Source organism: Streptomyces afghaniensis (assembly GCF_044327915.1).
GTDB classification, from domain to species: domain Bacteria; phylum Actinomycetota; class Actinomycetes; order Streptomycetales; family Streptomycetaceae; genus Streptomyces; species Streptomyces afghaniensis.
The window spans coordinates 565,580-620,825 of sequence record NZ_JBIRGJ010000006.1; the positions used below are offsets into that span (position 1 = coordinate 565,580).

A 55,246-nucleotide genomic window follows, 5' to 3' on the forward strand; every position below is an offset into this window, starting at 1 on the left:
GAAGGCCGACGCCCCCGAGTCTCCGGAAGACGAGGCCCGCTGATGAAGAAGTTCGACAGGGAGCGCGTGCTCCTCGCGGTGGCCGGACCGGTCATCGCGCTCGCCGTGGCCTTCGTCCTGAGCGCGATCGTGCTGGTCGCGTCGGGCAAGAGCCCCGTCGAGCCGTTCGCCCTGATGTTCGAGCAGCTGAGCTTCTCCGACATCCAGGTCCTGATCATCAACCAGGCCTCGATGTACTACATCGCGGCGCTCGCGGTGGCCATCGGCTTCCGGATGAACCTGTTCAACATCGGCGTCGACGGGCAGTACCAGCTCGGCGCGATGCTGGCAGCGATCGTCGGCGCCCACGTCGCTCTGCCGGCCGCCCTCCAGGTCCCGCTGCTGCTGCTGACCGCCGTCCTCACCGGCGCCTTCTGGGCCGGCATCGCCGGTGTCCTCAAGGTCACCCGCGGCGTCAGCGAGGTCGTCGCCACGATCATGCTCAACGCGATCGCCACCTCCGTGATCGCCTACCTGTGGCTGCCGAGCGTCTTCGGTGTGAAGGTCGGCAACAACAACACCACCGGCGAGATGCACGAGTCCGGCTGGATCCCCGGCATCCCCATGGGCGCGGCCGGCGAGATCTACGGCCTGGTGCTGCTCGCAGTCCTGCTCGGCATCGGCTACTGGGTCGTCCTCAACCGCACCCGCTTCGGCTTCGACCTGCGTGCCTCCGGCGCCTCGCAGAGCGCCGCCGCGGCCAGCGGTGTGGACCCGGGGCGCATGGTGCTCAGCGCCATGCTGATCTCCGGCGGCATCGCGGGCCTCGCCGGCCTGCCGATCCTGCTCGGCGACACCCACACCTACAGCCTCAACTTCCCCACCGGCATCGGCTTCCTCGGTATCGGCATCGCCCTGCTCGGCCGCAACAGCCCCGTGGGCATCGCCTTCGCCGCCCTGCTGTGGGCCTGGCTCGACAAGGCCTCGCCCGAGCTGGACTTCCACGGCTACGACAAGGAGATCGCGGTCATCATGCAGGGCCTGATCGTGCTCTCGGTCGTCGTCTCCTACGAGGCCGTCCGCGAGTGGGGCCTGCGCCGCCAGCAGCGCCGGGTCGGCGCCGAACTGGCCGCCGGTCACGTCCTCGGCAACAACAACACCACGAAGGAGGTGGCTGGCCGATGACCACCGCGACCGACCTCAACCAGCCCACGCTGCAGCCCGCGGCGCCGACCGGCCGCCGCCTGTCGTGGCCCGTCCTGCTGCTGATCATCGCCGGAGGCCTGGCGCTCACCTCGATCGTCCGCCTCATCACCGGCGCCGACGGCATCACCAACGTCAGCCAGATGTCCACCGCGCTCCAGCTCGCCGTGCCGATCGGCCTCGCCGGTCTGGGCGGTCTGTGGGCCGAGCGCGCGGGCGTGGTCAACATCGGCCTCGAGGGCATGATGATCCTCGGCACCTGGTTCGGCGCCTGGGCCGGCTTCCAGTGGGGCCCGTGGACCGGTGTCCTGGTGGGCATCATCGGCGGCTGCCTCGGCGGCCTGCTGCACGCCTTCGTGACCGTCACCTTCAACGTCAACCACATCGTCTCCGGTGTGGCCATCAACATCCTCGCCCTCGGCGCCACCCGCTACCTCGCGCCCCTCGCCTTCGAGGGCCACACGGGCGGCTCCGCCAAGCAGTCCCCGGCGGTGGACTCCCTCGGCAACTTCACCGTGCCCGGACTCTCCGACGGGCTCAGGGAGCTCAACGACAAGGGCTGGTTCCTGATCTCCGACATCGCCGGCCTGCTCGGCGGCCTGGTCACCAACGTCTCCTGGCTGACCCTGATCGCCGTCGCCCTGATCCCCGGCACCTGGTGGATCCTGTGGCGCACCGCGTTCGGCCTGCGGCTGCGCTCCTGCGGCGAGAACCCGGTCGCGGCCGAGTCCCTCGGCGTGAACGTCTACAAGTACAAGTACATCGCCGTGATCATCTCCGGCGGCCTGGCCGGCCTCGGCGGTGTCTTCCTGTCGATCGTGGCCAACCCCTTCTACCTGGAGGGCCAGGTCAGCGGCCGCGGCTACATCGGTCTCGCCGCGATGATCTTCGGCAACTGGATGCCCGGCGGCCTCGCCCTCGGCGCGGGTCTGTTCGGCTACACCGACAGCCTCAACCTGCGCGGCGGCTCGGCCAACGTCCACGCCCTGCTGCTGCTCGGCGCACTCCTGCTGCTCATCGGCGCCATCTGGCTGGTGGTCCGCAAGAAGTACGTCCAGGCCGTGATCACCCTGGTCGTCGGCGGCCTGGTGTTCGCCTGGTACGCGACCACCAACGAGGTCCCGAACCAGGTGGTCTCCGCCACGCCGTACGTCATCACCCTGGTCGTCCTCGCCCTGTCCGCCCAGCGGCTGCGCATGCCGAAGGCGGACGGGTTGCCGTACCGGAAGGGGCAGGGCAAGTGACCGACGCCGGAGCGGCCGTCGACTGGGAGAAGCTGCGCGCGGTGGCCCGGGACGCCATGTCCCGGGCGTACGCCCCGTACTCCGGTTACCCGGTGGGCGTGGCGGCCCTGGTCGACGACGGCCGCATCATCTCCGGCTGCAACGTGGAGAACGCCTCGTACGGGATCGGCCTGTGCGCCGAGTGCGGCCTGGTGTCGGAGCTGCACAACACCGGCGGCGGCCGGCTGACGCACTTCACGTGCGTCGACCGGAACGGCGAGACGCTCGTCCCGTGCGGCCGCTGCCGCCAGTTGCTGCACGAGTTCGGCGGCCCGGACCTGCTGCTGGAGACCCCGGCGGGCATCCTGCCGCTGTCTCAGATGCTGCCCCAGGCCTTCGGCCCGGAGCACCTCACCAAGTAATCCCCGTGCGGCCCCCCTGAGTTGCTCACGCGACCGGCTCAGGGGGGCCGTACGGCTTCTGGAAACCTCGGAAGGAAGCCCAAGCCATGGCCATGGACGCCATCTCCGTCATCCGCACCAAGCGGGACCGCGGCGAACTCAGCGACGAGCAGATCGACTGGGTCATCGACGCGTACACCCGCGGGGAGGTGGCCGACGAGCAGATGTCGGCCCTCGCGATGGCCATCCTGCTCAACGGCATGAACCGGCGCGAGATCGCCCGCTGGACGGCCGCGATGATCGCCTCCGGCGAGCGCATGGACTTCTCGTCCCTGTCCCGCCCGACGGCCGACAAGCACTCCACCGGCGGCGTCGGCGACAAGATCACCCTCCCGCTCGCCCCCCTGGTGGCCGCCTGTGGCGCCGCTGTCCCCCAGCTCTCCGGCCGCGGCCTCGGCCACACGGGCGGCACGCTGGACAAGCTGGAGTCGATCCCCGGCTGGCGCGCCCTGCTCTCGAACGAGGAGATGCTCTCCGTCCTGGACGGCACCGGCGCGGTGATCTGCGCGGCGGGTGACGGCCTGGCCCCGGCCGACAAGAAGCTGTACGCCCTGCGCGACGTCACGGGCACGGTCGAGGCGATCCCGCTGATCGCCTCCTCGATCATGTCCAAGAAGATCGCGGAGGGCACGGGCTCGCTGGTCCTCGACGTGAAGGTCGGCACGGGCGCCTTCATGAAGACCCTGGAGGACGCCCGCGAGCTGGCCTCCACGATGGTGGGCCTCGGCACCGACCACGGCGTGAAGACGGTCGCGCTCCTCACGGACATGTCGACCCCGCTCGGTCTGACGGCCGGCAACGCGCTGGAGGTCCGCGAGTCGGTGGAGGTCCTGGCGGGCGGCGGCCCGGCGGACGTGGTCGAGCTGACGATCGCCCTGGCCCGCGAGATGCTCGACGCGGCGGGCATCAGGGACGCCGACCCGGCGAAGGCCCTGGCCGACGGCTCGGCGATGGACGTCTGGCGCCGCATGATCACGGCCCAGGGCGGCGACCCGGACGCGGCGCTGCCGGTGGCCCGCGAACAGCACGTGATCAAGGCCCCGGCCTCGGGCGTCCTGACCCGCCTCGACGCCTACGGCATCGGCGTCGCGGCCTGGCGCCTCGGCGCGGGCCGCGCCCGCAAGGAGGACCCGGTGCAGGCGGGCGCGGGCGTGGAGATGCACGCCAAGCCGGGCGACCAGGTCACCGAGGGCCAGCCCCTGCTGACCCTGCACACGGACACGCCCGAGCGCTTCGGGTACGCCCTCCAGGCGGTCGAGGGCTCGTACGACATCGCGGCGCCGGGGACGGCCTTCACGGCATCGCCGGTGGTGCTGGAACGTATCGCCTGACCAGGGGTTTCCGCATACGGGTGAACGGGATCGGTGGACCCCCGCCGGTCCCGTTCGGCGTGCGGGACCTGAGTCACCCCAACACCGCCGCTACCACCACCAGAACCGGCACCGCCAGCACCGTCGACAACAAGATCGCCTCCCTCGCCAGCACCTCGCCCACCCGATAACTGCTCGCGTACGTGAACAGGTTCTGCGCCGCCGGAAGCGCCGACGTCACCACCACGTCGAGCAGGGAAGCCCCGTGCAGGCCGAAGACGCCCGTCGCCAGGGCCCAGGCGACCAGGGGCTGGACGACCGCCTTGAGGGTCACGGCGAGCAGGACAGGGGCCCGTTCCGCGCCGCGCAGCGGGAGCGTGCTGCCGCGCAGGGAGATGCCGAAGGCCAGCAGGACCGCCGGGACCGACATGTTGCCGATTAGGGTCAGTGGGTCCATCAGAGGACCCGGCACCGCGAGGCCCGACGCCGAGACGGCCACACCCGCCAGGGAGCCCAGGGCTATCGGGTTGCGCAGGGGCGTGAGCAGCCGTTGCCACAAGGGCCGCTTCTCCCCGCCGCTCGTCAGGTCCAGGACCGTCAGCGCCACCGGCGTGACACCCACCAGTTGGAACAGCAGCACCGGCGCGACCAGTGACGCGTCGCCCAGCACGTACACCGCGATCGGGATGCCGAGGTTGCCCGAGTTGACGTAGCTGGAGCACAGCGCGCCGATCGTCGTCCGGCCCACACCCCAGCCGCGCACGGCACCCACCGCCACGAACACACCCGCCGCCGCTGCCGTGCTCATCGCCGTGACCAGCAGCCGGTCGGAGAAGATCACCGACAGGTCGGCCCGGGCGAGCGTCGTGAAGAGCAGGGCGGGAGACGCCACGTGGAAGGCCAGCTTCGTCAGGACCTCGCGCCCGCCGTCGCCCAGATACCCCCGGCGGCCGATTAGATAGCCGACCCCGATGACGACGGCGATGACCGCGAAGCCGCTCAGCACCCCCTGCACAAGGCCCCCTCACCGGCGACACGTGCATCGGACAGCGCGGGAGGGGCAGATGCATGGGGCATACAGCCAACCCTCCGGGGAAGGCCGTACTCAGGTCAATGTGATCCTTACGGCGCCGAGAGGACGGACAGCCGCGATGAATTACCGCCGCCCGCCCGGTCTACAAACCGTGGACGCCATGACACCCCCCGTGCTCGTGCTCCCCGGTCCCGTCGCCCGGGACGAGGTGAGCCGACTGAGCGACGACGTCAGGGCACTGCTGCGAACCAGCCGTGCCCGGGTCGTGGTGTGCGATGTCGGAGGCCTCGGGCCGCCCGGGCTCGCCGCCGTCGACCTGCTCGCGCGGCTCCAGCTGGCCGCCCGGCGGGCCGGGGGCCGGATACGGCTGCGCGACCCCGACCCGGCCCTACGCGCCCTCCTGGACCTGGCCGGTCTCCGCTTCGAGGTGGAGGGGCAGGCCGAAGAGCGGGAACCAGCGCTTGGTGTCGAGGAAGCAGTGGAACCCGGTGATCCGGCCGTCTGAGATCTCCAGCACCTGGACCGCCCACGGTGTGAAGCCGCCGGTCTCGGGATCCGGCTTGTACTGGGCGAACCCCGGCAGGCCGTTGACCTGGACCGGCACCAGCCGGGAGCCCGCACAGGGGGCGCCGAGTGTGGTCATGAAGCCGGTGATGTCGCCGACGCCGGTCAGCCACAGGTCGAAGGGCGGCATCGTCATGACCGCGTCCTCGTGCAGCAGGGCCGTCAGCGCCGTCATGTCGTAGCCCTCGAAGGCCGCGACATAGCGGTCCAGCAGCTTCTGCTGGTCCTCGTCCAGCGGGTCGGAGACGGCCGCTTCGGCGCCCGGCTCCTGCCGCTCGGCCAGGGTGGCGCGGGCCCGCTGGAGGGCGCTGTTGACCGACGCCACCGACGTGCCCAGCAGCTCGGCGACCTCGCTGGCCTTCCAGGCCAGCACCTCGCGCAGGATCAGCACGGCCCGCTGCTTGGCCGGCAGCTTCTGGAGGGCGGCCATGAAGGCGAGCCGCACGGACTCCTTGGCTATCGCCGCCTCCGCCGGGTCGCCGGTCGTGGGCAGCACGCGGGCGTCCGGCATGGGCTCCAGCCAGGTGTTGTCCGGGCGGGGGGTCAGGGCCGCCTGCGCGAGGGGGGTGGACTCGGTCAGGTCCATGGGCCTGGCCCGCTTGTTGCCCGCGGTCAGCATGTCCAGGCACACGTTGGTCGCGATGCGGTACAGCCAGGAGCGGAGGCTGGAGCGGCCCTCGAACTTGTCGTAGCTGCGCCAGGCGCGGACCATCGTGTCCTGCACCGCGTCCTCGGCCTCGAAGGAGGAGCCGAGCATCCGGTAGCAGTACCCCGTCAGCTCGGTGCGGTGTGCCTCCAGCCTGGTGTCCAGATCTGTCGGTGTCGCCGTGCCGTTCGTCATCGTCCACCCACCCCTGTGGAAGTTCTGTCACGCGCCATCGCGTCCAGCACTTCGGAAGCTACCGCAGCCCACTGACAACGGCCCCCCGAGCGCACAAAAGCGCAGGCAGGAGCGGCGCTTCAGACCAGCTGTTTCACCGACATCAGCAGATGCCGGTGCTCCCCGGCCGTCTCCCCGGCAAGCTCCCCGGCCACCCCGGCGGCCCCGCCGTCCGGCACCGCGTGCAGCAGCGCCCGCTGCCCCGCCCCGAGCAGTTCCAGCCGTACGCGCGGGCTCTCGAAGGACGTCAGCGCGTCCAGCAGATAGGCCGGGTTGAAGGCCACCGGCATCTCGTCGGCGCCGGTCAGCGTGGCGGGCAGCCGCTGGACCGCCACGTCGTCGCCGTAGCCGGCGCGGAGCATGACGGACCCGTCGGACGAGAAGTCCAGCCGCACCGGACTGTTCGCCTCCGCCACCACCGCGACCCGCCGCACGGCCTCCGCGAGCCCCTCGCACTCCACCTCGGCGACCGCGGCCCCCGCCATGTCGAACAGCGACCTGTACGTCGGCAGCCGTCCGTCCAGGAGCCGCAGCGCCGTCCGCGTCCGCCCGCCCTCGAAGCCGATCAGCCCGCCCCCGGCGGCCGGGTCCCAGCCGATCAGCACGTCCTCGCAGCGGCTCAGCGACCGCGCGACGTCCAGCAGGCGCCGCGCGGGCAGCAACGTCTCCACCACGCCGTCGGCCGCCGCACCCGGCTGCCACTCCAGCCGCCGCACGGCGTACCGGTAGCGGTCCGAAGCGGCCAGGGTCATCTGACCGCCGTCCAGGCGCAGTTGGACGCCCGTCAGGAGCGGCAGCGTGTCGTCGCGCCCGGCCGCCACCGCGACCTGGGCGACGGCCGTCGCGAACGCGGCGCCGTCCACCGTGCCGTACGGCGCGGGCGGCACCGGCAGGGCCGGGTACTCGGCGACGGGCAGCGTCGACAGCCCGAACCGCGTACCGTCCGCCTCCACCGTGAACCGCGAGGCCTCCAGCGCGCAGCTCACCGGCCCGTCCGGCAGCACCCGGCAGACGTCCAGCAGCCGCCGCCCCAGGACGAGCACCCGCCCGGGCACCGCGACCTCGGCGTCGGCCGCCACCCGCACCGCCGCCTCGAAGTCGAAGCCCGTCACGGCCAGCCGCCCCGCGTCCGCCTCCAGCAGCAGCCCGCCCAGCACCGGCACCGGCGTCCGCGCGGGCAGCGCCCGTACGGCCCGGCCCACGGCCTCGGCGAACGCCGTACGGTCGATGCGGAACTCCATGAAAAATCCCCCTGGTCGAATCCGGTGGTCAGCGGAGGCGGACGTTATCCGCGCCCACTGACAACCGGCCCCGACCAGGGGGAACGGCCCGGGCTCCGGGCTCAGGCGGCCGTGGCCAGTCGTCGCTGCATCCGAGCCGCCCGCGTCCCGAAGACCGTGATCGTGACGACGCCCAGGACCGCCAGCAGGCCGACCCCGACCGTCCCGGCCCAGCCGCCCGCGTGGAAGGCGATCGCGCCGACCGTGCTGCCCGCGCTGGAGCCGATGTAGTAGGCCGACTGGTAGAGCGCCGAGGCCTGCGCACGGCCGGTCGTGGCCGTCTTGCTGACCGCCGAGGAGGCCACCGCGTGGCCCGCGAAGAAGCCCGCCGTGATGAGGACCAGGCCCAGCAGGACCAGCGGGAGCGACCCCGCCAGGGACAGCAGCAGGCCGGCTGCCGTCGTACCGCCGCCCGCGTACAGCGCGCCACGGCGGCCCAGCCGGCCCACCAGCCGGCCGGCCGTGGACGCCGACACCGTGCCGACGAGGTACACCAGGAAGATCGAGCCGATGATGCCCTGCGGCAGTGAGAACGGCGCCTCGGTCAGCCGGTAGCCGATGACCGTGTACACACCGCCGAACACCGTCATGAACAGCGCGCCGATCGCGTACAGCCGGCACAGCAGCGGGTTCGACAGGTGGTCACGGACCGTCCGGGCCAGCACGCGCGGCCGCAGCGAGCCGGCCTTGAAGTTCTGCGGGGCGGGGAGCAGCAGCCGGAAGGCCACCGCGCACGCCACCGCCAGCGCGCCGATCACACCGACGGCGACCCGCCAGCCCCACTCCTGCGCGACCCAGCCGGTGATGACCCGGCCGCTCATCCCGCCGACACTGTTGCCCGCGACGAACAGTCCGATCGCGGTGACCAGCGCCTTCGGGCTGACCTCCTCCGCGAGGTACGCCGTCGCCGACGCGGGCAGCCCGGCCAGGGCCGCGCCCTGGAGCGCCCGCAGCACGACCAGGACACCCAGCGACGGGGCGAAGGGCACCAGCAGTCCGACGGTCACCGCCACGGCCAGCGAGGCCGTCATGACCGCACGCCGTCCGAAGCGCTCCGACAGGGCGCTCATCGGCAGGACGAACAACGCCAGCCCGCCCGTCGCGGCGGCCACCGTCCAGCTCGCGTCGCTCGCCGCCACCCCGAACTCGCCGGAGATCAGCGGGAGCAGCGCCTGTGTGGAGTACAGCAGCGCGAAGGTCGCGACACCCGCGAGGAAGAGGGCGAGGCTCATCCGGCGGTAGCCGGGCCCGCCCGGGGACATACGTGAGTCGGCGGCAGGGACAGCGGCATCGGCGCCCACGATGGTGGACGCCCCGGTACTGGCGGGAGACATGCCTCGAAACTACGTACGCGCCCACTGATCCGTCCAATGCATGGAACCGCCATAATCGTTCCCATGGCGCATCAACACAGTTCAGCGGCTCGGCTGTCACCGTCCAGTGACACAGAAGACATGGCGGAGATGTCCAGGGTGCTGGCTCCCCGCCTCGCGTACTTCGCCGGCGTCGCCCGCACCGAGCACGTCACCCGTGCCGCCCAGGAGATGAACGTCCCCCAGTCGACCCTCTCCCGGTCCATGGCCCGTCTGGAGCAGGACCTCGGCGTCGACCTCTTCGCCCGCCACGGCCGTACGGTCTCCCTCACCCCGGCCGGGCGCACCTTCCTCACCTCCGTGGAACGGGCCCTGGCCGAGGTCGAGCGCGCCGCCGAGGAAGTGCGGGCCGACGCCGACCCCGCCACCGGCAAGGTCGCCTTCGGCTTCCTGCACACCATGGGCGCCGAGACGGTCCCGGGCCTCCTCCAGGCCTTCCGCGCCGACCATCCGCGCGTCCGCTTCAGCCTGGTCCAGAACTACGGCGAGGCCATGCTCGAACGCCTCCGCGCCGGCGAACTGGACCTGTGCCTGACGTCCCCCGTCCCCGACGCCCCCGACCTGGTCGCCCGCCGCCTCGACGAGCAGAAGCTCCGCCTCGTCGTCCCGGCCGACCACCCCCTCGCGGGCCGGCGCCGCATCCGCCTCGCCGAGGCGGCGGACGAAATGTTCGTCACCCTGGAACCCGGCTACGGCCTCCGCCGGATCACCGACGACCTCTGCAAGGAGGCCGGCTTCAAGCCCCGCATCGCCTTCGAGGGCGAGGAGGCGGAAACCCTGCGGGGCCTGGTGGCAGCGGGCCTGGGAGTGGCTCTGCTGCCCCCGCCCGCCGTGCCCCGCCCGGGGGTGGTCGAACTGACGGTGACGGCCCCACGGGCGGCCCGAGAGATCGGCGTGGCCTGGCTGGAGGGCCACCCGGACACACCCCCGGTGGCAGCCTTCAAAAGGTTCCTGCTCTCAAGAAGGGGCAGTCTGCTGCCGACCTAGGGGCGCGGGGCTGTATTCATATGCGGCTCCGCCGCGTGGGCGCGAGCAACCCCCATGCGCCCGCACCCCGATGACCACAGGCACTCAAACGGCGCTACCGCCTCGAAGGACTGAACCCCGCAGCCAACGGCATCCGCAACCCCAACGGCGGCGGCGCGGCCAGCGCATCCCGCACCGGCCGCGACACGGCCCGCCCGAACAAGGCCCCCATCACGAAGTCCTCAGCCAGCGCCAGCACTTCGTCCCGGTACTGAGTCAACCCGTGCCCGTCCGCATGCACTTCGAACCGGCACACATCCCGATTCGCCTTCTTCGCCCGCGCCGCCAGCCGGAACGACAACTCGGGATCAGTCCGCCCGTCGTTCGTGCCGTGCACGATCAGCACCTGCCGCCCCACCAGCTGCTTCACCGGTTCGGGTGGCGCGGCCACATCCTCCTCCGGCAGCCAGGGAGCGAGCGCCAGCACGGAGTTGACGGCCTCGTGGCCACCCGCCCGCAACCCGGCCCGACCGCCCATGCCGATACCGGCGAGGCAGACGGGAACGTCTCCGTAACGCCGTACGACCTCGTCGGCCGCCCAGGCCGCATCGGCCGCGAGGTTGGCCTCGCTGCCGTTCCAGCCGCGGTAGCGGTAGTGCACCACGTGTGTGACCAGGCCCTCGCCCCGGCCCGCGCGGGCCAGGCGGCGGCCCAGGGCGCGTACGGTGGCGGTCGCCACCATGGGGGACGGTCTGCGGCCGGAGACCTCGTCGCCGCCGGGGAGCAGCAGCACCACGCCGCTGACCGCCGACGGCTCCGGACCGAATGTCCTGCCCAGCCGGGCCCTGCGCACCGGCGTCGGTTGGTGTGCCATGACAGAACAGTGTCAGAAGCCCGGGTGTACTCGACCCGTCCTTGCGGTCACCGTTACGTATCGACGGAAACGTAAAGGATCCGGGAACGCGCCATCTACGCGCGTAGGAGTTAGAGTGCGGAAATGACGAGCCAGACCATCGCGAACACCCCGACACCGGACCAGATCCACCGGGCGCCCAAGGTCCTGCTGCACGACCACCTCGACGGCGGTCTGCGCCCCGGCACGATCATCGAGCTCGCCCGCGCGACGGGCTACACCCAGCTCCCGGAGAGCGATCCGGAGAAGCTGGGCATCTGGTTCCGCGAGGCCGCCGACTCCGGATCCCTGGAACGGTACTTGGAGACCTTCTCCCACACCGTCGGCGTCATGCAGACCCGCGACGCCCTGGTGCGGGTCGCCGCCGAGTGCGCCGAGGACCTCGCCGCGGACGGCGTCGTCTACGCCGAGGTGCGCTACGCCCCCGAGCAGCACCTCGAAGGCGGTCTGAGCCTCGAAGAGGTCGTCGAGGCCGTCAACGAGGGCTTCCGGGAAGGGGAGCGCCGCGCCCGGGAGAACGGCCTGCGCATCCGCGTCGGCGCGCTGCTCACCGCCATGCGGCACGCGGCCCGCGCCCTGGAGATCGCCGAACTCGCTAACCGCTACCGCGACCTGGGTGTCGTCGGCTTCGACATCGCGGGGGCCGAGGCCGGCTACCCGCCCACCCGGCACCTGGACGCCTTCGAGTACCTCAAGCGCGAGAACAACCACTTCACCATCCACGCCGGCGAGGCCTTCGGGCTGCCGTCCATCTGGCAGGCCCTCCAGTGGTGCGGCGCCGACCGGCTCGGGCACGGGGTGCGGATCATCGACGACATCCAGGTCCACGAGGACGGCCGGATCGAACTCGGGCGGCTCGCCTCCTACGTCCGGGACAAGCGCATCCCGCTGGAGCTGTGCCCGAGCTCCAACCTCCAGACCGGGGCGGCCGCCTCGTACGCCGAGCACCCCATCGGGCTGCTGCGCCGGCTGCACTTCCGGGCCACGGTGAACACGGACAACCGCCTGATGTCCCACACGAGCATGAGCCGGGAATTCGAGCACCTCGTCGAGGCGTTCGCTTACACGCTCGACGACATGCAGTGGTTCTCAGTCAATGCGATGAAATCAGCGTTCATTCCTTTCGATGAACGACTGGCCATGATCAATGACGTGATCAAGCCCGGTTATGCCGAGCTGAAATCCGAATGGCTGTTCCGGCAGACCGCTTCCACCAGCGGTTCTGCGGCGTCGGAGGACTGATCCCGGGACTGTCGGTACACAGGGAATGCGGACGGTGTTCACAAGCCGTCCGCATTTCGATGTTTGCGGCGGGTGGTGCCGCGTGATTACGGTCGCCGCACCGCTCACACACCCCGTCATCCCATTGCGAGGACGCGTTTTCATGAAGCAGTCTGCTGCCAAGTCCCTCGGTGTCGCCGCTCTCGGTGCTGCCTTCGCCGCCACCGGTGCGGGCGCCGCCCAGGCCGCCCCGGCTCTCCCGGACACCGCCCAGGCGATGGAGACCGTCACCCAGGCGCTCCCGGCGGAGCAGCTCTCCCGGACGCTGCCGGCGGGCTCGGGCGAGGCGGTGGGCCAGGGGCAGACCCTGGCGGGCACCGGTCTCGCCGCCGCCCAGCCGGTCGCCGGGCAGCTGCTCGCCCAGGGCCCGACCGGCCCGGCCGCCAAGCTGCTCGGCGGGCTCCCGGCGAACGGCCTTCCGGTCGCCTGACCCTCCCGCCCAGGCGCACACACGCCGACGGGGCGCACCCCTGGACACGGGGTGCGCCCCATCGGCGTTTCCGCGACGGGTGGCTACCAGGCCGTCTGTGCCTTGTTCTGCACCTTGCTCTCCGAGGGCAGCAGGATCCACAGCGCGATGTACAGCAGGAACTGCGGGCCGGGCAGCAGGCACGAGACCAGGAAGATCACCCGCATCGTCGTCGTGGAGGTGCCGAAGCGCCGTGCCAGCGCGGCGCACACTCCGCCGATCATGCGGCCGTTGGTGGGGCGGGCGAGGCGTGACATGTGCGGCTCCTTCGTGAGGTGTCGTGAGGCCTCTCGTCCGAGTACCCCATCTGCACTCCACGCTACGGAGACGAAGGGGGCAAAGCGTCGCTCCACGGGGCGATCCCGACCCTGGGAATCGTCGGGGTCCGACCCTGAGCCGGCTCCTCCGGGGGCACGGGCGTACGGGGCGGACGCGCGGTGGTGCGGCGGCGCAGCCAGGAGCGGCCGGCGGGGACGAGCGCGAGATGCGCGAGGGCCACGCCCATGGTGTTCAGGAACAGCGAGTCGACGTCGACGACCTGACCGGGAACGCCGGTCTGGAGCAGTTCGATGCCCAGTGACAGCAGGGCGCCGGCCGTGACGGTGTTCAGCAGGGACGCCAGCGGCGAGACGACCAGTCTGCCGCTCGCCATCGGCAGCAGCACGCCCAGCGGGGCGAGCAGGGCCAGCCCCTCACAGATCCGCCGGGCCGCCTCGGGCCAGCCCAGGGCGAGATCGGCCCGGATGCCGTCGAACGGCCGCAGGTTGGCCGGCATCACCCAGGGCACGTCCAGCGGCCGCAGCGTGAGCCAGGCGACGAACGCGAGGTGTGCGACGAGGAGGACACCTCCTGTCACACGGATGCGGAACGCGGCGCTGCCGCCGATGGAGCCTTGACGCACGCCCCCCAAGACGCGGCCTCCGGCAGGATCGGTTCCGGGATGGGCCCCGGTCGGCCTGTGAGGCATGCGCCACAGCCCCGGCGGAGCCCGGCCGGCTCACTCCCCGGCCGCGTCCTTGGAGGGCGGTTCCTTGCTGCCCGGGCGGGCCCGCACCTCGTCCGTGCACTCGTAGCGGCGCGCGGAGTCGGCGCCGGGGCCGCCCAGGACCACGGAGCCGTCGCCCTCGGCGGCCGCCGAGTCGGAGAAGGTGCAGACGATCTGGGCGAGGGCGTACGAGGTGAGGGTGTCCGGCGCCATGCTCAGCCGCAGCGTGTCCTCGGGTTGCCGGGGCCGGCTCACGGTGATGCCGCCGCGCACGTCCGTGCTGTAGCCGGCCTCCTTCTCGGCGGGCGACGGCGGCTCCGCGAGCTGGTCCAGCAGGCCCTGCGCCACCAGCATCCGCCGCTCGGAGTCGGCCGCGCCGTCCGGGACCCGTACGGTCCGGTCGACGGTCACCAGCGAGGACCCGCACAGCAGGAACACCTGCACCGGCAGCCCCCGGGCGGCCTGCGTCGACACGTCCGGCTCGGCGAGCGAACACCGCACCCGCGAGGGCGCGGGCCCGAAGTTCGTCGGCACCTCCGTGGCCCGGATCCCGCAGCCGGCGAGCAGCAGGGCGAGCACCGACACGGCACCGATCCGAGCCCTGGACACGAGACGTGTGGTCATCAGGCGTCCCCCTTCGAGTCCGCGCCCTGGTCCTGGCCGTTGTCGTCCCCGTGCTTGTGCCCGTCCTCGGCGGGCTGTTCCCCCGGCGCGTACGTGTGGCGCGGGAGCCGCAGGGTGAACACCGCGCCCGAGTCGGGCGAGTTGGCCGCGGTGATCTCGCCGCCGTGGATGTGGGCGTTCTCCAGGGCGATGGACAGGCCCAGGCCGCTGCCCTCGGAGCGCGGCCGGGAGGCGCTGGCCTTGTAGAAACGGTCGAAGACGTGCGGCAGGACGTCCTCGGGGATGCCGGGCCCGTGGTCCTGCACCTCGATGACGAGCGAGTCGTCGGCCTCGCGGACGGACACCCGCACCGGGGAGCCGCCGTGCTTGAGCGCGTTGCCGATCAGGTTGGCCAGGATGACGTCCAGACGGCGCGGATCCAGCCGGGCGTGGATACCGCGGTCGGCGTCCAGTTCGACCGCGTCCAGCCAGGCGCGGGCGTCGATGCACGCGGTGATCTGGTCGGCGATGTCGACGTCGTCCAGGACGAGCCGGGCCGTCCCCGCGTCGAAGCGGGTGACCTCCATCAGGTTCTCGACCAGGTCGTTCAGCCGCCGCGTCTCGCTGACCACCAGCCGGACGGCGGGCTCGATCATCGGGTCCATGCTCCCGGTCTCCGCCTCCAGCTCCTCCTCCAGCACCTCCGTCACGGCGGTGATGGCGGTGAGCGGCGTCCGCAGTTCATGGCTCATGTCGGCCACGAACCGCCGGGACGCCTCGTCCCGCGAGGCCATGTCGGCGACGCGCTTCTCCAGCGCCTCGGCCGCGTTGTTGAACGTCCGCGACAGATCGGCGAGCTCGTCGGTCCCGGACACCCTGAGGCGGGTGTCCAGCTTGCCCTCGCCGAGCCGCCGCGCGGCCGCCCCGAGCCGCTGCACCGGCTTCAGCACGGTGGTCGCGGCGGCCTGCGCGAGCAGCGCCGAGCCGATCAGCGCCAGCCCCGTGGCGATCCCCAGCGACCAGGACAGCGAGTTGAGGTCCTTCGCCTCCGGCTCCAGCGACTTCAGCATGTAACCGGTCGGGCCGCCGCCGATCACCCGCGTACCGGCCACGAGATACGGCGTGTCGTGGTCGACGACCCGCTGCCAGTACAGGTGGTACGGGTGCTTGTTGGACCCGTCGACCTTCTGCGTCTTGTTCACCGCCGTGCGCAGCGAGACCGGCACGTCCCGCAGCGAGAAGCCGCTCAGCCCTCCGGAGCTGCCGTAGACGGTCCTGCCGTCGGCGTTGCTCGCGACCAGCAGCACGCTGAAGCGCTGGTCGCTGCCGGCCATCTGGCCCGCGGTGTGCTGGAGCTCGTCCTGCGTCGGATGCTCGGGCAGCGCACCGGCCCGGTTCTGCATCTCCTGCTCGAAGTCGCGCAGCACGGCGTCCTGGGCGCGCGTGAGCACCGCCTCGCGGTTGAGCCAGTACGCGATGCCGGACGCGGACACGGCGGCCGTCAGTGCCACCAGGCCGAAGACGACGACCAGTCTCAGCCGCAGGCTGGTGAAGCGCAGCCGCGACAGAACTCCCTTGCGCGCCGCGGTCCAGCCGCGGTCCCCCCCTTGGTGGTGCCGCTGTGTCACTGAGGCGGATCCAGCCGGTAACCGACACCCCGCACGGTACGGATCAGCGTCGGGGACGAGGGCACGTCCTCGACCTTGGCGCGCAGCCGCTGGACACACGCGTCCACGAGCCGCGAGTCGCCCAGGTAGTCGTGCTCCCACACCAGCCGCAGCAGCTGCTGCCGCGACAGCGCCTGCCCCGGCCGCCGGCTCAGCTCCAGAAGCAGCCGCAGCTCGGTCGGCGTGAGCTGGAGGTCCTCGCCGTTCTTCGTCACGGTCATCGCCGAGCGGTCGATGACGAGGCTGCCGAACGTCGCCGCGTCGTTGGACTCCCGTTCGCCGCGCCGCAGCACGGCCCGGATCCGGGCGTCCAGCACCCGCCCCTGCACCGGCTTGACGACATAGTCGTCGGCGCCGGACTCCAGCCCGACGACCACGTCGATGTCGTCGCTGCGCGCGGTCAGCAGAATGATCGGCAACTGGTCCGTGCGCCGGATGCGCCGGCACACCTCGAACCCGTCGATGCCGGGCAGCATCACGTCCAGCACGATCAGATCCGGCCGCTGCTCGCGCAGCAGCTTCAGACCGTCCTCACCACTGGCAGCGGTCGCCACTCGGTGACCCTGGCGCGTCAGTGAGAGCTCCAGGGCCGTCCGGATGGCGTCGTCGTCCTCGATCAGCAACAGGGAAGGCACGGGCACATTCTGGCCCATGGAGGGGTCGGGGTTCGACCTGTGGGCCGAGATGGGGGCCGCGCACAGCGCTGACGCCTGTGTACGGGCCGTGCCCGTCCTGTCCCAGACCCCTGTGACAGCTCTGTGACAGTCGGCGGACACGGCCATGAAAGTGCCGCGGCAAGCTTTTCGGCACAAGCAGGAAAGCCCGCCCGACCGGCGGGCCGCACACCGGAAGTCCACGACGGGGGGCGCGAGATGAACACGCTGCACGGCACCAGCACCAGCGCAGTGGTCACGCGTCTGCACGACGTGAACCGGGGTTCCGAGAAGTCCGGTGCCGTGAGCGGGCGGGGGTGCGCTCGCGGCACCGGGCGTCAGCACACCGCGTTCATGACGGTGGTTGACGCACCTACGGGGGAGATCAAGGGGGCTCACGGGGGAGCCGCGTACAGGGAGGACTCGGGGGAGCGCCGCTCGCTGTCGGAGGCGGAGTTCACCGCCTACGTCCAGGAGCGCCGCGCCTCCCTGTACGCCACCGCCTACCACCTCACCGGCGACCGCTTCGAGGCCGAGGACCTGCTGCAGAGCGCGCTGTTCTCGACATACCGGGCGTGGGACCGGATCAGTGACAAGGCCGCGGTCGGCGGATACCTCCGCCGCACCATGACCAACCTGCACATCAGCGCCTGGCGGCGCCGCAAGCTCAACGAGTACCCGACCGAGGAACTGCCGGAGACGCCCGGCGACACGGACGCGATGCGCGGCACCGAACTGCGCGCGGTCCTGTGGCAGGCGCTGGCCCGGCTGCCCGAGCTCCAGCGCACCATGCTGGTCCTGCGCTACTACGAGGGCCGCACGGACCCGGAGATCGCGGAGATCCTCGACATCAGTGTCGGCACGGTGAAGTCCAGCATCTGGCGGTCGCTCCGCCGGCTGCGCGAGGACGAGGTCCTCAGCTTCGGCCGTGACGAGGAGGACGCCTTCGGCGAGCTGGTCGCCTGAAGGTCGGGGGGGAGCACCAAAAGGGCCCCACGGGGGACTGGAACCGGGGCCGGCGGGGGAACTGCGGAGACGCTGGGGGGCGTCTCCTCAGGACAGCGGGGGGAACACGGGGGAGGACAACGGGGGAGTAATACGGGGGAGCACAAGAGCGGGACTGGAGGGCCGGGGGGTCCGTCCAGTCCCGCTTTTCGTTGCCTAGGCCGCCGTACCGAGGCTCGCGCACCGGCCCGCCGCCGCGGCCGCCAGCCGGCCCATCGCCTCGTCGCGGTCGCAGGCGTACGCGCCCAGCGCGGTCTGGCGGGCGACGATCGAGCGCTCCTCCCGCATGAGACGCCAGCCGCGGCGCAGCAGGAACGGCCACGACTTGCGGCCCTCCTTCAGGTCCCGCAGGAAGCGGCGGCGGAACGTCTTCACCGGGCCGCGGCTCAGGCACAGCGCGTCGGCGAGGACGCCGAGCTCCCGGCAGTGCGCGACGATCTCCGCGGCGAAGACGCCCTCCGCGATGAACAACGGGGTCCGCCCGATGTCCACCGTCTCCGTGCCGGTGCGGGCGCTGCGCGCGATGTCGTAGACCGGGACGTCCGTACGGCCCGTGCGGCACAGCCGGGTGATCGCGGCGACGGCCGTGTCCGCGTCCCACGACCCCGGATGGTCCCAGTCGATGTCCGAACTCCCCGCCACCAACGGCAGCGTCGGGTCGTCGCCCTCCTTGTAGAAGTCGTCGAGCCGCAGCACCGGGAGGCCGGAGCGGGCCGCGAGGAGGGACTTGCCGGAGCCGGATGGGCCGCAGAGCAGCACGACTCGCGTCGGTATGGCCAGAGGGGAACTCACGGGACACCAGTGTGAGGCATCCATCGGGGGCCGTACGACCCCGCGGGTCGGCTTTGATGTGCGCGTCACACCTCAACTACCCTTTGTGTCGAATCGATTACCAAGTGCATCAGAAGGTGGCAGCGATGGCCCGACACGACTCTTCCAAGAAGCCGACCGTCCAGCGTGCCCTGGCCGTCCTCGCGACCACGGGGGTGGCGCTGGGAGCGGGGGCGGCGACGGCCGCGGCTGCGGGGCCCGGCTCGGTCCTGGACGTGGTCCACACCTCCCTCGGCAGGACCGACCCCCAGACCGCCGTCCGGGCCGCCACCGGCTCCGTCGGCCATGCCACCGGCGCGGCCAGGAACCTCAAGCCCAACCCCCTCGCCGGCACGGGAGTCGACCCGCTCGACAACGGCGTCGGCACCGAGGTCGCCGACTTCAAGCCGGTGCAGTCCCGGGAGCTGACGGGGCCGGTGGCGCAGGCGCCGTCGGTCGAGAGCGTCCCGGTGGCGGGGCAGGCGGCGGGGGCGCTCTCGCGGTAGGCCGTGCACGGCGACAGGCGCACACGAGAGAAGCCCCGGCCCTTCCGGACGGAGGAGGGCCGGGGCTTCCGCTGTGAGGGGCGGTCTAGTACGAGGAACCGGACGCGCCCAGTGACCCCGTGGGGTGCCAGACCGTTTTCGTCTCCAGGAACGCCGTCATGCGGTCGGTGCCGGGAGTCTCCGTGTAATCCACAGGCTGTGGACGGAGGACGCGCTTGAGGTTGTCGGCCGCGGCGATCTCCAGTTCCTTCGCGAGGGCCTCGTCCGCGCCCGCGAGGTCGATCGCGTTGACGTCCTGGTGGGCGGCCAGCGGGGTCGCGATCTCCGCCGTACGGCCCGACAGGACGTTGACCACGCCGCCGGGGACGTCCGAGGTGGCCAGCACCTCGGCGAGGGACAGCGCGGGCAGCGGGGACTTCTCGCTCGCCACCACGACCGCCGTGTTGCCGGTCGCGATCACCGGGGCCAGCACCGACACCAGGCCCAGGAAGGACGACTCCTGCGGGGCCAGGACCGCGACCACGCCCGTCGGCTCGGGGGAGGAGAGGTTGAAGAACGGGCCAGCCACCGGGTTGCCGCCGCCGACCACCTGGGCGATCTTGTCGGTCCAGCCCGCGTACCAGACCCAGCGGTCGATCGTCGCGTCCACGACCGCCGCCGCCTTCGACTTCGACAGCCCCTCGGCGTCGGCCACCTCACGCGCGAACTGGTCGCGGCGGCCCTCCAGCATCTCCGCGACGCGGTACAGGACCTGGCCGCGGTTGTACGCCGTCGCCCCGGACCAGCCGCCGAACGCCTTGCGGGCCGCGACGACCGCGTCACGGGCGTCCTTGCGGGAGGAGAGGGGCGCGTTGGCCAGCCAGTTGCCCTTTGCGTCGGTCACCTCGTACACCCGGCCGCTCTCGGAACGCGGGAACTTGCCGCCCACGTACAGCTTGTAGGTCTTGAGGACACTGAGTCGCGTGTCAGACATCGAGGTACGCCTCCAGGCCGTGGCGGCCGCCCTCGCGGCCGAAGCCCGACTCCTTGTATCCGCCGAACGGCGAGGTCGGGTCGAACTTGTTGAACGTGTTGGACCAGACGACGCCCGCGCGGAGCTTGTTCGCGACCGCCAGGATGCGGGAGCCCTTCTCCGTCCAGATGCCGGCGGAGAGGCCGTACGGCGTGTTGTTGGCCTTGGCGACCGCCTCGTCCGGCGTGCGGAACGTCAGCACCGACAGCACCGGGCCGAAGATCTCGTCGCGGGCGACGGTGTGCGCCTGGGTGACGTTCGTGAACAGCGTCGGGGCGAACCAGTAGCCGCTCTCCGGCAGTTCGCAGGCCGGTGACCAGCGCTCGGCGCCCTCCGCCTCGCCCTGCTCGACGAGCGAGGTGATGCGCGTGAGCTGCTCCTCGGAGTTGATCGCGCCGATGTCGGTGTTCTTGTCGAGCGGGTCGCCGAGGCGGAGGGTCGACAGGCGGCGCTTGAGGGAGTCGAGGAGCTCGTCGTGGATCGACTCCTGCACCAGCAGGCGGCTGCCGGCGCAGCAGACCTGGCCCTGGTTGAAGAAGATGCCGTTGACGATGCCCTCGACGGCCTGGTCGACGGGAGCGTCGTCGAAGACGATGTTGGCGCCCTTGCCGCCCAGTTCGAGCGTGACCTTCTTGCGGGTGCCGGCGACCGTGCGGGCGATCTCCTTGCCGACGGCCGTGGAGCCGGTGAAGGCGACCTTGTTCACGTCCGGGTGGGCCACCAGCGCAGCTCCCGCGCCGCCGTAGCCGGGGAGGATGTTGACGACGCCCTTCGGCAGGCCCGCCTGGCGGCAGATGTCCGCGAAGAAGAGCGCCGAGAGCGGGGTGGTCTCGGCCGGCTTCAGGACGACCGTGTTGCCGGTCGCGAGGGCGGGCGCGATCTTCCACGCCAGCATCAGCAGCGGGAAGTTCCAGGGGATGACCTGGCCCGCGACACCGAGGGGCCGGGGGTTCGCGCCGAAGCCGGCGTGGTCGAGCTTGTCGGCCCAGCCCGCGTAGTAGAAGAAGTGCGCCGCGACCAGGGGGAGGTCCGCGTCGCGGGTCTCCTTGATCGGCTTGCCGTTGTCGAGGGTTTCGAGGACGGCGAGCTCGCGGGAGCGCTCCTGGATGATCCGCGCGATGCGGAACAGGTACTTGGCGCGCTCCGAGCCGGGCAGCGCCGACCACTTCTCGAAGGCCTTGCGGGCGGCCTGTACGGCGCGGTCCACGTCCGCCTCGCCCGCCTGGGCGATCTCGGCGAGGACCTCTTCGGAGGAGGGGCTGACCGTCTTGAAGACCTTGCCGTCCGCCGCCTCGGTGAACTCGCCGTCGATGAACAGGCCGTAGGACGGCGCGATGTCGACGATCGCGCGAGACTCCGGGGCCGGGGCGTATTCGAATACCGATGCCATGGTGATCAGTCCACCGTCACGTAGTCGGGGCCGGAGTAGCGGCCGGTGGCCAGCTTCTGGCGCTGCATCAGCAGGTCGTTGAGCAGCGAGGAGGCGCCGAAGCGGAACCAGTGGTTGTCCAGCCAGTCCCCGCCGGCGGTCTCGTTGACCAGGACGAGGAACTTGATGGCGTCCTTGGAGGTGCGGATGCCGCCGGCCGGCTTCACGCCGACCTGGATGCCGGTCTGTGCACGGAAGTCACGTACCGCCTCCAGCATGAGGAGCGTGTTCGCCGGGGTCGCGTTGACGGCGACCTTTCCGGTGGACGTCTTGATGAAGTCCGCGCCCGCCAGCATCCCGAGCCAGCTCGCGCGGCGGATGTTGTCGTACGTCGACAGCTCGCCCGTCTCGAAGATGACCTTCAGGCGCGCGGACGTGCCGCAGGCCTCCTTCACGGCGGTGATCTCGTCGTACACCTTCAAGTATCGGCCCGAGAGGAACGCCCCGCGGTCGATGACCATGTCGATCTCGTCGGCGCCCGCGGCGACGGCCTCACGGACGTCGGCCAGCTTGACGGTGAGCGGGGCACGGCCGGCCGGGAACGCCGTGGCGACGGAGGCGACCTTGACGCCGGAGCCGGCGACGGCCTCCTTGGCCACGGCCACCATGTCGGGGTAGACGCAGACGGCGGCCGTCGTGGGCGTCGTACGGTCGGTCGGGTCGGGCCGGACCGCCTTCGCGCCGAGCGCCCGGACCTTGCCGGGGGTGTCCGCGCCTTCCAGCGTCGTCAGGTCGACCATCGAGATGGCGAGGTCGATGGCGTACGCCTTCGCGGTCGTCTTGATCGAACGCGTACCGAGGGAGGCCGCGCGCCCCTCGAGACCGACCGCGTCGACGCCCGGGAGCCCGTGGAGGAAGCGGCGCAGCGCGTTGTCGGACGAGGTGACGTCCTTGAGGGGGTGAGCTGCGGTGAGTGCAGAACTGGGCATGGTCACCAGACGAGCATATCTACGCGCGTAGCGGCTGTACAGCCCCCGGCTTTGGTCGGGGAGTGAGGCGGTGCGGGGTGGTGTGGGCCGGTCGTGGTGGTGGGGTGCGGTGGGTGCTCGAGGGCCGGTCCGGCAGAATCGGGGCATGACGAGCCCCGAGTCCCAGTCGCCCGCGCCGCAGCCTCCGGAGCCCGAGTCCAAGGACCGGGTGTACCGGTCGGTTCCGGCCATCGCCGGTGGCGCGCTGCTGCTCGCCATCGCCGGGTGGCTCGGCATCGACGCGATCGTCTCGGGCGAGGGGCGGACGCCGTGGATGGCGCTCGCCGTGCTGATCCTGGTCGTGCCGCTGGTCGTCGCGTTCACGCTGCGGCCCGCCGTGTACGCGGGTGACGACCGGCTGCGTATCCGCAACCCGTTCCGCGTCGTCGTGGTCCCCTGGGGGCAGGTCGCCTCGCTGAAGTCCTCCTACTCGAACGAGGTCCTCACCGAGTCCGGCGCGAAGTACCAGCTGTGGGCCGTGCCCGTCTCGCTGCGCGCCCGCAAGAAGGCCGCACGGCGTGAGATGCGGGCGACCGCGCAGGCACGCCGGGAGATGGGGCGGGACGAGGGGCGCGGAAGTGCGCTCGGGATGCGTGCGGGGCTGGGTTCGGGGCCTGGGCAGGGCCTCGGTGGAGGCCCGGTGGCGGACGGGCCCGCGCGGGCGGAGACCGACCGGATCATGGATGAGCTGCGGGGGCTGCACGAGGCGCGGCACCGGGCGGAGACGGCGCAGGGGGAGGTGACCGTGCGGTGGGCGTACGAGGTGATGGGGCCGGCGGTTGCCGGGGCGTTGTTGGTGTTGATTCTGCTGGTGGTGGGTTGAGGGACCGTGGGCTGACGGGGCCGGCCCCGGGCCGGGGGCGCTCGGCTTCGGTGGGGCCGACCCGTCAGTGTCCGACCGGGGGTGCGGTCAGATGCCCGCCGCCGTCGACAGGTCGCGCTTGATCGACTCCAGCAGGGCCGTCGCCTGTGCGCGGGCCTCGGGGAGGGCGGCGTGGGTCGCCACCGGGAGCACGACCTCCAGGTAGCACTTCAGCTTCGGTTCCGTGCCGCTCGGGCGGACGATCACCCGGGCGCCGTCGAGGGTGTAGCGCAGGCCGTCGGTGGGCGGGAGGGTGTCCGTGCCCTGGGTCAGGTCGTCGGTGCGGGTGATCGGCAGGCCGGCGAGTTCGGTCGGGGGCTGTTCGCGCAGGCGGCGCATCGCGGCCGTGATGAGGGAGAGGTCCTCCACGCGGACCGAGAGCTGGTCCGTGGCGTGCAGGCCGTGTTCCACGGCCAGGTCGTCGAGGAGGTCGAGGAGCGTGCGGCCCTCCTCCTTGAGCTGCGACGCCAGTTCCGTGATCAGGAGCGCGGCCGTGATGCCGTCCTTGTCGCGTACGCCGTCCGGGTCGACGCAGTAGCCGAGGGCCTCCTCGTAGCCGTAGCGCAGGCCCTCCGCGCGGGCGATCCACTTGAAGCCGGTGAGGGTTTCGACGTGGGGGAGGCCGGCCTTCTGGGCGATACGGCCGAGGAGGGAGGAGGAGACGATCGACTCCGCGAAGGTGCCGGTCGCTCCGCGGCGGACCAGGTGGGCGGCGAGCAGGGCGCCGACCTCGTCGCCGCGGAGCATGCGCCAGCCGGCGCCGTCCTGGCCGTCCGGTACGGCGACGGCGCAGCGGTCCGCGTCCGGGTCGTTGGCGATGATCAAGTCGGGGGCGGGGGTCGTCGCGCGGGCCTTCGCGAACGCCAGGTCCATCGCGCCGGGCTCCTCCGGGTTGGGGAACGCGACGGTCGGGAAGTCCGGGTCGGGATCGGCCTGCTCCGTCACCAGGGCCGGTTCCGGGAAGCCGGCGCGGGCGAAGGCGGCGAGGAGGACTTCCTTGCCGACGCCGTGCATCGCCGTGTACACCGTGCGGGCGGTGCGGGGGGAATCCTTGGACAGTACGGCGTCGGTGCGGGCGAGGTAGGCGTCGAGGACGCTCTCGTCGAGGGTCTGCCAGCCTTCGGTGGGGCGCCGGACGGTGGTGAGGGACGGGACGGCGGCGATCTCCGCGGCGATGTCGATGTCCGCCGGGGGGACGATCTGGGAGCCGTCGCCGAGGTAGACCTTGTAGCCGTTGTCGCGGGGCGGGTTGTGGCTGGCGGTGACCTCCACGCCCGCGACCGCGCCGAGGTGCCTTGTCGCGAAGGCGAGAACGGGGGTGGGGAGGGGGCGGGGAAGGACGGCGGCGCGGAGGCCGGCGCCGGTCATGACGGCGGCGGTGTCGTGGGCGAAGTCGCGCGACTTGTGGCGGGCGTCGTAGCCGATGACGACGAGGCCGTCGTGGTGTCCCTGCTTCTTGAGGTAGGCGGCGAGGCCGGCGGCCGCGCGGATGACGACCGAGCTGTTCATGCGCATGGGGCCGGCGCCGAGTTCGCCGCGGAGGCCGGCGGTGCCGAACTGGAGGGTGCCGCTGAAGCGGGCGGCGAGTTCGGTGTGGTCCTGGGCGTCGATGAGGCGGGCGAGCTCGGTGCGGGTTTCCGGGTCGGGGTCCTCGGTGAGCCACGCCTGGGCCTGTGCGGTGAGTTCGTCGTGCACGGTCTGTGTCAGCCTCTCGGTTGTGGTGGTGCGGGTGCCTGCGGCGGCCCGTGGCTGCTTCGGTGGGGGTGCGGGCTTGCGCCTGCGCGGCGGTGGTGGGGCGGGGCCGCGCCGGGGGGTGTCCGTCCTCGGAACGGCGCGATGGGGTTGCGTACCGACTAACCGTCCGTTGACGCGCCAACCGCTGCGGGCGGACACCCCCCGACACGGCCCCTTCTCGCCGTCGGCGGGTGCGCGTCTCGGCTCGGCTGCCGGCAATCGTGCAACGCCCGGCTGTGGACCCGCCCCCGGACCCCGGGTTGCTTACAGGCGTCCCAGGACCTGGGCGAGCAGCGAACCCATGCGCGTCGCCGAATCCCGGCCCGCCTGCAGAACCTCCTCGTGGTTCAGCGGCTCCCCGGTCATGCCCGCCGCCAGGTTCGTCACCAGGGAGATGCCCAGAACCTCCGCACCCGCCTCACGCGCGGCGATCGCCTCGAGGACCGTCGACATGCCCACCAGGTCCGCACCGATGACCCGGGCCATACGGATCTCCGCCGGAGTCTCGTAGTGCGGGCCGGGGAACTGGGCGTAGACGCCCTCCTCCAGCGTGGGGTCGACCTCCTTGCACAGGGCCCGCAGGCGCGGGGAGTAGAGGTCGGTGAGGTCGACGAAGTTGGCGCCGATGATGGGGGAGGTGGCGGTGAGGTTGATGTGGTCGCTGATGAGGACCGGCTGGCCGGGGCGCATGCCCTCGCGCAGGCCGCCGCAGCCGTTCGTGAGGACGATCGTCTTGCAGCCGGCCGACACGGCGGTTCGGACGCCGTGGGCGACGGCCGCCACGCCGCGGCCCTCGTAGTAGTGCGTACGGCCGAGGAAGACCAGGGCGCGCTTGTTGCCGATCCGGTACGAGCGGATCTTGCCTCCGTGGCCCTCGACCGCCGGGGGCGGGAAGCCGGGCAGCTCGGTGACCTGGAGCTCGGCCTCGGGAGCGCCGAGGGCGTCCACGGCCGGAGCCCAGCCGGAGCCCATCACGAGGGCGACGTCGTGGGTCTCGGCGCCCGTGAGTTCGCGCAGGCGGGCCGCGGCGGCGTCGGCGGCGGCGTGGGGGTCGCCCTGGATGTCGTCCGGAAGAAGAGATGCGTTCACGCGCACGAGGGTAGCCGGTGATTGCCTACGCGCGTAGATGGTGGACCTCACGGGGTGGCGATCGTTGTCTTGTCGTTTCCGACGAAGCGGGTTCAGCAGGGACGCTTGCGCAGTTCCATCACGTAGTCGTGCGGGGCGCCGGCCGACTCGGCCGCGTCGGCGATCTCGCCCAGGTAGCGGGCCGAGGGCAGGCCGCCCTCGTACGCGTTCAGGGTGAAGGCCCACGCCTGCTCGTCACCCTCCAGGGTGTGGACCCGCACGCGTGTGCGGCGGTAGATGTCGAGCCCCACGCCCTCCCAGCGGTCGAGCGACTCCTCGTCCATGGGGGCGATGTCGTAGAGCGCGACGAAGACCTGGGAGACCGGGTCCTCGACGATCGTCGGCAGGGCGCCCTCCCAGCCCATGTGCTCGCCGCCGAACGTCAGCCGCCACCCGTTCAGCCAGCCGGTGGCGCGCAGCGGCGAGTGCGGGGCGCGGCGGGACATCAGCCGCGCGTCGAGGTTGCCGGCGTACGCGGCGTAGAGCGACATGGGGAGAGGGTACGGCAGTGCCCCGGAGTCACTCGCGTAACGGAGCCGCATCGGCGGCGGGCCCCGGGGCGGTGCCAGGTTGATGGGTGCGGGACAATGGGGTACGTGACTCGGATCGTGATCATCGGTGGCGGACCCGGCGGATACGAAGCGGCGCTGGTGGCCGCTCAACTCGGCGCGGAGGTGACCGTCGTCGACTGCGACGGTCTGGGCGGGGCGTCGGTGCTGACCGACTGCGTGCCGTCCAAGACCCTGATCGCCACGGCCGAGGTGATGACCACCTTCGATTCGTCGTACGAGGAACTGGGCATCATCGTCGCCGACGACACTCCCCACGTGGAGCAGGCCGCCCGGGTGGTGGGGGTGGACCTGGGCAAGGTCAACCGGCGTGTGAAGCGGCTCGCGCTCGCCCAGTCGCATGACATCACGGCCTCCGTGACGCGTGCCGGGGCCCGTGTCCTGCGCGGACGCGGACGGCTGGAGGGCATGCAGGCGCTCGACGGGTCGCGCAAGGTCGTGGTGCGCGCCGCTGACGGTAGCGAAGAGACTCTTACGGCGGACGCCGTGCTCATCGCCACCGGTGGGCATCCCCGGGAACTGCCCGACGCCCAGCCCGACGGTGAGCGGATCCTGAACTGGACCCAGGTGTACGACCTCGACGAGCTCCCCGAGGAGCTGATCGTGGTCGGGTCGGGTGTGACCGGTGCCGAGTTCGCCGGTGCCTATCAGGCGCTCGGGTCGAGGGTGACGCTCGTGTCGTCGCGTGACCGGGTGCTGCCGGGTGAGGACCCGGACGCGGCCGCCGTGCTGGAGGACGTCTTCCGGCGGCGCGGCATGAACGTCATGGGGCGTTCCCGGGCGCAGTCCGCCAAGCGGGTCGGGGACCGGGTCGAGGTGACCCTGTCCGACGGGCGGATCATCACCGGGTCGCACTGCCTCATGGCCGTCGGCGCCGTTCCCAACAGCGCGGGCATGGGCCTGGAGGACGCCGGGGTCCGTCTGCGCGAGTCCGGTCACATCTGGACCGACAGGGTGTCGCGTACGACCGCTCCGGGCGTGTACGCGGCCGGTGACGTGACGGGCGTGTTCGCCCTGGCGTCGGTGGCCGCCATGCAGGGGCGTATCGCCATGTACCACTTCCTGGGCGATGCCGTGGCCCCGCTGAACCTGAAGACCGTCTCGTCGAACGTCTTCACCGACCCGGAGATCGCCACCGTCGGCTACACCCAGGCCGACGTCGACGGCGGGAAGATCGACGCCCGGGTCGTGAAGCTGCCGCTGCTGCGCAACCCGCGCGCGAAGATGCAGGGCATCCGCGACGGCTTCGTCAAGATCTTCTGCCGGCCGGGGACCGGGATCGTGGTCGGTGGTGTGGTCGTGGCGCCGCGCGCCTCGGAACTGATCCACCCCATCTCGATCGCGGTCGACAACAATCTGACAGTCGAACAGATTGCGAACGCCTTCACCGTCTATCCCTCGTTGTCGGGCTCGATCGCCGAGGTGGCACGGCAGTTGCACACCCGTAAGGAGACCGGCGAGAGCTGAGGCCGGATCCGGATCCTCGCTGGTCACGCGGAGTGTTCGACCATGCGTACGGCATAGGCGGCCGGACTAGGTCCTATACCACTTCCCGCTGCTCCGTGCGAACATCTTCTGCTATTCAGCGCAAACTGCTGAAAGCAGACGGTCGCTGGCGTTACTGTCAGTTTCGTGTTCGCTGCAGAACGTCGCCAATTGATCCTCGAAATGGTGCGAGCGAACGGGGCCGTGTCGCTCCGTGAGCTCGCCCGCGTCGTCCAGACCTCCGAAGTGACCGTACGGCGGGACGTGCGCGCGCTGGAGGCAGAAGGACTCCTCGACCGCCGGCACGGCGGTGCGGTACTGCCGGGCGGTTTCACGCGGGAGTCCGGCTTTCCGCAGAAGTCTCATCTCGCGACCGCCGAGAAGACCGCCATCGCCGACCTCGCCGCGAACCTCGTGGAGGAGGGCGAGGCGATCGTGGTCGGGGCGGGTACGACGACCCAGGAGCTGGCCCGCCGGCTCGCCCGGGTGCCCGGGCTGACGGTCGTCACCAACTCACTGCTGGTCGCACAGGCACTGGCCCATGCCAACCGGGTCGAGGTCGTGATGACCGGCGGTACGCTCCGCGGCTCGAACTACGCGCTGGTCGGCAGCGGTGCCGAGCAGTCCCTGCACGGGCTGCGCGTGTCACGGGCGTTCCTGTCCGGGAGCGGTCTGACCGCGGAGCGCGGGCTGTCCACGTCCAACATGCTGTCGGCGTCGGTCGACCGGGCGCTGGTGCAGGCCGCCGCGGAGGTGGTGGTCCTCGCGGACCACACCAAGCTCGGGACGGACACGATGTTCCAGACCGTGCCGACGGATCTCATCACGCGCCTCGTGACGGACGAGCCGCCCGCCCACGACGACCGTGCGGCCACGGAGCTTCAGGCGCTCGCCGATCAGGGAGTGCAGATCGCTGTCGCGGGGGCGCCGGGGGGTTCTGCGGGGGCGGGAGGGCCCGGGGGTGATGCCGCTCCGGCGCGTCAGCAGCGTCGGGACGTGCCGTTGCCCGGGCCTCGGCGGCAGGTGCCGGGGGCGGGAGCGGGGAGTGGGTTGCGGTCCGCCGCGATGCTCGGGGAGCAGAGTCCTGGGGCGGAGCGGGCGAGGGTTGCGGATCTGCGTCGGCGTTGAGGGCGCCGGGCGTCGGTCCGGGTGCTGTTGGTTGTCCGACACCCGTGCCGCCCTCAGCGGCACGAGTGCCCGCAGCCAGGCGCAGCCAGGGCCGTAGCTCAGTTGACGGCACCCCGGCGCGGCCCCGGTTCGGGGACGCGCCGTAGGCGTCGACCGTTCTGCCCGCTCAGTCCTTGATCTCGCAGATCGCCGCGCCCGACGTGACCGACGCGCCGATGTCCGCGCTGAGGCCCTTGATCGTGCCGGACTTGTGGGCGTTGAGGGGCTGCTCCATCTTCATGGCTTCCAGGACGACGATCAGGTCGCCTTCCTTGACCTCCTGGCCCTCCTCCACCGCGACCTTGACGATCGTGCCCTGCATCGGGGAGGCGAGGGTGTCGCCGGAGGCGGCGGGGCCCGACTTCTTCGCCGCGCGGCGCTTGGGCTTGGCCCCGGCCGCGAGGCCCGTGCGCGCCAGGGACATGCCCAGGGACACCGGGAGGGAGACCTCCAGGCGCTTGCCGCCGACCTCGACGACCACCGTCTCGCGCCCCGGCTCCTCGTCCGCCTCCAGGGCGTCCGCTGCCGCCGCGAACGGCTTGATCTCGTTGACGAACTCCGTCTCGATCCAGCGGGTGTGGACCGTGAACGGGTCGGACGAGCCGGTGAGCTCGGGTGCGAACGCCGGGTCCCGCACCACCGCACGGTGGAACGGGATCGCCGTCGCCATGCCCTCGACCTGGAACTCCTCCAGAGCACGCGCGGCCCGCTCCAGGGCCTCCTTGCGCGTGCGGCCGGTGACGATCAGCTTGGCCAGCAGGGAGTCCCACGCCGGACCGATGACCGACCCGGACTCCACGCCCGCGTCCAGACGGACACCCGGGCCGGACGGCGGGGCGAACGTCGTGACCGTGCCGGGGGCCGGCAGGAAGTTGCGGCCCGGGTCCTCGCCGTTGATGCGGAACTCGAAGGAGTGCCCCCGCAGCGCCGGGTCGTCGTAACCGAGCTCCTCGCCGTCGGCGATGCGGAACATCTCCCGGACGAGGTCGATGCCGGCGACCTCCTCGGTGACCGGGTGCTCGACCTGGAGGCGGGTGTTGACCTCCAGGAAGGAGATCGTGCCGTCGTTGCCGACGAGGAACTCGACCGTGCCGGCACCGACGTAGCCGGCTTCCTTCAGGATCGCCTTGGAGGCCGAGTACAGCTGCTCCACCTGCGCGTCGGACAGGAAGGGGGCGGGCGCCTCCTCGACCAGCTTCTGGTGCCGGCGCTGCAGGGAGCAGTCACGCGTGGACACCACGACCACGTTGCCGTGCTGGTCGGCCAGGCACTGGGTCTCCACGTGGCGCGGCTTGTCGAGGTAGCGCTCGACGAAGCACTCGCCCCGGCCGAAGGCCGCCACGGCCTCGCGGACCGCCGAGTCGTACAGCTCCGGGACCTCTTCCAGCGTGCGCGCGACCTTCAGACCGCGGCCGCCACCGCCGAACGCCGCCTTGATGGCGATCGGCAGACCGTGCTGCTCGGCGAAGGCGACGACCTCCTCCGCGCCGGACACCGGGTCGGGCGTGCCCGCCACCAGCGGGGCGCCCGCGCGCTGCGCGATGTGCCGGGCCGCGACCTTGTCGCCCAGGTCGCGGATCGCCTGCGGGGGCGGGCCGATCCAGATCAGGCCCGCGTCCAGGACCGCCTGCGCGAAGTCCGCGTTCTCGGAGAGGAAGCCGTAGCCGGGGTGGATCGCGTCCGCGCCCGACTCGCGGGCGGCCTTCAGCACCTTCTCGATGTCGAGGTAACTGGTGCCCGGCGTGTCACCGCCCAGGGCGAACGCCTCATCCGCGGCGCGGACATGCAGAGCGTCCCGGTCCGGGTCGGCGTAGACGGCCACGCTCTTGATGCCGGCATCCCGGCAGGCCCGGGCCACGCGGACAGCGATTTCGCCACGGTTGGCGATGAGCACCTTGCGCACGATGAGGCTCCCTCCTTGAAACAAGCCGAGTTTAGGGACTGCCGACACGGCACTTCGACCCGTCCCCAGTGGTGAGCTTGCCCACACGGAGCGTGATGCGAGGCTCGCTCGACCCGCAAAATCCCTTGTCGCACCGCGATACGCAGTGCTCCTCCGGGAAACCCTAGCCCTCCCCTGTGGTCAAGGTCTCTGTCATCACGTGCTGCGGGCCACTCGGTTTCTTTGTGGAGTCCCTACGAATGGCCCAATGATTCTTTGCCCGCCGCAGAACCCTTGTCCCAGGGTTTACTCGTTAGTAGCGTTCGCGATGTCTCGAACGTACTAGGGGTAAGTGGGTGGGCCCGGTGGTGCGCAGGCCGGTGGCGTGGATCGTGGCGGTGTTGCTCTTCGGTGAGGCGCTCGGCATCGCCGCGCTGAACTGGTTCCTCGGCGTCGTCGTCGACCGGCAGGACATGTCCCTGGCCGGGCTCGACCCGCACATGATGTCCGTGTCGTCGAAGATCGGCGGGATCGCCTTCGGCCTCTACTTCGCGCTGTGCGGCCTGGTCGCCCTGCTCGTGGCGCTGCGGGACCGGCCCCCGGCGGGCTTCGGGCGGGTGCTGCTGATCAGCGCGGCGGTCGTGCACGCGCTGCTGGGCGCCTTCACCTGGGGGCTCGTGGGCTGGCCGGCGTTCCTGTTCATGGTGCTGGTGCTCGCCCTGATCGTGCTGCTGCTGATGACCTACGACCGTCCGGCCGAGCCCGCCGATGCCGCGCCCCAGGACGGGGCGGGCGGCGACGGCTCCCCGGTCACTTCTCCCCCGGCGCCCACAACTCCGTGATCCCGACGCCCAGTTCCGCGAGGAGCCGCCGTACGAGGGGCAGGCTGATGCCGATCACGTTGCCGTGGTCGCCGTCGATGCCGTCGATGAACGGGGCCGAGCGGCCGTCCAGCGTGAACGCCCCGGCGACGTAGAGGGGTTCGCCGGAGGCGACGTAGGCGGCGATCTCCTCGTCGGTGGGGTCGCCGAAATGGACGACGGTCGACGCGGTGGCGGAGGCGTAGCGGCCGGAGAGCGTGTCGTAGACGCAGTGGCCGGTCTGGAGGGTTCCGGCGCGTCCGCGCATCGCCTTCCAGCGGGCGGTGGCCTCCTCGGCGTCCTCGGGCTTGCCGAGGGCCTGGCCGTCCAGGTCGAGCACCGAGTCGCAGCCGATCACGATCGCGCCCTTGGCCTCCGGCCGGGCCGCCACGACGGAGGCCTTCGCCTCGGCCAGGGCGAGCGCCAGCTCGGCGGGGGTGGGTGCGGTGACGGCGTCCTCGTCGACGCCGCTCACGATCACCTCGGGGGCGAGACCGGCCTGGCGGAGCAGGCCGAGCCGGGCGGGGGACTGGGAGGCGAGGACGAGTCGGCGGCGCGGCTGATCTGTCATGCGTTCAGCGTATCGGCGTCACCTGTCGCCTCTCACCTCACGCCGATCACGATCATCGCCAGCACCATGGCCAACGCCATGAGAACGCCCAGCCGCCGGAGCATGTCCTGCGTGTCCCGCAGCTCTTTCGGCGGTTCGTTCTCGGGGTCGGACCACAGCATGCCTTCCATCGTCGGACCGGGGGTGGGGGCGACGCCTGAGTACGAGTACTCAACTTGTCCCGGCCCCCACCCCTAGGGGTCAGCCCGGCCAGTAGGTGCGGCCCCACGCCGCCGGGCCCGGCTGGGGCAGGCGGTGGGCCGCGATGCGGGACGGGTCGGACCAGGAGTCGCGGGTGGCCGGCGCGCCGGGCGGCGTTGCGGCCGCCGCCGCGGCGCGCGCCCTGACCACCGCCAGGGCGGCGGCCAGCTCCTCAGGGGTCGGGTTGCCCCGTACGACCTTGATCGTCATGTGGGCCTCCTGGGCTCGCCGGGACTAGAGGGGGATGTTGCCGTGCTTCTTCGGAGGCAGGGATTCCCGCTTCGTACGCAGTTGACGCAGACCGCGTACGACGTGCCGGCGGGTGTCGGACGGCAGGATCACCGCGTCGACGTAACCGCGCTCGGCCGCGACGTAGGGGTTGAGGAGGGCGTCCTCGTACTCCTGGATCAGCCGGGCCCGGACCGCCTCCAGATCCTCGCCGTTCGCCTCGGCCTCGGAGATCGTGCGGCGGTGCAGGATGTTGACCGCGCCCTGCGCGCCCATGACGGCGATCTGGGCGGTCGGCCAGGCGAGGTTGAGGTCGGCGCCCAGGTGCTTGGAGCCCATGACGTCGTACGCCCCGCCGAAGGCCTTGCGGGTGATGATCGTGATGAGCGGGACGGTCGCCTCGGCGTAGGCGTAGATCAGCTTGGCGCCGCGCCGGATGATGCCGTCGTGCTCCTGGCCGACGCCGGGCAGGAAGCCGGGGACGTCGACGAAGGTGAGGACGGGCACGTTGAAGGCGTCGCAGGTCCGCACGAAGCGGGCCGCCTTCTCGCTGGCCTTGATGTCCAGGCAGCCGGCGAGCTGCGTCGGCTGGTTGGCGACGATACCCACGGGCCGGCCCTCGACCCGGCCGAAGCCGGTGACGATGTTCGGCGCGTACAGCGGCTGCGTCTCGAAGAACTCGGCGTCGTCCAGGACGTGCTCGATCACCGTGTGCATGTCGTACGGCTGGTTCGCGCTGTCCGGGACGATCGTGTCCAGCTCGCGGTCCTCGTCGGTGACCTCTAGGTCGGCCTCCTCGGGGAAGGCCGGCGGCTCGGAGAGGTTGTTGGACGGCAGGTACGACAGCAGCTGCTTGATGTACTCGATGGCGTCCTTCTCGTCACCCGCCATGTGGTGGGCGACCCCGGACGTCGAGTTGTGGGTCCTGGCCCCGCCCAGCTCCTCGAAGCCGACGTCCTCGCCGGTGACCGTCTTGATGACGTCGGGGCCGGTGATGAACATGTGAGAGGTCTGGTCGACCATGACCGTGAAGTCGGTGATGGCGGGGGAGTAGACGGCCCCGCCCGCACACGGGCCGACGACCAGGCTGATCTGCGGGATGACACCCGATGCGTGGGTGTTGCGGCGGAAGATCTCGCCGTAGGCACCGAGGGAGGCGACGCCCTCCTGGATCCGGGCGCCGCCGGAGTCGTTGATGCCGATGACCGGGCAGCCGGTCTTCAGCGCGAAGTCCATGACCTTGACGATCTTCTGCCCGTAGACCTCGCCGAGGGCCCCGCCGAAGACGGTGAAGTCCTGGGAGAACACGGCGACGGGGCGGCCGTCGACGGTGCCGTATCCGGTGACGACCCCGTCCCCGTACGGCCGGTTCCTGTCGAGGCCGAAGTTGGTGGAGCGGTGCCGGGCGAACTCGTCCAGCTCGACGAAGGAGCCCTCGTCCAGCAGGAGTTCGATCCGCTCACGTGCCGTCAGCTTGCCCTTGGCGTGCTGCTTCTCGACGGCGCGTGCGGAGCCGGCGTGCGTCGCTTCCTCGATGCGGCGCTTCAGATCCGCGAGCTTGCCCGCGGTCGTGTGAATGTCAGGCTGCTGCTCTTCCGGCTCGGACATCGGGATGCGGCTCCCTGCCTGCTCAAAAGGGGGGACGGTTACTCATCCGTAGAGTAGTGGGGTGCCTCGGTATCGGCAGTGCGGCGTTTACCACACCTAGGGTGGGTTGCATGACGCCGCGAGATGCATCAGAGCCGAACGGTAGCCGTTGGTCGGACCTGGACCGTCCGCCCCTCAACATCACCGCCCTGCGCCGGGGCCTGGTGCACGAGGGCGGGCTGTGGTCCGAGGTGGACGTGGTGCAGCGCACCGGCTCCACGAACTCCGACCTGGTGGCCCGGGCGGCCGAGGGCAGGGCCGCCGAGGGCGCGGTGCTCGTCGCCGAGGAGCAGACGGCCGGGCGCGGGCGCCTCGACCGGCAGTGGACGGCGCCGCCCCGCTCCGGCCTGTTCTTCTCCGTGCTGCTCACGCCGGGCGAGGTTCCGGTGGAGCGGTGGGGGTGGCTGCCACTGCTCACGGGTGTCGCCGTGGCGACGGGGCTGTCGCGGGCGGCGGGTGTCGACACGGCGCTGAAGTGGCCGAACGACCTGCTGGTCACCGTGCGGGGCGAGGAGCGCAAGGCCGGGGGGATCCTGGCGGAGCGGGCGGGGGACGGCGGGGTCGTCATCGGCGTCGGCATCAACGTCACGCTGAAGGAGGACGAGCTGCCGGTGCCCACGGCGGGGTCGCTGGGGCTGGCCGGGGCCGTGAGCACGGACCGGGATCCGTTGTTGCGGGGGGTGCTGCGGGCTCTGGAGGAGTGGTACGGGAAGTGGCGTGCGGCCGGGGGTGACGCGGGTGCCTGCGGGCTGCTGGAGGCGTACGCGGCGGGGTGCGCGACGCTCGGGAGGGAAGTGCGGGCGGAGCTGCCTGGGAATCGGGCCGTGGTGGGGGAAGCGGTTGCGGTGGACGGGGACGGGCGGTTGGTGCTGGCGACGGGGGAGGGAGTGCAGGAGCCTGTCGGCGCGGGGGACATCGTGCACTTGCGGCCCGCTTGACGGTTGCTCGGCGTTGTCGCTGGGGTCGGGGCGTCGCGCAGCCCGGCGGAGCGGGGTGCTGCCCGCGCCCACCCGTGCCGCCCCGGGCGGCACGCATGCCCGCGGACTACGGCAGCTCCGAGTGCCAGGGAAACGCCGGGCACCTCACCCCCCGGCTGAACCTGACGGAGTGAGCTGGCGCACACCTGCCGTAGAGTTGAGGCCGGTCGATACATGACCGTGACAGATCGGAAGGGCAGCACGCGTGACCGTCGACGACTCGGGTTCCGGCGAGGACGCGCAGGGCGCCGACTCCGGCGAGGATCCGCTCGCCCTGCGCCTCGAAGGGCTCATCCTGGGCGCCGAGCGCCGCTACACCCCGTTCCAGGCGGCCCGCAGCGCCGGCGTCTCCATGGAACTGGCCTCCCGCTTCTGGCGGGCCATGGGCTTCGCCGACATCGGGCAGGCCAAGGCGCTCACGGAGGCGGACGTCCTCGCACTGCGGCGCCTCGCCGGTCTCGTCGAGGCGGGGCTGCTGAGCGAGGCGATGGCCGTGCAGGTGGCCCGGTCCACCGGGCAGACCACCGCGCGGCTCGCCGAATGGCAGATCGACTCCTTCCTGGAGGGGCTGACCGAGCCGCCCGAGCCGGGCATGACGCGCACCGAGGTGACGTACCCGATCGTCGAGCTGCTCCTGCCCGAGCTGGAGGAGTTCCTGGTCTACGTCTGGCGGCGGCAGCTCGCCGCCTCGGCCGGACGGGTCGTGCAGGCCGCCGACGACGAGGAGATGGTGGACCGGCGGCTCGCGGTCGGCTTCGCCGATCTGGTCGGGTTCACGCGGCTGACCCGCCGGATGGAGGAGGAGGAGCTCGGCGAGCTGGTCGAGGCCTTCGAGACCACCGCCGCCGACCTGGTCGCCGCGAACGGCGGCCGGCTGATCAAGACCCTCGGCGACGAGGTGCTGTACGCCGCCGACGACGCGGGCGTGGCCGCGGAGATCGCCCTGCGGCTGATCGAGACCATGGCGCACGACGAGACGATGCCGGAGCTGCGTGTCGGCATGGCGTTCGGCACGGTGACCACCCGTATGGGTGATGTCTTCGGTACGACCGTGAACCTGGCCTCCCGGCTCACCTCGATAGCCCCGAAGGACGCCGTCCTCGTCGACACCGCCTTCGCCGAGGAGCTGATCCGCACGCAGGACGCCCCGGCCTCCGAGGCGGAGGCGGCCGAGGAGGCCGCGGCGGCGGAGAAGGAGGGCGAGGAGCCGCCGGTGTACCGGTTCGCGTTGCAGCCGATGTGGCAGCGGCCGGTGCGTGGGCTGGGCGTCGTGGAGCCGTGGCTGCTCACGCGACGGGACAGCGGCTGACGAGGCCTGCGCGCCCGACCGCAGGGCGCTCAGTCCAGCGGGTCCACACACACGCCGATGACCGGCACGCACAGGCCCGGGTCCTGCGGTTTCCTCGGCTTCTCAGGCTCGGGTGCCGGGGTGGGTGCGGTCCGGCTCGGTGGTGTGGGCTGGGCCGGGGCCGGGCGTGGGGCCTCGCCCCTGGCCGTCGGCGCCGGGGGGTGCGTCGTGTCGGGGACGGGGACGGCCGTGCTCCGGGGGATCGCGGCCGTATCCGCCCCTCGGGTGTCGATGGACGTGGACGGGGCGGGAGGGGCGGCGACCGGGCCGCGGGTGCCCGGTGACGGGGTGAGGCCGCCCAGGGCGGCGGGTGACGAGGGGCTCGCCTCGGGGGTGGCGGTGGCGGCGGTGTTCGTGGCCTCGTCCGTGCCGGTCGTGACGGGGTCCGGGCGGGGCTCGGCCTCTACCGTGCCGACACTGTCGGTGCCGGGCCCGGGGCCGGAGGTCAGACGTACGAGGCTCAGGGCGCCGGCTGCCAGGGCGAGACCGCCGGCGGCGAGCAGGGCCTTGCGGGGGCGGGGCTTGCGGTGGCGGCCGCCTCGGGCGCGGGGCGAGAAGGAGTCGGTTTCCCCCGGTGCTCCGGTGTCCCGCTGCGGCTTCGCCGACGTGTTCGTCGTCGTCATGGTCCCTCCCCGGTACGCACGCGCCCCCAGTGCGCCGTGGCGGATGCACGCTATGCGCTCCCATGGGCGATCGGACCGGAGTTGGGCTGATGTCACTCGAACGGGTGGGCGGGGTTGTGGTGCGGGAACCGGACGCGTCCGCTCTTTCGCGGGTGGGGTGGGGCTGCGATGATCGGAGCGGTGATGTTGTTAACCCGCGTTAACCGGAGGGTGTCATGAGTGAGGAACGGTTCGGGGAGTTCGTGCTGGTGCGGCGGCATGAGCAGGGGCATGTCGCGGAGCTCGTCCTCGACCGGCCCAAGGCCATGAACGCGGTGTCGACGCAGATGGCGCGGTCCCTCACCGGGGCCTGTGCGGCGCTGGGGGAGGACCGGGACGTACGGGTGGTCGTACTGACCTCGTCGCATGAGCGGGCTTTCTGCGTCGGGGCCGATCTGAAGGAGCGGAACTCGTTCAGCGACGCGGAGCTGGTGCGGCAGCGGCCGGTGGCGCGGGGCGCGTACACCGGGGTGCTGGAGCTGCCGGTGCCGACGGTGGCGGCGGTGCACGGCTTCGCGCTGGGGGGCGGGTTCGAGCTGGCGCTGGCGTGTGACGTCATCGTGGCGGACCGGACCGCGGTGGTGGGACTGCCGGAGGTGTCGGTGGGGGTGATTCCCGGAGGCGGGGGGACGCAGTTGCTGCCGCGGCGGGTGGGGGCGGCGCGGGCGGCTGAGCTGATCTTCTCGGCGCGGCGGGTGGAGGCCGCTGAGGCGGGGGAGTTGGGGCTGGTCGATCAGGTGGTGGAGGAGGGGCGGGACCGGGAGTCGGCGCTGGAGCTGGCTGCCCGGATCGCCGGGAATTCGCCTGTGGGGTTGCGGGCGGCGAAGCGGGCGTTGCGATTGGGGCAGGGGCTGGATCTGCGGGCCGGCCTTGAGGTGGAGGACGCGGCCTGGCGATCCGTGGCGTTTTCGGGGGACCGGGCGGAAGGGGTCGCCGCGTTCAATGAGAAGCGCAAGCCTCAGTGGCCGGGGGAGTGAGCCGAGACCGCCGGGCCGGCTGAGGGGCCTCCGGTTCTCCCCGTTCGCGCCGTCAACCGAACCAAATGGCTGGAAACTGCCTAGCCTGGGGTGATGGGTGAGGACAGACGGCTCGTGGCTGTCGTCGCGTTGGCTCAGGGGATGGCGGCCGCGCACGGGTTGCATGAGGCGTGGCGTGCGGCGGCTGTCGGGGCCTGCCGGGCGCTCGGCGGCAGCTTTGCCGCGCTGTCGGTGTGGGAGCGGGAGCTCGGGCGGCTGAAGGTCCTCGTCAACGTCGGTGAGCTGGCCGAGGGGGAAGAGGAGTTCCCGGAGGACGAGTCCTACCCGGTGCACCAGTTCGCGGAGATCACCGAGTTCCTGCACGAGCAGTGGGCCGGTGGCGGGGAGCCGGACGCCTGGGTGGAGACCGCAGAGGGGCCTGCCGCCGGGCGGCGTCCCGGGTACTGCCACCAGCGCGTCGCCGCCCTGCGCCGCCGGGGCCGCGGCTGCTGCGTGGTCGCGCCCATCGTGCTGCACGGCAGGGCCTGGGGGGAGCTGTACGTCGCCCGGCCCGCCGGTGAGCCCGTCTTCGAGCGGGCCGACGCCGATTTCGCCACCGTCCTGGCCGCCGTCGTCGCCGCCGGCATCGCCCAGACCGAGCGGCTCGAGGAGGCCCGGCGCCTGGCGTTCACCGACGCGCTGACGGGACTGGCCAACCGCCGTGCCGTCGACGTGCACCTGGAGCAGGCGATCGAGCGGCACCGCAGGGACGGAGCCGTCGTCAGCCTCGTCGTCTGCGATCTGAACGGGCTCAAGCGCGTCAACGACACCCACGGGCACGCCGCCGGCGACCGGCTCCTGGAGCGTTTCGGCTCGGTGCTGTCGCTGTGCGGGGCCATGCTGCCGGGGGCCCTGGCGGCTCGGCTCGGCGGGGACGAATTCTGTCTGCTCGCGGTCGGGCCGCCCGCCGACCAGGTCGTGAAGGCGGCCGGCGAACTGTGCCGGCGGGCGGCGGAGTTGGAGCTCGGGGACGGCGTGGCCTGCGGGGTCGCGTCCACCGAGGATCCGATCGGGCCGGTGCGCTCCGCCCGGCGGCTGTTCCGGCTCGCCGACGCGGCCCAGTACCAGGCGAAGGCCGAGCAGGCCACACGGCCGGTCGTCGCCGGGCGGGCCGGGCCCGACGACCCCGTCCTGCGGCTCGCGGACGAACCGTCCCAGGAGACCGACGGTGAGCGCCGGCGCTTCCGGGGACGGCACGCGCCCTAGCCAGGGGCCGGGCCGCGTGTGACGTATCGGTAAGGGGTGAACCGGGTCCCCAGTGGTGACATCATCGAATTCACTGCGTACGCTCCTGAATATGGATATGCACACTGTGGTGGTGGGGACGTCCGGGGTGACCGCGTCCGACGTGCTCGCCGTGGCGCGCGGCGGCGCCCGCGTCCAGCTCTCCGAGGAGGCGCTGGCCGCCCTCGCGGCGGCCCGCGAGATCGTGGACGCGCTGGCGGCCAAGCCCGACCCCGTGTACGGCGTGAGCACCGGCTTCGGGGCCCTGGCGACCCGGCACATCAGCCCGGAGCTGCGTGCCCAGCTCCAGCGCAACATCGTCCGCTCGCACGCCGCCGGCATGGGGCCGAGGGTGGAGCGGGACGTCGTACGCGCCCTGATGTTCCTGCGGCTGAAGACCGTCTGCTCCGGGCACACCGGCGTACGGCCCGAGGTCGCGCAGACCATGGCCGACCTCCTCAACGCCGGTATCACCCCGGTCGTGCACGAGTACGGCTCCCTCGGCTGCTCCGGCGACCTCGCGCCGCTGTCCCACTGCGCGCTCGCGCTCATGGGGGAGGGTGACGCCGAAGGCCCCGACGGTGTCGTACGCCCGGCCGCCGAACTCCTCGCCGCGCACGGCATCCAGCCGGTCGAACTGCGGGAGAAGGAAGGCCTCGCCCTGCTCAACGGCACCGACGGCATGCTCGGCATGCTGGTCATGGCCCTGGCCGACCTGGACACGCTCTACCGGTCCGCCGACGTCACCGCCGCGCTGTCGCTGGAGGCCCTGCTCGGCACCGACAAGGTCCTCGCGCCCGAGCTGCACGCCATCCGGCCGCACCCGGGGCAGGCCGCCAGTGCCGCCAACATGCTGGCCGTGCTGAAGGGTTCGGGCCTGACCGGGCATCACCAGGACGACGCGCCGCGCGTCCAGGACGCCTACTCGGTGCGCTGCGCCCCGCAGGTCGCCGGGGCCGGGCGGGACACCATGGCCCACGCCCGGCTGGTCGCCGACCGCGAGCTGGCCTCCGCGGTGGACAACCCGGTCGTACTGCCCGACGGGCGCGTGGAGTCCAACGGCAACTTCCATGGCGCGCCGGTCGCCTACGTCCTGGACTTCCTCGCCGTCGCCGTCGCCGACCTCGGCTCCATCGCCGAGCGGCGCACCGACCGGCTGCTCGACAAGAACCGCAGCCACGGCCTGCCGCCCTTCCTCGCCGACGACGCCGGCGTGGACTCGGGCCTGATGATCGCTCAGTACACCCAGGCCGCGCTGGTGAGCGAGCTGAAGCGGCTCGCCGTACCGGCGTCCGCCGACTCGATCCCGTCCTCGGCCATGCAGGAGGACCATGTCTCGATGGGCTGGTCGGCCGCGCGCAAGCTGCGCACGGCCGTCGACAACCTCACCCGGGTCCTGGCCGTCGAGCTGTACGCCGCCACGCGCGCGATCGAGCTGCGCGAAGGGCTGACCCCGGCGCCCGCGACGCGGGCGGTCATCGACGCCCTGCGGGACGCGGGAGTTCAGGGTCCGGGCCCGGACCGGTTCCTGGCGCCCGACCTGGCCGCGGCGGACGCGTTCGTGCGCGACGGGCGGCTGCTGGCCGCGGTGCAGACGGTGACCGGCCCGCTTCAGTAAGCAGGAGAAGACCGACCGGGGGCCCCGTCATGCTGTGGGCCCCCGGGCGCGTGAACGTCAGAAACCGAGCCGTTCCCGGCGGACCGAGTACGCGACGAAGCCCGCGCCCAGCGTGAGGAAGAACGTGCCGCCGATGACGTACGGCGTGCTGTCGAAGCTGCCCGTGTCGGCGAGGCGGGTGCCGGTGACGGAGTCGCCCGCGGTCGTGGCGGCGATCCGCGCCTGCTCCGTGACCTGCGGCGACGGGCTCGCCGCGACCGCGTCTCTCACCGGCGAGTTTGACGTCGCGTTGGCGGACGGGACGAACCACAGGGCGCCCAGCAGGGTCGCCGCGGCGGTGGCGGTCAGCAACGGACGGCGAGCGGATGACACGGAATATCGATCCCCTTGTGGCGCTGGCGAATTGGCCGTGTGGGGCGATGTTAGTGAAAGTCGCGGGTCACAGGAAAGTCACGGGAGGCCCTGGACGTACGCTCGCGCCATGAGCACTCCAGAGACATCACGGTTTGTCCGGCTTCGGGTGGAACTCGTTCTCGAAGTCGAGGACCCGGACGGGATCACCAAGGCCGCGCTGCGCCGGATCTCCGACGACGGTGGGATGCCGGCGGCGGAACGGGCCCACGGCGAGGCCGCTGTGACGGAAGACACTGCCGAGGCCCTCGCGTACCTCGTGGACCCTTTCGACCTGGTCAGCCAGGTGCCGGGTGTGGAGCTCCAGCAGGCCTCCTGGAGCAGCGAGCGGATCGACTACGACCCCGATTCGCCGGACTGGGACCTCGACGAGGATGATGTCGAAGACGACAGTGACATCTGAGGCACTTGAGAAAATAGTGACCCCGGGCGGCAACCGTCGTCCGGGGTCTCTGCGTCTCAGGCGGCGCACCGCCCTGAGTCGCACCGTCCGCGCCCGTGCGCTGCGGACCGGCGCGGACGTGGTGATCCCCACACGTGCGTGACATGGGGAACCGGGCGAACCGGTCGTAGCGTTGAAAGTTCCGGACGAGGACTCACGAGTCCTGACGGGGGCACTTGGACTTTGACGGGGATGCCCGGGGTTTTGGGGAAATCGGCAACGATGGAGAAGCGTGTGATGACGGTCAGTAAGCGGCGCAAGGGCCTGACGGTCGCGTCCGCACTGCTCGGCGGAGTGCTGGTGCTCTCGGCCTGTTCCGGCGGCGACGACAACGCCTCCGGGAGCGACGGCGGCAGCTCCCAGTCGAAGGTCGACGAGGCCGCGGCCAAGAAGGCCTCCAAGGCCCAGATCAAGATCACGCCCGAGGACGGCTCCGACAACGCCTCCATCAACAACTCCGCCGCCGTCACCGTGAGCAAGGGCACGCTCACGAGCGTCAAGATGACGACGTCCGACGGCACGGAGGTCAGCGGCCAGATATCCGCCGACAAGACCAGCTGGAAGCCCAGCACGCAGCTGGAGCGCTCCACCACCTACAAGCTGGCGGCGGAGGCGAAGGACTCCGACGGCCGCGTCGCCCACGAGAACGCCTCGTTCACCACGGTCTCCCCGGCCAACAGCTTCATCGGCACCTTCACTCCTGACGACGGCACCACCGTGGGCGTCGGCATGCCGGTCTCGATCAACTTCGACAAGGCGATCACCAACAAGGCCGCGGTCCAGAAGGGCATCAAGGTCAGCACGACCAGCGGTCAGGAGGTCGCCTGCCACTGGTTCAACGCCAACCGCATGGACTGCCGCCCCGAGGACTACTGGAAGGAAGGCTCCACCGTCACGCTGAAGCTCGCGCTCGACGGTGTCCAGGGTGCCGAGGGCGTCTACGGCGTCCAGCAGAAGACGGTCACCTTCAAGATCGGCCGCAACCAGGTCTCGTACGTCGACGCGAAGACCAAGCAGATGAAGATCACCCAGGACGGCAAGGTCGTCCGGACGATCCCGATCTCCGCCGGCTCGCCGGCGAACAAGACCTACGAGGGCACCATGGTGATGTCCGAGAAGTTCAAGGAGACGCGCATGAACGGCGCGACCGTGGGCTTCACGGACGACGACGGCAAGGGCGAGTACGACATCAAGGACGTGCCGCACGCCATCCGCCTGTCCAGCTCGGGCACATTCATCCACGGCAACTACTGGGGCGCGAAGTCCATCTTCGGCAACGTGAACACGAGCCACGGCTGCGTCGGCCTCCAGGACGCGAAGGGCGCCGACGACCCGAACACCCCGGGCGCGTGGTTCTACAACAACTCGATGATCGGTGACGTGGTGGTCGTCGAGAACACCGGCGACAAGACCATCGCGCCGGACAACGGCCTCAACGGCTGGAACATGAACTGGGCCGACTGGAAGGCCGGTTCGGCGGTCTGACGACTCCGTAGCCGCACTCAGGAGCCGCCGCTCTGCCCCGATTCGGGGGCGAGCGGGGGCTTCCGTTTTCTCCCGGCTCTGGTGTCAAGGAGAACGCGCGTGCGCAATCGTCCTGCCCTGTAACGGAGTTCCGGCAGCCGTGTAACAGCCGGCCCACGGATTTCTTACCTCTCTCTCAACTATTGAGTGCCTGATCACCCGTCGGCATACTGCGTCTTCCGGGGGGTGTACGCCCATGCGTACGAGACCACCCCCGGCCGGGTGAACGGGGAATTCGCCCGGTACTTCTGCAAGGGGGAAACTTGCGCAGACAAGTGAAAAGGGCGTGCGCGGCCACGGTCGCCACAGCTGCAGCCGTGGCCCTGGCGGCGGGTATGACCAGCCCGGCGTCGGCGAACGGCGAGCAGACGACCGCAGCCGCGAAGCAGGCGTCGGTCACCGCCAAGCACCGCATCACACTGATCACCGGCGACCGGGTCGTCCTGGACGCCAAGGGCCGGATCGTCGGCCTGGAGCGGGCCAAGGGACGCGAGGACATTCCCTTCCAGGTCCGCAAGCTCGACGGCCACACGCTCGTGATCCCGGCCGACGCGGCCCGCCTGGTCGCCACCGGCAAGCTCGACCAGCGGCTCTTCGACGTCACCGAGCTCAACAAGTCCGCGACCCGCAAGGCCCAGAAGAAGGGTCTGAAGGTCATCGTCGGCTACCAGGGCAGCGCCGCGGCCACCAAGGCCGATGTCCGCGACGCCGGCCGGCTGAGCCACGCTCTGAAGACCGTGAACGCGGACGCTGTTCAGACGCCGCAGGAGGACGCGCCCGAGCTGTGGGACGCGGTCACCAACGGCGACAAGACCGCCTCCGGCATCGCGCACGTCTGGCTCGACGGCGTCCGCAAGGCCAGCCTCGACAAGTCCGTCCCGCAGATCGGCGCCCCCAAGGCGTGGGCCGCCGGCTACGACGGCAAGGGCGTGAAGATCGCCGTCCTGGACACCGGTGTCGACGCCACCCACCCCGACCTCAAGGGCCAGGTGATCGGCGCCAAGAACTTCACCACCTCGCCCGACACCACCGACAAGGTCGGCCACGGCACGCACGTCGCCTCCATCGCGGCCGGTACCGGCGCGAAGTCCGGCGGCAAGTACAAGGGTGTCGCGCCCGGCGCGAAGATCATCAACGGCAAGGTGCTCGACGACGGCGGATTCGGCAGCGACTCCGAGGTCCTCGCCGGCATCGAATGGGCCGCCGCGGAGGGCGCCGACGTCGTCAACATGAGCCTGGGCGGCGGCGACACGCCCGCGATCGACCCGCTGGAAGCGGCGGTGAACAAGCTGTCCGAGGAGAAGGGCATCCTGTTCGCCATCGCGGCCGGCAACGAGGGCGACTTCGGCGAGCAGACCATCGGCTCCCCGGGCAGCGCCGCCGCGGCCCTGACCGTCGGCGCGGTCGACGACAAGGACGTGCTGGCCGACTTCTCCAGCCGCGGCCCCGGCATGGACGGCGCCCTCAAGCCCGACGTGACCGCGCCCGGCGTGGACATCACCGCGGCCTCCGCCCCCGGCAACCAGATAGCCGCCGAGGTCGGCGAGAAGCCGGCCGGCTACATGACGATCTCCGGTACGTCGATGGCGACCCCGCACGTCGCGGGCGCCGCGGCGCTGCTGAAGCAGCAGCACCCGGAGTGGAAGTACCCCGAGCTGAAGGGCGCCCTCACCGGCTCCACGAAGGGCGGCAAGTACACGCCGTTCCAGCAGGGTTCGGGCCGCATCCAGGTCGACAAGGCCATGAACCAGTCCGTGATCGCCAACCCGTCCTCGGTGAGCTTCGGCGTCCAGCAGTGGCCGCACACCGACGACAAGCCGGTCACCAAGGAACTGACGTACCGCAACCTCGGTACGAAGGACGTCACGCTGAAGCTGGCGTCGACCGCCACCGACCCGAAGGGCAAGGCCGCCCCGGCCGGCTTCTTCAAGCTCGGCGCCACCTCGGTGACCGTCCCGGCCGGCGGCAAGGCCTCCGTCCCGTTCACCGTGAACACCAAGCTGGGCGGCACGCTCGACGGCGCCTACTCCTCGTACGTGACGGCGACGGGTGGCGGCCAGACCGTCCGCACGGCCGCCGCGGTGCAGCGCGAGGTCGAGTCGTACGACGTCACGCTGAAGTTCCTGGACCGTGACGGCAAGCCCGCCAAGAACTACAGCGCCGACCTGGCCGCCGTCTCCGGCCTGGGCAAGGGCAAGTTCTACTCGCCGTACGACGCGGACGGCACCGTCACCACCCGGGTTCCCAAGGGTGGTTTCATCCTCAACACCAACATCTTCGTGGGCGACGACCCCGAGAAGTTCCAGGGCGCCGACTGGCTCGCCCAGCCCAAGCTGGACGTCACCAAGAACACGACGATCACGCTGGACGCCCGCAAGGCCAAGCCGGTGGACATCACCGTGCCGGACAAGGCCGCCAAGTCGGAGTTCGCCTCGCCCGACTACACGGTGGAGACGAAGGACTCCAGCTACGGCTTCGGCTGGTTCCTCGACTCCTACGCCGACATCCGCACCGCGCACGTCGGCCCGCAGATCACCGACGGTTCCGTGACCCAGCAGTGGGACGGCCACTGGACCAAGGGTGACAAGGAGCAGTACGACGTCACCGGCGGCGGCAAGGTCAAGCAGCTCGCCACCGGCTACACCAAGCACTACAAGGCGGGCGAGCTCGCCACGGTGAAGGCGGGCCTCGGCGCCGCGGCGAAGGGCAAGAAGGGCTCCATCAGCGCCGTCGGCTGGCTGCCGTGGAGCAACAGCGCCTCCTCGATCGGCATCGAGCAGTCCCTGCCCGGCACCCGGACGCTGCACCTGTCCACCGCGGGCGATGTGAAGTGGCAGCTCGAGTTCGCCCAGTCCGGCGGTGTCGACGCGGACGGCTTCCCGGTCGACGAGGCCGGGTACACGCTGGGCACGCACAAGTTCGCCGCCGGCAAGACCTACTCGAAGACCGTCAACACGGCCGTCTTCGGACCGCGTCTCGACGCCGACTTCGGCCTCTTCCGTGAGGGCGACCAGATCTACGGCTCCCTGCCGCTGTTCGCGGACGGCAAGGGCAACGCGGGCTACTCGACCTTCTCCGCGGTCGACACGACGCTGTACCGCAACGGCAAGAAGGTCGGCAGCAACGACGACCCGCTGTTCGGTGAGAAGCAGTTCAAGGTCCCGGCCGGTGACGCCGAGTACAAGCTGACGACGTCGGTCAAGCGCAGCGTCAAGATCGCGGCGGCCTCCACCCGCATCGACGCGAGCTGGACGTTCCGCTCGAAGAAGACCTCCGGCATCAAGCAGCTGCCCGCCTCCACGGTCCGCTTCAACGCGGTCACCGGTCTGGACAGCAAGGTCCCGGCCGGCAAGACGGTCAGCGTCCCGGTCACCGTCGAGGGCGCCGCCAAGGGCAGCAACCTGAAGTCGCTGTCGGTGTACGTGTCGTACGACTACGGCAAGACCTGGAAGAAGCTCACCGTCACGAAGGGCAAGGTCAGCTTCAAGAACCCGGCGAAGGGGAAGGCCATCTCCTTCCACGCCAAGATCGCCGACAAGAAGGGCAACAAGTCGACGATCTCGATCTACAACGCGTACTACGGCAAGTGAGACGCCCTGCACCGCAGGGCTCGCCCGCAGGGTGAGCCGTAGGACTCGTCACTGAGCGGCCCGCCGGAAGCCTCGGCTTCCGGCGGGCCCTTTGGTGTTGTCGGCGGCTGGCGACAAGGCCCGAACACAAACCGGCCATCATCCGCCAAGAAGGCTCGACTTCGTACACCGGGCATGGCCGAGCGCGGTGGGGGGAATCCAGACCCTACCGTCGCCGCCGGGGGGGCGCGGTGCCATCGGGGGTGGGGGGCATGCGCAGTTCACAGGACACCCGGGTCATGACGACCATCTCCCGGATCGGCGGTGTGGCCTACGCGGGCCTCGTGGTGGGAACCCCGGTGGGATGGTCCGTCTCGCCGGTCAGCGGCCGCTCGCCCAGCTTGCTCATCAAGGCGTACGAGGGAGGGCTCGCGCGCATAGCGGCTGTGGGGCCGGAGATGTTCACGATCGAGGCGCCACGTGGCTGGGCGGCACGGCTCGACCGCGAGAAGGACGAGCTGATCATCACCTCGCCGGTCAGTCCCGGGTTCTGCTACGGGACGATGCCGCCCTTGCCGCCTGGCTGGCGGGAGACGGCGACGGCAGCCGGACGCGTGCTGTTGCTGGTCACCGATTTCCTCGAAGACCTTCCCGCCGGTGCCGATCTGGCCGATCTGCTGACCGGCCTGGCGGCACGCGGCCTGCTGCACGGCGGCGTGATCGAGTTCGTCGAGTCCGCTATGCCCGTCGAACGGGACGGGGACGCCAGCCCGTCGGAGGAGGACGCTCCACCGTCGCTCACCATCATCCGAGCGCCGACGGACGCCCTGGCGGAGCTGGCCGAGCTCGTCGTCGACCGGGTTCTGACACCCGCCGAGGCCAGGGCTCGTGCGCGCCGAATCGGCTGGATCACATGGGAGCGCGGACAGGCTGACGACCTACCGGATCAGACAGCGGCGGGCGGCGGCGCCGCGGCACGCACCCTGTTGAGCGGCTCGCTGACGATCCATCCCGGAGACGACCCGGAGGAATTACTGCGGGAGATGACGGACCGGGAGATCGCAGCCGTGACTCATCCCGGCAGCCCCATGCCCCTGGAGCAGGCGTTGTGGGAGCACTACTACTACGTGCGATTGCTCGTGGAGATCGCCGACGCCCGAGGAGGACCGGAACGCTCATCGCTGTGGTCGGCCGCCGTAGCAGCCACCGTCGAGGCTGCCGCGCAGCTGGTCTCCCTCACCGGCGATCAGGCGGTGTTCGAGGACGCGGACGAGCTTTCCCGGCGGCGCGTCGCGTTTCTGCGGTCCCAGCCCCTCATCGAAACCCTCGACGACGCGCTTGTCGCGGCGGCCGAACTGCGGGTGGCCCTGCTGGGCCCGCTCCATCTCGCCGGTGACCAGTACGCACGCAGCGGGCTGCCCTGCACCACGGCCGAGCTGGTGTCCCAGGCGTACCTGGCCGAGGAGGAGGGCCGACGGCCACCGGATGTCCGGACGTGTCTGACCGAGGCGAACACCTTCCTGGACGAGGCGCTGCACACCGCGTGCGGCCGGTTGCGCGCGCGTGCGCTCGTCGTGCGTATCCAGGCCGGTATCCCACGGGAGCAGCCGTACTCGCTGTCGGGAGATCAGATCCGGGCTCTCGCCCTGGAGGCCCGATCTTGTTTCCGTGGTACTGAGGGTCCGGTGGTCGACCTCTTTCTGGGGCGGCTGCTGGAGGACCTACCCATCAGCGCTGTCGCCGGCCTCTTCGCCCGTCCGGTGAAGTCGGCGGCGGAGGCGTACGGGGAGCCGGGCGCCCGTGCCCTCCTGTCCCAGGGCATCGAGACGGCGCGTGCCCTCGGGGAACGGGACCTGCTGCGCCGGATGTTGCCCTGGTCCGAGGAACTGCCGGAACCACTGTCCGACGCCCATGCCCGACAGGAGTTGGAGGCCCGGCTGCACTGCCTCCCCGACGACGACACCCCGTGCCCGCCCCGGGGAGCGGATCTGGACGCTCTGGCCGGACGACTCCTCTCGCGGCAGCGCCTGCTGCCCTCCTCGCGCAAAGAAGCGCGCGATGAGGCAGCGCGGACCCACCTCGCAGCGCACGCCCTGGAGGCAGGCCGGACGGAGCTCGGTCTACGGCTGCTGCCTCCCTTCGACTCGATGCGCACGCTCGGCCACGGCTATGCCCTGCTCTACGCCGACCTGCACTACCAGGCCGCTACGACGGGAGTGGCCCTGCCCCGGACGCCGCAGGGCTTCCCGGACGTGCCGAGCCCCGGATTCCTGCTCTGCCAGGCGGCGCAGAAGTACTCGCTGCTCGGCATGTACGGTCTGGCCAGGGCATGCCTGGTCCAGTTGTTGGAGCACGTCGAGGGTTCCTCCTATGACGACTTCCCCGCGGTAGCGGCGACCGTCGCGGCGACCATGCCGGTGACCTACTCGATCCGGGACCGGGAACTCGCCCCGATCTGCCGGGACGTTCTGCACGCCACCACACTTCGCGCCTCTGTGGAAGGAGCGCCCCTGCGCGTGCTGCTGGCCTTGCACCACGCCGCCAAAGGCGCCACCTTCTCCCAGTGGTACGGCATCCGGGAACCTTTCGAGGTACCGGAGGCCGTCACTCACCAGTTGGTGCGGCTGCGGATGGTCGCCGAGCCGAGCGGAACGGGCCCCTCCGCACCGGACGAGGACGGAGCCGATGCCGTCCTGCCGGCCACACCCACGGGAGACCTTCTCGCGCCGCTCTCGGAGCGGGAGGTGGCACCGGGGCGGACCACGGCAGAGATCGAGCAGAACGTCAGGCGTCACATCGACCACCTGATCAACAAGGCGCTGGTGCAGGCTGCTATCCAGGGCGCCTACGCGGAGGCCGACTGGAGGAACGTGCAGGAGAGCCTGGACAGCCGCACGGTGTTCCTGAGTTGGTTCGTGCCGGAGACCCCTGGATCCGACTCCGACTATGCCGTCCTCGCCGTCACCCGGGAATCGGTGAGCGGCGCGCTCATACGCTCCGGCCCCGGCGCCCGGGACGCGGACGACGAGGGCGGCGACGACGAGGGCAATGAGGCAGTGTCGCCCCCGCGCGACCATGTTCTGGTCGGCATGGTGAGCGCTGTACGGGCCGAGGTGACCGACGACCCGCTCTTCGACGACGTCACACCGGAGGCGGCGGATCTGCTGGGTGTTCCGCTGTTCCCACCGCAGTGGCTGGAGCAATGGCGCGCTCAGGGCAAGGACCACCTGCGTATCTGGGCTCACGGGCCGCTGCACTACCTGCCGTTCCATTTGCTCACCTATGGCCCAGAAAAGCGCCTTGTGGCCGACGACTTCACGGTGTCGCTGATCGGCGGGCTGGGCGCGTCCTCCTCGCCCGCCCATCCGGTTCCCCGTCCGCCGCGCACCGCCGTCGTGGCCTCCGCCGGCGGCGGTGAGGAGTTCGGCCTGGCCCGTGAGATGGTCCTCGAGGAACACGCCGCCGACGTCGCCGCCCTGGTGGGCGCTTCGCCGGTTGTGGGGCAGGCGGCCACCCGCCGGCGGCTGCTCGACGAACTGGCCACCGCCGACGTCGTCCACATCGCCGCCCACGGCACCCAGGACGCGGCGGCGCCCTGGTTCCACTGCCTCTACCTGAGCCCGGACGAGGACGACGACGGCCGGGTATGCGCCCACGACATCCTCTCGACCGACCTCCGCGGTGTCCGGCTCGTCACCCTCGCGTCCTGTGAATCCGTGCTGGGCCGCTATGACATCAACGACAACCTGCGTGGCATGCCGGCCGGACTGCTCCTCGCCGGCGCGGAGGCGATCATCGGCTGCCTGTGGCCCGTACGGCCCGAGCCGGCGACACACTTCTTCGCCGCAGTCCACCGGCGCGTCGCTCGGGGCTCAGCCCCTCTGTCGGCGTTCCGCTCGGCACAGCTCGCCACGCGGGTTGCTTATCCCGCTTATCGGGACTGGGGCGCGTTCATGTTCTTGCAAGGCCGACACCACACCGCACGGGAGGCGACGTGAGCGAGACGAATGGATGGACCATCCCCCTCCGGGACGTCGAGTTCGTCCCCGAGCGGACACTGGGCACGCCCCCGGTCACCGAACAGCTGGGAGGCAGGCTGTCGTTCGGTCAGGACCTCCTGCCGGTGGCCCGAGCCCTTTGCTCCCTCTGAATGGTGTGCCTACGCCGCAGGACTCGCCCATGAGCGTACGTTCCGGATGCTCGTTCTGGTGTGCTCCTTCCACCCCGAGCAGCCGGAAAGCCCCTGGATCATGACGAAGGGTGCGCTCGGGCTGGCCATCCACACCGAGGGCACGACCTCCGCCGGGGCCGTAGCCCGTCGTGTCGACCCGGGAGAACGCACCCGACCGGTGAACTCCACGCCTTCCACCGTCTCCTTCTCGTTCAACGCGGGGGTGTTCGGCGCCGGCGTGGAGCATCCGGTCGGTGGCTCTGCGACCGGCCACGAGTGGATCGTGCGGGGTTACGGTGCGTCCCAGGCCCGGCTGCGCTGGGACTTCCGGAGCACCAAGCGTCATCCTCTCGTGGGCGATCACCCGGTGGCCGTCCTGATCGAGTTCGACCCGGAGCAGGAACATCGCGCCGAGGTGCTGTTCTCCGCCGAGATGAAGCATCCGGCCCTCGGCCTCCGCAGGCATCGCGCCCAACTTCCCTTGAAAACCATCACTTTGACGGCCTGACGCAGCAGGCCTGCCGAAGTCGCAGGTCCCCCCGGGGGAGTCGTAGGGTGCTCGCATGACCGCCGCCGCACCGCCATGATCACTGCTGTCGTGGGTGTCCTCGGCACGCGCTTCGCGCCGGTGCTCAGCCAGCGCATCTCCGCGCGGCAGCGGACGGAGGAGACACGAGCGGCCGAGCAGCGACGGCAGTTCGAGGAGCGCAGAACCGTGTACCCGGCGATGAACCGGCCTCACGCCAGTTCCACACGCTCCTTCGGCGTGGGTGAGTGACGCCGACGGGGTCGTCACTCCGACGGTGTCGAAGCCCTGGTGCCGGAGCGGGTCGCGTCCGCGCCCCAGCTCGCCAGCAGGCGCAGCGCCTCCGCCGACGGGGAGCCCGGTTCCGCGTGGTAGGTGATCAGGGACTGCTCGGCGTCGTCGACCAGGCGGAACGTCTCGAAGGACAGGGCAAGGTCGCCGACCAGCGGGTGCCGCAGCCGCTTCACGCCGTAGCTCTTCTCCTTGACGTCGTGCGCGGCCCACAGCCGGCGGAACTCCTCGCTCTTCACGGAGAGCTCGCCCACCAGGGCGGACAGCCGCGGGTCGTCCGGATGGCAGCCCGCGTCCATGCGCAGATAGCCGACGATGTCGGCCGCCTTCTGGTCCCACTCGACGAACAGCTCGCGGTAGTCGGGCCTGAGGAACACCAGCCGCGCCCAGTTCCGCTCCGCCGCCGGCAGCTCCGCCCAGTCGCCGAAGAGGGCGGCGGCCATCCGGTTCCAGACCAGGATGTCCGAGCGGCGCCCGACGACGTACGCAGGGACGGTGTCGATCGAGTCCAGCAGCTGCCGCAACGCCGGCCGTACGTGCTGGGCCCGCGCCGTCTGCTTCTTCTTGTGCTGCTTGGGCTTCGCCAGGTGCATCAGGTGGGCGTGCTCGGCGCCGGTCAGCTGCAGGGCGCGCGCGATCGCGTCCAGCACCTCCGCGGAGACGTTGCGCCCGTTGCCCTGCTCCAGGCGTGTGTAGTACGCCACGGACACCCCGGCCAGCTGCGCCAGCTCCTCGCGCCGCAGCCCCGGCACCCGCCGCCGCCCGAAGTCGGGCAGCCCCACGTCCTCCGGCTTCAGCCGGGCACGCCGGGTGCGCAGGAACTCACTGAGCTCGGCACGCCGGTCCAGGCCCCCGCCGGTCTGCGGTGCGGGCTCCTGTACCGGTTCGGGCTGTTCGTCCATGCCTCCAGTTTGCACGGTCGTACGTACACGAGCCTGACCCTGCCAGTGGTACGCACGCTGTGCGTACGCAAAACGGTGACCTGGGTAGACGCTCGCGGGTTTGGCACGCTCGGGATCGTGCCCGGTCAGAACATCCAGAAGGCAGCCGGGCACGGAACCTGCTAGGAGAACCCCCGGCATGACCACTGTTGCTGCGTACGCCGCCCCTGCTCCCAAGGCTCCGCTGGAGCGCACCACCATCGAGCGCCGCGAGGTCGGCGAGTTCGACGTCCTGATCGACATCAAGTTCGCCGGTATCTGCCACTCGGACATCCACCAGGCCCGCGAGGGCTGGGGCGAGGCGATCTTCCCGATGGTCCCCGGCCACGAGATCGCCGGTGTCGTCTCCGAGGTCGGCCCGGGCGTCACGAAGTTCGCCGTCGGCGACCGCGTGGGCGTCGGCTGCATGGTCGACTCCTGCCGCGAGTGCGAGAACTGCAAGGCCGGACGCGAGCAGTACTGCGTCAAGGGCAACGTCCCGACGTACAACGGCATCGGCAAGGACGGCGAGCCCACCTACGGCGGCTACTCCGAGAAGGTCGTCGTCGACGAGAACTTCGTCGTCCGCATCCCCGACGGCCTCTCCCTCGACGTCGCCGCTCCGCTGCTGTGCGCCGGCATCACCCTCTACTCCCCGCTCAAGCGCTTCGGCGCCGGCCCCGGCAAGAAGGTCGCGATCGTCGGCCTGGGCGGCCTCGGCCACATGGGCGTGAAGATCGCGCACGCGCTGGGCGCCGAGGTGACGGTGCTGTCGCAGTCCCTGCGCAAGCAGGAGGACGGCCTGAAGCTGGGCGCGGACCACTACTACGCCACCAGCGACCCGAAGACCTTCGAGGAGCTGGCCGGCACCTTCGACCTGATCGTCTCCACGGTCTCGGCCCCGCTGGACTTCGGCGCCTACCTGTCGCTGCTGAAGACCGAGGGCACGTTGGCCAACGTCGGCGCCCCCGAGGAGCCCATCTCCCTGAACCTGTTCTCGGTGATCGGCGGCGGCAAGTCCCTCGCCGGTTCCATGATCGGCGGCATCGCGGAGACCCAGGAGATGCTGGACTTCTGCGCCGAGCACGGTCTCGGCGCCGAGATCGAGCTGATCCGCGGTGACCAGATCAACGAGGCGTACGAGCGGGTGGTCGCCAGCGACGTGCGCTACCGGTTCGTGATCGACACGGCGACGATCTGATCCGTATCGCCCCGTGAGGGCCCCGGCCGCGTGCCGGGGCCCTCAGCGCCGTCCGGGCAGCCCCGGCGGGTACCGCCGTATGGTGGACTGGGAGGGGAGGCCCGCCATGACCGTGCAGCTGAACCACACCATCGTCGTCGCGCACGACAAGCGCGTGTCGGCCCGGTTCCTCGCCGACATCCTGGGGCTGGACGTGAGCCCGCCCTACGGCCCGTTCCTCCCGGTCGAGATACCCAACGGCGTGACGCTCGACTACATGGACAGCCCCGGCGCCATCACGCCGCAGCACTACGCCTTCCTCGTCTCGGAGGACGAGTTCGACCAGATCTTCGGCCGGATCCAGCAGGCCGGTCTGACGTACTGGGCGGACCCGTTCCACAGCCGTCCCGGCGAGATCAAC

At 71.1% G+C, this 55,246-nt stretch carries 54 protein-coding genes (2 of these 54 cut by a window edge); 29 read left to right on the plus strand and 25 right to left on the minus strand.

Annotated features, from left to right (window positions below; genetic code table 11):
* The 5 genes from ACH4G3_RS25040 to ACH4G3_RS25060 form a co-directional block, all read left to right on the plus strand.
* Positions 1-43, plus strand: the 3' portion of a protein-coding gene (locus ACH4G3_RS25040) for an ABC transporter ATP-binding protein (RefSeq protein WP_397626587.1). 1,529 nt of this gene lie to the left of the window's left edge; 43 of the gene's 1,572 nt are visible here — the last part of the coding sequence; its start codon lies beyond the left edge, outside the window; it ends in the stop codon at positions 41-43.
* Positions 43-1,164, plus strand: a complete 1,122-nt coding sequence (locus ACH4G3_RS25045; protein WP_397626588.1) for an ABC transporter permease — start codon at positions 43-45, stop codon at positions 1,162-1,164. The genes ACH4G3_RS25040 and ACH4G3_RS25045 overlap by 1 nt, the downstream gene beginning before the upstream one ends.
* Positions 1,161-2,426, plus strand: a complete 1,266-nt coding sequence (locus ACH4G3_RS25050) for an ABC transporter permease (RefSeq protein ID WP_397626589.1) — start codon at positions 1,161-1,163, stop codon at positions 2,424-2,426. Before ACH4G3_RS25045 ends, ACH4G3_RS25050 begins: the two co-directional genes overlap by 4 nt.
* On the plus strand, positions 2,423-2,827 hold the full coding sequence (locus tag ACH4G3_RS25055) for a cytidine deaminase (protein WP_397626590.1): 405 nt from the start codon (positions 2,423-2,425) through the stop codon (positions 2,825-2,827). Before ACH4G3_RS25050 ends, ACH4G3_RS25055 begins: the two co-directional genes overlap by 4 nt.
* An 86-nt stretch (positions 2,828-2,913) precedes the next feature.
* A complete protein-coding gene (locus ACH4G3_RS25060) occupies positions 2,914-4,197 on the plus strand; it encodes a thymidine phosphorylase (RefSeq protein WP_397626591.1) in 1,284 nt (427 codons plus the stop codon).
* A 73-nt stretch (positions 4,198-4,270) separates the two neighbouring features.
* Here the strand turns inward: ACH4G3_RS25060 and ACH4G3_RS25065 are convergent, their stop codons facing one another.
* The gene (locus ACH4G3_RS25065) at positions 4,271-5,191 is read right to left on the minus strand and encodes an AEC family transporter (RefSeq protein ID WP_397626592.1); all 921 of its coding nucleotides are present in this window, start codon (positions 5,189-5,191) and stop codon (positions 4,271-4,273) included.
* A 178-nt stretch (positions 5,192-5,369) separates the two neighbouring features.
* Here ACH4G3_RS25065 and ACH4G3_RS25070 point away from each other — a divergent pair, with 178 nt between their 5' ends.
* A complete protein-coding gene (locus ACH4G3_RS25070; protein ID WP_397626593.1) occupies positions 5,370-5,714 on the plus strand; it encodes an STAS domain-containing protein in 345 nt (114 codons plus the stop codon).
* Here ACH4G3_RS25070 and ACH4G3_RS25075 read toward each other — a convergent pair.
* From ACH4G3_RS25075 to ACH4G3_RS25085, 3 genes are all read right to left on the minus strand, one after another.
* The gene (locus ACH4G3_RS25075) at positions 5,598-6,614 is read right to left on the minus strand and encodes a sigma-70 family RNA polymerase sigma factor (protein WP_397626594.1); all 1,017 of its coding nucleotides are present in this window, start codon (positions 6,612-6,614) and stop codon (positions 5,598-5,600) included. The two genes, ACH4G3_RS25070 and ACH4G3_RS25075, sit on opposite strands and share 117 nt — an antisense overlap.
* Before the next feature lie 119 nt (positions 6,615-6,733).
* A complete protein-coding gene (gene dnaN / locus ACH4G3_RS25080; RefSeq protein WP_397626595.1) occupies positions 6,734-7,894 on the minus strand; it encodes a DNA polymerase III subunit beta in 1,161 nt (386 codons plus the stop codon).
* Between the two features lie 101 nt (positions 7,895-7,995).
* Positions 7,996-9,267 (minus strand): MFS transporter, encoded by a 1,272-nt coding sequence (locus tag ACH4G3_RS25085; RefSeq protein WP_397626596.1) that lies wholly within the window; start codon positions 9,265-9,267, stop codon positions 7,996-7,998.
* A gap of 63 nt (positions 9,268-9,330) precedes the next feature.
* Here ACH4G3_RS25085 and ACH4G3_RS25090 point away from each other — a divergent pair, with 63 nt between their 5' ends.
* Positions 9,331-10,293, plus strand: coding sequence for a LysR family transcriptional regulator (locus ACH4G3_RS25090; protein WP_397626597.1), 963 nt, complete (start codon positions 9,331-9,333; stop codon positions 10,291-10,293).
* 94 nt (positions 10,294-10,387) lie between these two features.
* Here the strand turns inward: ACH4G3_RS25090 and ACH4G3_RS25095 are convergent, their stop codons facing one another.
* Positions 10,388-11,146, minus strand: a complete 759-nt coding sequence (locus ACH4G3_RS25095) for an alpha/beta hydrolase (RefSeq protein ID WP_397626598.1) — start codon at positions 11,144-11,146, stop codon at positions 10,388-10,390.
* A 123-nt stretch (positions 11,147-11,269) separates the two neighbouring features.
* Between ACH4G3_RS25095 and ACH4G3_RS25100 the strand changes: the two genes are divergently transcribed.
* On the plus strand, positions 11,270-12,427 hold the full coding sequence (locus tag ACH4G3_RS25100) for an adenosine deaminase (RefSeq protein ID WP_397626599.1): 1,158 nt from the start codon (positions 11,270-11,272) through the stop codon (positions 12,425-12,427).
* Between the two features lie 142 nt (positions 12,428-12,569).
* A complete protein-coding gene (locus ACH4G3_RS25105; RefSeq protein WP_397626600.1) occupies positions 12,570-12,896 on the plus strand; it encodes an ATP-binding protein in 327 nt (108 codons plus the stop codon).
* A gap of 83 nt (positions 12,897-12,979) precedes the next feature.
* On the opposite strand, the gene ACH4G3_RS25110 is transcribed toward ACH4G3_RS25105, so the two are convergent.
* From ACH4G3_RS25110 to afsQ1, 5 genes are all read right to left on the minus strand, one after another.
* A complete protein-coding gene (locus tag ACH4G3_RS25110; RefSeq protein WP_397626601.1) occupies positions 12,980-13,192 on the minus strand; it encodes a PspC domain-containing protein in 213 nt (70 codons plus the stop codon).
* 62 nt (positions 13,193-13,254) lie between these two features.
* Positions 13,255-13,791, minus strand: coding sequence for a VanZ family protein (locus ACH4G3_RS25115; RefSeq protein ID WP_397626602.1), 537 nt, complete (start codon positions 13,789-13,791; stop codon positions 13,255-13,257).
* A gap of 141 nt (positions 13,792-13,932) precedes the next feature.
* Entirely contained in the window at positions 13,933-14,544 is a 612-nt protein-coding gene (locus tag ACH4G3_RS25120; RefSeq protein WP_397626603.1) for a hypothetical protein, read from the minus strand.
* Positions 14,544-16,151, minus strand: coding sequence for an ATP-binding protein (locus ACH4G3_RS25125; protein WP_397626604.1), 1,608 nt, complete (start codon positions 16,149-16,151; stop codon positions 14,544-14,546). The genes ACH4G3_RS25120 and ACH4G3_RS25125 overlap by 1 nt, the downstream gene beginning before the upstream one ends.
* A complete protein-coding gene (gene afsQ1 / locus ACH4G3_RS25130; RefSeq protein ID WP_010048893.1) occupies positions 16,148-16,825 on the minus strand; it encodes a two-component system response regulator AfsQ1 in 678 nt (225 codons plus the stop codon). Before afsQ1 ends, ACH4G3_RS25125 begins: the two co-directional genes overlap by 4 nt.
* 237 nt (positions 16,826-17,062) lie before the next feature.
* Here afsQ1 and ACH4G3_RS25135 point away from each other — a divergent pair, with 237 nt between their 5' ends.
* The gene (locus ACH4G3_RS25135) at positions 17,063-17,809 is read left to right on the plus strand and encodes a SigE family RNA polymerase sigma factor (RefSeq protein WP_397626605.1); all 747 of its coding nucleotides are present in this window, start codon (positions 17,063-17,065) and stop codon (positions 17,807-17,809) included.
* Between the two features lie 195 nt (positions 17,810-18,004).
* Here ACH4G3_RS25135 and ACH4G3_RS25140 read toward each other — a convergent pair whose 3' ends face one another.
* Entirely contained in the window at positions 18,005-18,664 is a 660-nt protein-coding gene (locus tag ACH4G3_RS25140; protein ID WP_397626727.1) for a uridine kinase family protein, read from the minus strand.
* Between the two features lie 101 nt (positions 18,665-18,765).
* Between ACH4G3_RS25140 and ACH4G3_RS25145 the strand changes: the two genes are divergently transcribed.
* Complete coding sequence (locus ACH4G3_RS25145; protein ID WP_397626606.1) at positions 18,766-19,164, plus strand: hypothetical protein; 399 nt, start codon at positions 18,766-18,768, stop codon at positions 19,162-19,164.
* Positions 19,165-19,249: 85 nt separating this feature from the next.
* On the opposite strand, the gene ACH4G3_RS25150 is transcribed toward ACH4G3_RS25145, so the two are convergent.
* Genes ACH4G3_RS25150 through deoC form a run of 3 tightly spaced genes read right to left on the minus strand, consistent with a single transcriptional unit; the run spans position 19,250 to position 22,534 of the window.
* A complete protein-coding gene (locus ACH4G3_RS25150; protein WP_397626607.1) occupies positions 19,250-20,137 on the minus strand; it encodes an aldehyde dehydrogenase family protein in 888 nt (295 codons plus the stop codon).
* Positions 20,130-21,566, minus strand: a complete 1,437-nt coding sequence (locus ACH4G3_RS25155; protein WP_020274371.1) for an aldehyde dehydrogenase family protein — start codon at positions 21,564-21,566, stop codon at positions 20,130-20,132. The genes ACH4G3_RS25150 and ACH4G3_RS25155 overlap by 8 nt, the downstream gene beginning before the upstream one ends.
* 5 nt (positions 21,567-21,571) lie before the next feature.
* Positions 21,572-22,534, minus strand: a complete 963-nt coding sequence (gene deoC / locus ACH4G3_RS25160; protein WP_397626608.1) for a deoxyribose-phosphate aldolase — start codon at positions 22,532-22,534, stop codon at positions 21,572-21,574.
* 145 nt (positions 22,535-22,679) lie between these two features.
* Here deoC and ACH4G3_RS25165 point away from each other — a divergent pair, with 145 nt between their 5' ends.
* Positions 22,680-23,396 carry a PH domain-containing protein gene (locus ACH4G3_RS25165; protein WP_397626609.1) on the plus strand — a complete coding sequence of 239 codons (717 nt, stop codon included), beginning with the start codon at positions 22,680-22,682 and terminating at the stop codon, positions 23,394-23,396.
* Positions 23,397-23,483: 87 nt separating this feature from the next.
* On the opposite strand, the gene ACH4G3_RS25170 is transcribed toward ACH4G3_RS25165, so the two are convergent.
* The 3 genes from ACH4G3_RS25170 to ACH4G3_RS25180 form a co-directional block, all read right to left on the minus strand.
* Positions 23,484-25,130, minus strand: a complete 1,647-nt coding sequence (locus ACH4G3_RS25170) for a phospho-sugar mutase (RefSeq protein ID WP_397626610.1) — start codon at positions 25,128-25,130, stop codon at positions 23,484-23,486.
* Between the two features lie 303 nt (positions 25,131-25,433).
* Positions 25,434-26,258, minus strand: coding sequence for a purine-nucleoside phosphorylase (locus ACH4G3_RS25175; RefSeq protein WP_020274367.1), 825 nt, complete (start codon positions 26,256-26,258; stop codon positions 25,434-25,436).
* Between the two features lie 92 nt (positions 26,259-26,350).
* Positions 26,351-26,788 carry a gamma-glutamylcyclotransferase family protein gene (locus ACH4G3_RS25180; RefSeq protein WP_010045592.1) on the minus strand — a complete coding sequence of 146 codons (438 nt, stop codon included), beginning with the start codon at positions 26,786-26,788 and terminating at the stop codon, positions 26,351-26,353.
* 96 nt (positions 26,789-26,884) lie between these two features.
* On the opposite strand from ACH4G3_RS25180, the gene ACH4G3_RS25185 reads away from it, so the two are divergent.
* Positions 26,885-28,333, plus strand: a complete 1,449-nt coding sequence (locus tag ACH4G3_RS25185; RefSeq protein ID WP_397626611.1) for an NAD(P)H-quinone dehydrogenase — start codon at positions 26,885-26,887, stop codon at positions 28,331-28,333.
* Positions 28,334-28,498: 165 nt separating this feature from the next.
* Complete coding sequence (locus tag ACH4G3_RS25190) at positions 28,499-29,479, plus strand: DeoR/GlpR family DNA-binding transcription regulator (protein WP_397626612.1); 981 nt, start codon at positions 28,499-28,501, stop codon at positions 29,477-29,479.
* A gap of 166 nt (positions 29,480-29,645) precedes the next feature.
* Here ACH4G3_RS25190 and ACH4G3_RS25195 read toward each other — a convergent pair whose 3' ends face one another.
* Positions 29,646-31,421: an acetyl/propionyl/methylcrotonyl-CoA carboxylase subunit alpha gene (locus tag ACH4G3_RS25195; protein WP_397626613.1), complete on the minus strand. Its 1,776-nt coding sequence runs from the start codon at positions 31,419-31,421 to the stop codon at positions 29,646-29,648.
* A gap of 359 nt (positions 31,422-31,780) precedes the next feature.
* On the opposite strand from ACH4G3_RS25195, the gene ACH4G3_RS25200 reads away from it, so the two are divergent.
* Complete coding sequence (locus tag ACH4G3_RS25200) at positions 31,781-32,242, plus strand: hypothetical protein (protein ID WP_397626614.1); 462 nt, start codon at positions 31,781-31,783, stop codon at positions 32,240-32,242.
* Here the strand turns inward: ACH4G3_RS25200 and ACH4G3_RS25205 are convergent.
* From ACH4G3_RS25205 to ACH4G3_RS25220, 4 genes are all read right to left on the minus strand, one after another.
* Positions 32,211-32,831, minus strand: a complete 621-nt coding sequence (locus ACH4G3_RS25205) for a Maf family protein (protein ID WP_397626615.1) — start codon at positions 32,829-32,831, stop codon at positions 32,211-32,213. The two genes, ACH4G3_RS25200 and ACH4G3_RS25205, sit on opposite strands and share 32 nt — an antisense overlap.
* Positions 32,832-32,863: 32 nt before the next feature.
* Positions 32,864-32,992, minus strand: a complete 129-nt coding sequence (gene mmpB / locus ACH4G3_RS25210) for a morphogenic membrane protein MmpB (protein ID WP_010045609.1) — start codon at positions 32,990-32,992, stop codon at positions 32,864-32,866.
* Positions 32,993-33,071: 79 nt separating this feature from the next.
* Positions 33,072-33,281: an acyl-CoA carboxylase epsilon subunit gene (locus tag ACH4G3_RS25215; RefSeq protein ID WP_031132777.1), complete on the minus strand. Its 210-nt coding sequence runs from the start codon at positions 33,279-33,281 to the stop codon at positions 33,072-33,074.
* Between the two features lie 24 nt (positions 33,282-33,305).
* Positions 33,306-34,907 carry an acyl-CoA carboxylase subunit beta gene (locus ACH4G3_RS25220; RefSeq protein WP_397626616.1) on the minus strand — a complete coding sequence of 534 codons (1,602 nt, stop codon included), beginning with the start codon at positions 34,905-34,907 and terminating at the stop codon, positions 33,306-33,308.
* Between the two features lie 110 nt (positions 34,908-35,017).
* Here ACH4G3_RS25220 and ACH4G3_RS25225 point away from each other — a divergent pair, with 110 nt between their 5' ends.
* Positions 35,018-35,884 (plus strand): biotin--[acetyl-CoA-carboxylase] ligase, encoded by an 867-nt coding sequence (locus ACH4G3_RS25225; RefSeq protein WP_397626617.1) that lies wholly within the window; start codon positions 35,018-35,020, stop codon positions 35,882-35,884.
* Positions 35,885-36,128: 244 nt separating this feature from the next.
* Positions 36,129-37,232 (plus strand): adenylate/guanylate cyclase domain-containing protein, encoded by a 1,104-nt coding sequence (locus tag ACH4G3_RS25230; protein ID WP_397626618.1) that lies wholly within the window; start codon positions 36,129-36,131, stop codon positions 37,230-37,232.
* A gap of 29 nt (positions 37,233-37,261) precedes the next feature.
* On the opposite strand, the gene ACH4G3_RS25235 is transcribed toward ACH4G3_RS25230, so the two are convergent.
* On the minus strand, positions 37,262-37,894 hold the full coding sequence (locus tag ACH4G3_RS25235) for a hypothetical protein (RefSeq protein ID WP_397626619.1): 633 nt from the start codon (positions 37,892-37,894) through the stop codon (positions 37,262-37,264).
* A gap of 215 nt (positions 37,895-38,109) precedes the next feature.
* Here ACH4G3_RS25235 and ACH4G3_RS25240 point away from each other — a divergent pair, with 215 nt between their 5' ends.
* The 3 genes from ACH4G3_RS25240 (at position 38,110) to hutH (ending at position 41,791) form a co-directional block, all read left to right on the plus strand.
* Positions 38,110-38,910 carry an enoyl-CoA hydratase/isomerase family protein gene (locus ACH4G3_RS25240; RefSeq protein ID WP_354741505.1) on the plus strand — a complete coding sequence of 267 codons (801 nt, stop codon included), beginning with the start codon at positions 38,110-38,112 and terminating at the stop codon, positions 38,908-38,910.
* Between the two features lie 93 nt (positions 38,911-39,003).
* On the plus strand, positions 39,004-40,155 hold the full coding sequence (locus tag ACH4G3_RS25245) for a GGDEF domain-containing protein (protein ID WP_397626620.1): 1,152 nt from the start codon (positions 39,004-39,006) through the stop codon (positions 40,153-40,155).
* Positions 40,156-40,252: 97 nt separating this feature from the next.
* Positions 40,253-41,791: a histidine ammonia-lyase gene (gene hutH / locus ACH4G3_RS25250; RefSeq protein WP_397626728.1), complete on the plus strand. Its 1,539-nt coding sequence runs from the start codon at positions 40,253-40,255 to the stop codon at positions 41,789-41,791.
* A gap of 57 nt (positions 41,792-41,848) precedes the next feature.
* On the opposite strand, the gene ACH4G3_RS25255 is transcribed toward hutH, so the two are convergent.
* Positions 41,849-42,163, minus strand: a complete 315-nt coding sequence (locus tag ACH4G3_RS25255) for a hypothetical protein (protein ID WP_208641698.1) — start codon at positions 42,161-42,163, stop codon at positions 41,849-41,851.
* Between the two features lie 109 nt (positions 42,164-42,272).
* Here ACH4G3_RS25255 and ACH4G3_RS25260 point away from each other — a divergent pair, with 109 nt between their 5' ends.
* The 7 genes from ACH4G3_RS25260 to ACH4G3_RS25290 all read left to right on the plus strand — a co-directional run bounded on the left by ACH4G3_RS25260 (position 42,273) and on the right by ACH4G3_RS25290 (position 52,686).
* Complete coding sequence (locus ACH4G3_RS25260; protein ID WP_397626621.1) at positions 42,273-42,605, plus strand: hypothetical protein; 333 nt, start codon at positions 42,273-42,275, stop codon at positions 42,603-42,605.
* A 276-nt stretch (positions 42,606-42,881) separates the two neighbouring features.
* Positions 42,882-44,129: a L,D-transpeptidase gene (locus ACH4G3_RS25265; RefSeq protein WP_397626622.1), complete on the plus strand. Its 1,248-nt coding sequence runs from the start codon at positions 42,882-42,884 to the stop codon at positions 44,127-44,129.
* 314 nt (positions 44,130-44,443) lie between these two features.
* Positions 44,444-47,758 (plus strand): S8 family peptidase, encoded by a 3,315-nt coding sequence (locus tag ACH4G3_RS25270; RefSeq protein ID WP_397626729.1) that lies wholly within the window; start codon positions 44,444-44,446, stop codon positions 47,756-47,758.
* A 251-nt stretch (positions 47,759-48,009) separates the two neighbouring features.
* Positions 48,010-51,735 carry a CHAT domain-containing protein gene (locus tag ACH4G3_RS25275; protein WP_397626623.1) on the plus strand — a complete coding sequence of 1,242 codons (3,726 nt, stop codon included), beginning with the start codon at positions 48,010-48,012 and terminating at the stop codon, positions 51,733-51,735.
* Positions 51,732-51,887: a hypothetical protein gene (locus ACH4G3_RS25280; RefSeq protein WP_397626624.1), complete on the plus strand. Its 156-nt coding sequence runs from the start codon at positions 51,732-51,734 to the stop codon at positions 51,885-51,887. The genes ACH4G3_RS25275 and ACH4G3_RS25280 overlap by 4 nt, the downstream gene beginning before the upstream one ends.
* 46 nt (positions 51,888-51,933) lie before the next feature.
* Positions 51,934-52,416: a hypothetical protein gene (locus tag ACH4G3_RS25285; protein ID WP_397626625.1), complete on the plus strand. Its 483-nt coding sequence runs from the start codon at positions 51,934-51,936 to the stop codon at positions 52,414-52,416.
* A gap of 75 nt (positions 52,417-52,491) precedes the next feature.
* On the plus strand, positions 52,492-52,686 hold the full coding sequence (locus ACH4G3_RS25290; RefSeq protein ID WP_397626626.1) for a hypothetical protein: 195 nt from the start codon (positions 52,492-52,494) through the stop codon (positions 52,684-52,686).
* A 14-nt stretch (positions 52,687-52,700) separates the two neighbouring features.
* On the opposite strand, the gene ACH4G3_RS25295 is transcribed toward ACH4G3_RS25290, so the two are convergent.
* The gene (locus ACH4G3_RS25295) at positions 52,701-53,627 is read right to left on the minus strand and encodes a helix-turn-helix domain-containing protein (protein WP_397626627.1); all 927 of its coding nucleotides are present in this window, start codon (positions 53,625-53,627) and stop codon (positions 52,701-52,703) included.
* 178 nt (positions 53,628-53,805) lie between these two features.
* On the opposite strand from ACH4G3_RS25295, the gene ACH4G3_RS25300 reads away from it, so the two are divergent.
* A complete protein-coding gene (locus ACH4G3_RS25300; RefSeq protein ID WP_397626628.1) occupies positions 53,806-54,846 on the plus strand; it encodes an NAD(P)-dependent alcohol dehydrogenase in 1,041 nt (346 codons plus the stop codon).
* Between the two features lie 106 nt (positions 54,847-54,952).
* On the plus strand, positions 54,953-55,246 hold the 5' portion of the coding sequence (locus tag ACH4G3_RS25305; protein WP_397626629.1) for a VOC family protein. It continues 90 nt past the right edge of the window; the window shows 294 of its 384 coding nt (coding positions 1-294); its start codon is at positions 54,953-54,955; its stop codon lies beyond the right edge, outside the window.

Excerpts from the sequence above, each read along its gene's own strand:
- ACH4G3_RS25225 (WP_397626617.1), top strand. The coding sequence starts at position 35,018 with ATGACGCCGCGAGATGCATCAGAGCCGAACGGTAGCCGTTGGTCGGAC.
- ACH4G3_RS25300 (WP_397626628.1), top strand. The coding sequence starts at position 53,806 with ATGACCACTGTTGCTGCGTACGCCGCCCCTGCTCCCAAGGCTCCGCTG.
- ACH4G3_RS25120 (WP_397626603.1), bottom strand. The coding sequence starts at position 14,544 with ATGACCACACGTCTCGTGTCCAGGGCTCGGATCGGTGCCGTGTCGGTG.
- ACH4G3_RS25185 (WP_397626611.1), top strand. The coding sequence starts at position 26,885 with ATGGGGTACGTGACTCGGATCGTGATCATCGGTGGCGGACCCGGCGGA.
- ACH4G3_RS25165 (WP_397626609.1), top strand. The coding sequence starts at position 22,680 with ATGACGAGCCCCGAGTCCCAGTCGCCCGCGCCGCAGCCTCCGGAGCCC.
- ACH4G3_RS25070 (WP_397626593.1), top strand. The coding sequence starts at position 5,370 with ATGACACCCCCCGTGCTCGTGCTCCCCGGTCCCGTCGCCCGGGACGAG.
- ACH4G3_RS25235 (WP_397626619.1), bottom strand. The coding sequence starts at position 37,894 with ATGACGACGACGAACACGTCGGCGAAGCCGCAGCGGGACACCGGAGCA.
- ACH4G3_RS25245 (WP_397626620.1), top strand. The coding sequence starts at position 39,004 with ATGGGTGAGGACAGACGGCTCGTGGCTGTCGTCGCGTTGGCTCAGGGG.
- ACH4G3_RS25150 (WP_397626607.1), bottom strand. The coding sequence starts at position 20,137 with ATGTCTGACACGCGACTCAGTGTCCTCAAGACCTACAAGCTGTACGTG.
- ACH4G3_RS25100 (WP_397626599.1), top strand. The coding sequence starts at position 11,270 with ATGACGAGCCAGACCATCGCGAACACCCCGACACCGGACCAGATCCAC.
- mmpB (WP_010045609.1), bottom strand. The coding sequence starts at position 32,992 with ATGCTGTGGTCCGACCCCGAGAACGAACCGCCGAAAGAGCTGCGGGAC.
- deoC (WP_397626608.1), bottom strand. The coding sequence starts at position 22,534 with ATGCCCAGTTCTGCACTCACCGCAGCTCACCCCCTCAAGGACGTCACC.
- ACH4G3_RS25060 (WP_397626591.1), top strand. The coding sequence starts at position 2,914 with ATGGCCATGGACGCCATCTCCGTCATCCGCACCAAGCGGGACCGCGGC.
- ACH4G3_RS25240 (WP_354741505.1), top strand. The coding sequence starts at position 38,110 with ATGAGTGAGGAACGGTTCGGGGAGTTCGTGCTGGTGCGGCGGCATGAG.
- ACH4G3_RS25205 (WP_397626615.1), bottom strand. The coding sequence starts at position 32,831 with ATGACAGATCAGCCGCGCCGCCGACTCGTCCTCGCCTCCCAGTCCCCC.
- ACH4G3_RS25215 (WP_031132777.1), bottom strand. The coding sequence starts at position 33,281 with ATGACGATCAAGGTCGTACGGGGCAACCCGACCCCTGAGGAGCTGGCC.
- ACH4G3_RS25090 (WP_397626597.1), top strand. The coding sequence starts at position 9,331 with ATGGCGCATCAACACAGTTCAGCGGCTCGGCTGTCACCGTCCAGTGAC.
- hutH (WP_397626728.1), top strand. The coding sequence starts at position 40,253 with ATGCACACTGTGGTGGTGGGGACGTCCGGGGTGACCGCGTCCGACGTG.
- ACH4G3_RS25075 (WP_397626594.1), bottom strand. The coding sequence starts at position 6,614 with ATGACGAACGGCACGGCGACACCGACAGATCTGGACACCAGGCTGGAG.
- ACH4G3_RS25145 (WP_397626606.1), top strand. The coding sequence starts at position 18,766 with ATGGCCCGACACGACTCTTCCAAGAAGCCGACCGTCCAGCGTGCCCTG.
- ACH4G3_RS25110 (WP_397626601.1), bottom strand. The coding sequence starts at position 13,192 with ATGTCACGCCTCGCCCGCCCCACCAACGGCCGCATGATCGGCGGAGTG.
- ACH4G3_RS25085 (WP_397626596.1), bottom strand. The coding sequence starts at position 9,267 with ATGTCTCCCGCCAGTACCGGGGCGTCCACCATCGTGGGCGCCGATGCC.
- ACH4G3_RS25285 (WP_397626625.1), top strand. The coding sequence starts at position 51,934 with ATGCTCGTTCTGGTGTGCTCCTTCCACCCCGAGCAGCCGGAAAGCCCC.
- ACH4G3_RS25045 (WP_397626588.1), top strand. The coding sequence starts at position 43 with ATGAAGAAGTTCGACAGGGAGCGCGTGCTCCTCGCGGTGGCCGGACCG.
- ACH4G3_RS25135 (WP_397626605.1), top strand. The coding sequence starts at position 17,063 with ATGAACACGCTGCACGGCACCAGCACCAGCGCAGTGGTCACGCGTCTG.
- ACH4G3_RS25290 (WP_397626626.1), top strand. The coding sequence starts at position 52,492 with ATGATCACTGCTGTCGTGGGTGTCCTCGGCACGCGCTTCGCGCCGGTG.
- dnaN (WP_397626595.1), bottom strand. The coding sequence starts at position 7,894 with ATGGAGTTCCGCATCGACCGTACGGCGTTCGCCGAGGCCGTGGGCCGG.
- ACH4G3_RS25220 (WP_397626616.1), bottom strand. The coding sequence starts at position 34,907 with ATGTCCGAGCCGGAAGAGCAGCAGCCTGACATTCACACGACCGCGGGC.
- ACH4G3_RS25095 (WP_397626598.1), bottom strand. The coding sequence starts at position 11,146 with ATGGCACACCAACCGACGCCGGTGCGCAGGGCCCGGCTGGGCAGGACA.
- ACH4G3_RS25260 (WP_397626621.1), top strand. The coding sequence starts at position 42,273 with ATGAGCACTCCAGAGACATCACGGTTTGTCCGGCTTCGGGTGGAACTC.
- ACH4G3_RS25265 (WP_397626622.1), top strand. The coding sequence starts at position 42,882 with ATGACGGTCAGTAAGCGGCGCAAGGGCCTGACGGTCGCGTCCGCACTG.
- ACH4G3_RS25140 (WP_397626727.1), bottom strand. The coding sequence starts at position 18,664 with ATGGATGCCTCACACTGGTGTCCCGTGAGTTCCCCTCTGGCCATACCG.
- ACH4G3_RS25275 (WP_397626623.1), top strand. The coding sequence starts at position 48,010 with ATGCGCAGTTCACAGGACACCCGGGTCATGACGACCATCTCCCGGATC.
- ACH4G3_RS25050 (WP_397626589.1), top strand. The coding sequence starts at position 1,161 with ATGACCACCGCGACCGACCTCAACCAGCCCACGCTGCAGCCCGCGGCG.
- ACH4G3_RS25295 (WP_397626627.1), bottom strand. The coding sequence starts at position 53,627 with ATGGACGAACAGCCCGAACCGGTACAGGAGCCCGCACCGCAGACCGGC.
- ACH4G3_RS25180 (WP_010045592.1), bottom strand. The coding sequence starts at position 26,788 with ATGTCGCTCTACGCCGCGTACGCCGGCAACCTCGACGCGCGGCTGATG.
- ACH4G3_RS25105 (WP_397626600.1), top strand. The coding sequence starts at position 12,570 with ATGAAGCAGTCTGCTGCCAAGTCCCTCGGTGTCGCCGCTCTCGGTGCT.
- ACH4G3_RS25155 (WP_020274371.1), bottom strand. The coding sequence starts at position 21,566 with ATGGCATCGGTATTCGAATACGCCCCGGCCCCGGAGTCTCGCGCGATC.